This is a genomic window from Cupriavidus necator A5-1 (assembly GCF_000744095.1).
Lineage (GTDB): Bacteria > Pseudomonadota > Gammaproteobacteria > Burkholderiales > Burkholderiaceae > Cupriavidus > Cupriavidus necator_A.
In genome coordinates, this window is the sequence record NZ_JQLI01000001.1 from 2,800,232 (window position 1) to 2,855,139 (window position 54,908).

Sequence of the window (54,908 nt, forward strand, 5' to 3'; positions counted from 1 at the left end):
CGGTCGTGATGTGATCGTTGTCCATCCCTTCGATCGTATGGAGCTCGCAGCCGTCGGTCTGGGCGGCAAGCACGGTGCATGACTTCACCGTCGTTCCGTCGATGAGCACCGTGCAGGCACCGCACTGCGAGGTGTCGCAGCCGATGTGGACGCCGGTCAGGCGCTTCTGGTCCCGCAACAAATGCACCAGGAGCCGCCTCGGCTCGATCTCGGTTGTGCCGCTCACGCCATTGATAGTGTTCTCTATTTTCACTGTCGCCTCTGTGTCTCCGTTTGCCCCACCGGCATCAGCACCGGTCACGTTTATAGTATTACGATCATAATACTCAAGGGCAAAAAAAATATCAGCAGGTCCTCCCCTGGTCAGCCGAGGCTCAGTCAGGGGAAGGTGCCAGGGAACTGCCTCCATCTCCTTCAAGACTCACCAGCTTTTCGAAGCGGGAAAAGAACTCCGCCAGGAACTTGTTGGCCACGGCGCCGACCAGGCGGGATCCGATCTGCGCCAGCTTCCCTCCAATCTGCGCGGCGGCAACGTAATGCAGGGCAGTGCCGCCTTCGACGTCTTCCAGCCGGACATCGGCGCCCAGCTTGCCGAAGCCCGCGACGCCACCGCTGCCGCTGCCTTCGATGTGATAACCAATGCCATCCTGGTGGTCGGAGAAGCGGGCCGTGCCCTTGAAACGCGCCTTGATCGGCCCGACGGCCGCGATGATGACCGCGTCATAGCCGCCGTCATCGAGCTGCTGATATTGCTCGCATCCCGGCAAACATTGCTGGAACGTAGCCGGATCATTCAACCGCTTCCAGACCTCTTCCCTGGAAGCCTTGATGACCTGTGCACCAGTGAATTCCAATTTCCATCCCTCCGGTTTCTGCCATCCCTGATGGCCCAACGTCAATCTAGTCAGTGTCTATATGCTAGAGAGCGTGGTGCGCACCGTCAAGAAATGGAGAGCCAGGTAAACCCGAACATTGCCCACGAGTTCTTGACGTCGCCAAGATCGCCCGCCTAGCATGTAGACAGTGGATACACCGAATGTTCCCGAGGAGATCCGGGGCCAACGGCGCGGGCAATGCACCTGACACGTTCGTCGCTGCCGCCCGTTTGTTCATTTCCAATGAACGATGCGTCGCTAAATGTATCCGCTGTCTATATTGGCCTGGCAGACCAAGGACGTCTGCATCCATCAACAGCAAAGGAGAACCCATGTCTCGCGCAGTAATCGTTTCGTATGCCCGCACCCCGATCGGAAAAGCTAGCCGAGGCGCATTCAACATGACCCATGGGGCGACCATGGCGGGCCACGTCATCCAGCATGCCGTCCAGCGCGCGGGGATCGACGGCGCCGAGGTCGAAGACATCATCTTTGGCTGTGGCCAACCCATCGCCGCCACCGGTGGCAATGTTGCCCGCGCAGGCGGCATCCGCGCTGGCCTGCCCGTGTCAGTGAGCGGCACCACGCTGACTCGCTTCTGCGCGTCCGGGCTGCAGGCGGTCGCCTTTGCCGCGCAGCGCGTCCTGATCGACAAGGTGCCGGTGATGGTGGCGGGTGGCGTCGAATCCATCAGTCTGTCGCAGCCGGTCACGCTGAAGGTCGCCCAGCAAGAGGCCTGGCTGGCAAAGAATCGCCCCGATGTCTATCTGCACATGATCGATACCGCGGAGATCCTGGCCAAGCGCTATGACATGTCGCGGGAGCGCGCCGACGAGTTCTCGGTGCGTAGCCAGCAGCTCACCGTCGAAGCACAGAAGGCAGGCCGTTTCGCTGAAGAGATTGTTCCGCTCGCATCGATCAAGTCGGTGACGAACAAGGAGACTGGTGAGACTTCAATGGTGGAGTTCTTGCTCGAGGCCGACGAAGGTGTCCGCCCCGACACCACGCTGGAAAAGCTGCGCGTGCTGCCCGCCGTGAAGGGCGAGGGTTACCAGGTCACGGCCGGCAATTCCAGCCAGCTGTCGGACGGCGCCGCGGCGCTGGTCGTGATGTCTGAGCGCGAAGCCGAACGGCGTGGCCTCGAACCCCTGGGGTACTTCGTGAGCCTGGCGACCGCGGGGGTGGAACCGGACGAAATGGGTGTCGGCCCGGTCCGTGCGGTCCCGCGCCTGCTGGAGCGCAACGAGCTTTCCATCGACGACATCGACCTGTGGGAGCTCAACGAGGCGTTCGGTTGCCAGGCGCTGTATTGCATCGACCAGCTGCGCTTGCCGCTGGAGCGCGTCAATGTCAACGGCGGCGCCATCGCCATCGGCCATCCGTATGGCATGACGGGTGCGCGCCAGGTCGGCCACATCCTGCTCGAAGGGCGTCGCCGCAAGGCCAAGTATGGCGTCGTGACCATGTGCGCCGCCGGCGGCATGGGCGCAGCCGGGCTGTTCGAGTTCATTCACTAAAAGACCCCGAAGAATCAGGAGACACCAGATGAGCAATATCACCGAGTACGAAACCGTCTTTGTGGACCGGGATGGCCCCTGTGCCGTCGTCACCATGAACCGGCTGGAGAAGTACAACGCACTCAACACGACACTTCGCACCGACCTCTACGCGGCGCTGTCCTCGCTGATGGCCGACCGGACGGTGCGCGGCATCGTCCTCTGGGGCGGTACCAAGGCGTTCGTCGCCGGGGGCGACATTCCCGAGATGCTCGCACGCCGCCCGATCGAGGCCTTCGTCCCGACCAGTGGTGCGCCCGACCTGTGGGCGCTGATTCACCACAGCACCATCCCCGTGATCGCGGCCATTGCAGGCCCGTGCTTTGGCGGCGGCCTGGAGCTGGCCATGGCGTGCGACCTGCGCGTGGCCGCGGACAACGCACTGCTCGGACAGACCGAAACGAACGTAGGCCTGATTCCGGGGCGCGGCGGTACCCAGCGGCTGACCCGGCTGGTCGGGGCGACACGCGCCAAGGAAATGATCTTTACCGGCGAAATCATCAAGCCGGACGAGGCTTACCGCATCGGACTCGTCAACAAAGTGGCGCCCGCCAGCCAGGTGCTGGAGGAAGCGAAGGCCTATGTGCAACGCATTGCCGAGAAATCGCCGCACTCCATTGCCATGGCCAAGCTGATGATCAATAACGGCCAGGACGCGAATCTCGAAACGGCGCTGATGCTGGAACAGCTTGCCTTTGCCACGCTGTTCAGCACTGACGATATGCATGAAGGCGGTGAAGCGTTCCTGAACAAGCGCCGTCCGGTCTACCAGGGAACCTGACCATGAGCCAGTTCAACACACGAGTGCCGGCTAGCCCCGGTCGGGTCGATCCCTACCAGCCGCGTCTGCAAGTGACGTCGCTGGCCGATATCAGGCATTTCGAGCAGACGCCGCTTGCCGACCGTCAGCTGCCCGACAGCACCTACGAGTTGCTGCGCCTGGCGCGCGACCGTGCGCCGGAGGCGCCCGCCCTGCACTACTTCGCCTCCGGAGACGAGCTGGGCAAGGCGGTCACCATCACCCATGCGCAGCTGTTCGGGCGCATCACGCAGACCGCCAACCTGCTGCACTCGCTGGGCCTGGGCCCCGATGACGTCATCGGGGTCCTGATGCCCGTGACACCGGAATCGCAGTACGCGCTCTGGGGTAGCGAGGCGACGGGCATTGCCTGTCCGGTCAACTGGATGCTGGAGCCGGAGATTATCGCGGCACTGCTGCGCAACGCCGGCGCCAAGGCAGTGATCGCCTATGGCCCCGACGCGGATATCGAGGCCTGGAACAAGGCCATGCTGGTGCGGCGCGAGCTGCCGGACGTACGGCACTGGATCAAGGCCGGCGGCGGCACGGCGAGCGAAGCAGGGATTGTCGACCTCGACGCCGGGATCTCCCGCTTCCAGGGCGAGGCGCTTGACAGCAAGCGGGTCTTCTCGCCGCAGGATACCGCCTCGATGTTCCATACCGGCGGTACCACCGGCACGCCCAAGCTTGCGCTGCACACCCATGGCAACGAGGTGGCCATGGCCTGGGTGAGCGCGATGCAGATCGACGTCCAGCCAGGCGACGTGCGCGTCTGCGGGGTGCCGATGTTCCATGTCACGGGCGTGCTCACCAATTGCCTGATGCCGCTGGCCCGTGGCGCATCGGTCGTGCTGCTGACCTCCAGCGGCTGGCGCGATCCCTCCGTCATCCGCAATCTCTGGCAGATCGTCGACCACTTCGGGGTCACGGCGCTGGGCATGGTGCCGAGCGTGGTGAACATGGCCCTGAATATTCCGATCGGCGACGCTGACATCAGCTCCCTCAAGGCGGCGAGCTGCGGTACGGCGCCGCTGTCGGTGGCCGTCGCGGAGGCGTTCGAGCAGAAGACCGGGGCGATGATCTTCGAAGGCTACGGTCTGACCGAAGGTACAGCGCTGAGCGCAACCAACCCCCGCTATGGCGAGCGGCGCATCGGCTCCATCGGCCTGCCCATGGCCTACCAGGAGATGAAGGTCGTCAAGGCTGCCGGTGGACGCATCCAGCGCGAGTGTGAGCCGGGAGAGCCTGGCATCGTGGTGGTGCGCGGACCCAACATCTTCGCCGGCTACCTGAACCCGGAGCAGAACAAGAGCATCTGGTTCGAGGGCGGCTGGTTCAATACCGGCGACCTGGGCTATGTGGACGAGGATGGCTACTTCTGGCTGACCGGCCGGGCCAAGGACCTGATCATCCGCGGCGGCAACAATATCGATCCGCGCATGATCGAAGAGGCGCTGTATCGGCACCCCGAGGTATTCGATGCCGCCGCCGTCGGCCTGCCGGACGCACATGCCGGGGAATTGCCGGTCGCGTACATCGCGCTCAAGCCGGGTAGCACCTATCCGATCGGACGCATCAAGCACTACGCCTATGAGGTGATCCCGGAACGCGCCGCCGTGCCCAAGCAGTTCTACGTGGTCGATGCCATCCCGAAGACGGCCGTCGGCAAGATCCAGAAGAACACGCTGCGCAGTGACGCCGTACTGCGGGCGCAGCGGCAGATGCTTGCCGAGGTCAAGGCGGACGCACCGGTTCCGCTTGTCGATATCCGCATCGAAGATCGCGGGGACCAGGGCATCCTGTCCACGCTGGTGCTGCCCGCCACCCTGAGCCACGAGGAAAGGGAGGTCGCGGTAGCCACCATCAGCAAAGCGTTCACGACGCTGACGATCAAGTACGCGGTGGTCTACGAGTAGCCCATTCCCAAAAACAGAGCCTCGCCAGAGGCAGTGCGAGTGGCATGCCGGCAGCGCCTCACGCCCGGCATGCCGGCTCGTAGAATCCATCAAGGAGACAACCATGACCATCCAGCTTTCGCGCCGGCGCCTGCTGCAGGCTGCCTGCGGCGCCGCGCCGGCGCTGCTCGCCCCATCCTGGCTGCGGGCGCAAGCGCCCTATCCGAGCAAGCCGATTGTCGTCAAGGTCGCATTTCCCGCTGGCGGCCCGGCGGACGAATCGATCCGCGCGGCAGCCGTCGTGATGAAGCGGAGCCTGGGGCAGAACGTCATTGCCGACAACCTCCCCGGCGCAAGCGGCTCGATCTGCGCGATGAATGTGCTGCGCAGCGCCAGCGATGGCTACACCCTACTGGGCACGACCGGCATCGACTTCCTGGTCGCGCCACTCACCATCGCGTCGGCCAGGTACTCGCCGGAGAAGTTCAGGCTGGCGGGCTTCAGCGGGATTTCGGACTTCATCCTGGTCTCGAATCCCTCGTTGTCGTTCAGGAACGTCGACGAGGTCATTGCTTACGCGAAAGACCCGAAAAACCGTCCACTGTCGCTGGCACACTGGGGCCCCGGCTCGGCGCCCCACCTGGTCGGCGCCGACTTCCAGGCCCGCACCGGCGTGCGCTTCCTGGAAGTGCCATACAAAGGCGCGGCCCCGGTCAGCAGCGACATCGCCGGTGCACAGGTAGACCTGACCTTCATTCCCATGGGCGGCCCGACTTACGGGATGATCAAGGCCGGCCGCTTCAAGCCGATCGGGGTCGCCAGCAAGGCCCGGCATCCGTCCTTGCCCGATGTGCCGGCGCTGTCTGAAAACAAGGTCCTGGCCGATTTCGAATACAGCCAGTGGGCAGGCGTGCTGGCCCCGCCGGATACACCAGACGCCGTAACGGCACGCGTGGTGGAGGCCATGAACGCCTGGGTGGCCAGCCCCGAGAACCGCACCCGCCGCAGCGTTAACCTTCAGCGCGCGATTGAGCCAATGACCATGGCCCAGGCGCAAGCCTTCCTGAACAGCGAACACGCCAAGCTGACCCGCATTGCCAAGAACCTGAAGCTGGCCGGGCAATAAGGCCTGGTGGGGGCCTGGTGGAGGCCCCGTTGGCAATGCGTTCAGTCAGCCGCGCCGCGGCGCAGGCTGACAAAATCGGCGGGCCGTTTCCCCAGGAATGCAGCAATGCCTTCGGCGGCTTCGGCGCCGCCCTGGGCCACGGCCATCGCGATCCGTTCGGCTTCCAGCTGGTCGTCGAGCGTGCGCTCATGGGCATGCCGGCACAGCGCCTTGATCGACCCCATCGCCTGCCGGGGCCCTTGCGCAAGCCGCGCCGCCAGCGCGATCGCCACCGCGCCGGCCTGTCCTGCTTCGACCAGCTGGTTGACGACCCCGAAGTGCTGCAACTGCTCCGCCGTGATGCGATCGCCGGTCAAGGCCAGTTGCGTGAGCACCTGCCGCGACAGGCTCTGCGCCAGCAGGCCCGTAATGCCGCCATCCGGTGTCAGCCCCACCTTCACATAGGCGATCGAGAAGGCAGCACCGGCGGACGCCACGAGCAGGTCGCAAGCCAGTGCCAGCGAGAAGCCCGCGCCCGCCGCGCCGCCTTCGACCGCTGCCACGATCGGCTTGGGATAATCGCGCAGCTTGCACACCACGTCGTGCAGGTGCCCCAGGCGCTCGATGCGCTCCTCATAGGTCAGTTCCCGCCGCTTGCTGATCAGTTCCAGGTCGCCGCCCGCGCAGAAGTAGTTGTCAGCGCCGGTTAGCACGACCGCGCCAATCTCTGGATCGTCCGCGGCAGCGGCCAGCGCGGCGCGGATATTGTCATAGAGGTCGGCCGCGATGGCATTGCGCTTGCCGGGGTTGTTGATGGTGAGCACCAGCACGCGGCCTTCCGTGCGCTGCAGCAAAGAGGAAAAAGTGGTCATGTCGTGAAGTCTGTCAGTGGGGCGAGATCAGCCGGCAGTCTGTTGGGCAGCGCGCTGACGCTCATAGACCTGCAGGTGGCAGTAGGCCGTGCGGCTCAACGGGAGATCGCGCCCGCGTTCGGCAGCGCGTGCAATGAGATCGCCGACGATAGCGTCGGCTTCGATGAGTGGGGCGCCCTGGGCAATATCCCGCATCATCGAGGCCGCCCAGGTCGATGAACTGTCCAGCAGGCGGCCCTGCATGGCATCGGCAACGGGTTCCGGGATGGCGTGGCCACATAGTTGCGCCACCGTGCGGCACTCCGCCATCGCGTCAAGCATCAGGCGACGACCGTCCTGCGTCTTCATGATGTCCGCGACGGTCCCTCGCATCAGGCATGTCATGACCGCGCCTGCGGCGATCATGGCCCATTTGTTCCACAGTTCCTGCTCAATGGCGCCCGATATCTCACGCGTGCCCGCTGCCCTGGACACCAGCGCATGAAACTCCGTGGCCAGCGCCGAAGTCTGCGCGGCGCGCGGCCCAACTACCAGCCGGTCCATCCGGCCAGCGTGCAGGACGGTTCCGTCCGCGGCCAGCGTTGTCGCGATGTACGAGACCCCGCCCAGCACGCACTCCCTGCCAAAGCGGTGGTCGAGCCGATCATAGGCAGCCAGGCCATTGAGCAGGGGCAATACCGCGGTGCCGCGGCCGACGGCCGGGCTGATCGCTGCGATCGCATCGTCAAGGTCATAGGCCTTGCAGGCCAGCAGGACGAGGTCATACTGCGCATCGACCTCGCCCGCCAGGACCGTTCTTACCGGGCGATGGAAGTCGCCAAGCTCACTGCGCACCGCCAGCCCATGGCGTTCCAGCGCCTGCGCGCGTCCGGGCCGCACCAGGAAAGTCACGTCCGCGCCCGACTCGATCAGTCGCGCGCCGTAGTAGCCGCCCATCGCACCGGCACCGAGTACCAATATCTTCATGGCGCCTCCGTCTACGCGTTGCCAGCGGGACGGCGCTGCGCGACCAGATTGACGACGCCGGCCTGCACGGGTTCGTCATGCTGGTTGAAGGTTGTGATGCGCACCTTCACGATACCTTGATCAGGACGCGACTTGGACGTCCGCACCTCCAGGATCTCGCTCTCGACATGCAACTCATCGCCGGGCCGCACCGGCTTGGGCCAGCGCAACACCTCGAAGCCCGCACCGATGATGCCACCCGCGGGTTGAAGTTCGCCGTCGACCAGCAGGCGCATGGTCAGCGCTGCCGTGTGCCAGCCGCTCGCGGCCAGGCCGCGGAACAGTGTATCGCGGGCAGCGGCTTCATCGAGATGGAAAGGCTGCGGGTCGAACTCGGCAGCGAAGGATTTGACTCTGTCCTGCTCGACGGTCAGCCGCCCTGAACCATATTTCTGGCCCGGCGCCAGGTCCTCGATGTATTGGTTGTTCATGCTTGCTACTCCAGGTTTCTTCACGCTGTTTTCACGGACCAGCGCGCGCCCGTTGCGAAACGCCCGCAGACGAATCAGGCCAGCGCCTCGAGCGCCAGCGCAATCCCCTGCCCGCCGCCGATACACAGCGTGACGATGCCACGGCGGATGCCGTCCGCGCGCATGGCATGCAGCAGGCGCGTCGTCAGCACTGCGCCGGTCGCTCCGATCGGATGGCCGTGCGCAATGGCGCCACCGTCGACATTGATGATGTCGTGAGGCAAGCCAAGCTCCGCGGCCACTGCGAGGGGCACCGCGGCAAAGGCTTCATTGATCTCGATGCGTTCAATATCGCCCAGCTCCCAGCCGGCGCGTTGCAGTGCCTGCCGCACCGCCGGGACGGGCCCAAGGCCGAACAGGCCGGGCTCCACGGCCCCCACCCCATAGGCCACCAGCCGCGCCATCGGCGCCAGCCCCTTGCTTTCGGCCAGCGAACGTTCGGCAACGATCATGGCCGCCGCCCCGCTGTTAAGCCCCGGTGCATTGCCGGCCGTGATGGTGCCGTCCGGGCGGAAGGCCGGCTTGAGGCGGCTGAGCGCGTCGAGGCTGGTATCGGGCCGGTTGGCTTCGTCCACCTCGAACAGGGTCGTACCGCCCTTCCCTTTGACCGGCACGCCGGCGATCTGGCCGGCGAATCGCCCCTTGGCCTGTGCCAGCGCGAAGCTCCGCTGCGAACGTTCGGCCCAGCGATCCTGCGCCTCGCGGCTGAGCGCATAGCGCGCGGCAAGATCCTCGGTATGCCAGCCGGAGTGCTGGCCGGAGAAAGCGTCGTGCAGTCCGTCGTACAGCATGCTGTCATGCAGCACTGAATCGCCCATGCGTTGTCCCCAACGGCCGGAGGGCATCAGGTAGGGCGCACGGTCCATGTTCTCCATGCCGCCGGCAATGGCGATGTCGACATAGCCCAGCCGCACCTCGTCCGCGGCCGTTGCGATGGCCTGCGCGCCCGAACCGCATACGCGGTTGACGGTCATCGCGGGAACCGAAACGGGCAGCCCTGCACCAATGGCAGCCTGCCGGGCCGGGTTCATCCTGTTGCCTGCCTGGATCACATTGCCGAACACCACGCTGCCAACCTGGCCGGGATCGATTCCCGCGGCCTGGACCGATGCCCGGATCACCGCGGCACCGAGCTCGGTCGCCGGGATGGATTTCAATGAGCCGTTGTAGGCGCCGATGGCGGTCCGCAATGGCTGGCACAGCACGACATCTCTTGCATTCATCGCATACTCCCTGAAAAACGCAGCATCAATCAGTCGCACGCGCGTCAGGCGACGCGCCGTGCGGAATGGACCTCGTGGCCGGGTCCTGAACCTTGCAATAGGCATTGGCCGCGCGGGCGCAGGCAACACCGGTGTCGCGCGGACGCTCGTTGGCGGCATACACGATCGTGCCGCCGCCGGCGATCAGCACAGCACACAGGAATCGTTTGCTCAGACTGGCTTTCATGGTCTGCTCTCCATCTGGTCGGACCTCGGCGGGACAGCTGCGCGTGGCGTATCCCGTGTCCTGACGGCATTCAATGCGCATCTGCCGACGGTCCCTTCGGCGGCGCAACCTTGCGCATCAGCGGCACCATCGCGGTGGCAATCGCGAAGCAGACCAGGATCAGCAGGAAGATGTCGCCAAACGTCTGCGTCTGCGCCTCGCGCCAGGCCAGTCCCCACAATTGCCTGAGCGCCGCGGTCTGCGCATCGACGGCATCTAGCCCGGCCGCCACAAACTGGTTGCTGAGCCCCTGCAGCAGGTTGCCCATGGCTTCATTGCCGACATTCAGGTGCTCGGCCTCGCGCAGGAAGTGCAGGTTGCCGCGGTTGTTGAGCGCGGTCGCGCAAGCCGCGATGCCGATGGCGCCGCCCAGGTTGCGCATCAGGTTGAACAGCCCCGATGCAAGCTTGAGGCGCTCCGGCGGCAGGCTGCCCAGCGTCAGCGTCACCGTGGGCGCCACCGCGAACTGCTGCGCCATGCCGCGCAGCGCCTGCGGCAGCAGCAGCTGCGCCGCGCCCCAGTCGTGCGTGATGGGGGCGAAGTACCACATCGACACCGCAAACAGCGCCAGGCCGGCCATCATCAGCCAGCGCAGGTCGACCCGGTTCGCCAGGAAGGCATAGATCGGAATCGACGCCATCTGGAACACGCCGGTGGAAAACACCGCCAGCCCGATATCCAGCGCGCTGAAGCCGCGCACGCGCCCCAGGAACAGCGGGGTCAGGTAGATGGTGGCAAAGATGCCGATGCCGGTGACAAAGGAGAAGAAGCAGCCGAGCGCGAAGTTGCGGTCCTTGAGCGCGCGCAGGTCCACCAGCGGGTTGGCATAGGTCAGCGTGCGCCAGATGAAGGCCACGCCAGACAAGCCGGAGATCCAGGCGGTGGCCAGGATCACGTCGTCGCCGAACCAGTCCCAGCGCGGCCCTTCTTCCAGCGTGTATTCGAGACAACCCAGGAACAGCGCCATCAGGACCATGCCCAGGTAATCGGCACCGCGCACCAGCGACCAGTTGGGCCGGTCGACCTTGACCAGCAGCGGCACCGCGATGGTGACGAAGATGCCCGGCACGAGGTTGATAAAGAACAGCCAGTGCCAGGAATAGTGATCGGTGATCCAGCCGCCGATCGTGGGCCCCAGCGTTGGCGCCAGCGACGCCAGCCCGCCGACGGTGGCGGCGGCGATGACGCGCTTGGGGCCGCTGAAGAAGGCAAAGGCCGTGGTAAACACCATCGGGATCATCGAGCCGCCCAAAAAGCCTTGCAGGGCACGGAACACGATCATGCTGTCGATATCCCACGCTACTCCGCACAGCAGGCTGGTCACCGTGAAGCCGGCGGCCGACGCGGCGAACAGCCAGCGCGTCGACATCACGCGCGACAGCCAGCCGGAGAGTGGGATGACGATGATCTCGGCGATCAGGTAGCTGGTCTGCACCCAGACCGTTTCATCGGCGCCGGCCGAGAGCGCGCCGCCGATATCGCGCAACGACGCGGAAACGATCTGGATATCCAGCAACGCGATAAACATGCCCACGCACATCGTGCCGAAGGCGAACACCTTGGCGGCGGTGGACATCTCGTCCGGCGCCGTGGGCACCACGGCGGGCGCAGGGCTGGTCAGGCTGGCCGCGGTCATCACTGCACCTGCTTGCCGGGCTGCGTATTGACCTGGGCGATGACCGACAGGCCCGGACGCAGGACGCCAAGCCGGGCATCCTGCTCATCCAGGCGGATCCGCACCGGCACGCGCTGAACGATCTTGGTGAAGTTGCCGGTGGCATTCTCCGGCGGCAGCACGCTGAACTGCGCACCGGTGGCCGGCGCCAGGCTTGTCACATGGCCATGGAAGACCCGTCCGGGCAGGACATCCGCTTCAATTTCGACCGGCATGCCGGGGCGCATGTGCGCCAGCTGTCCTTCCTTGAAATTGGCGTCCACCCACAGCCCGCTGGCCGGCACGACGGACAGCAGCTGGCTGCCGGCAGCGGCAAAGGCGCCGACGCGGGCGCGCCGGTTGCCCACGGTGCCGTCCACGGGCGCGCGCAGTTCCGTATAGCCAAGGTTCAGCTTCGCGATGTCGCGCTCGGCAATCGCCTGCGCCAAAGACGCCTCGGCCTGCTGCTTCTGTGTGCCAATCACTTCCAGCTGGCGTTGCGCGGCCAGCAGCGAGGCACGCGCCTTCTCCCCATTGGCCTGCGCCTGCTTGTAGTCCGAGTCGGCCTTTTGCGAGCTCTGGATGGAAACCGCTGCCTTCGCCACCAGGCTGGCGTAACGCACCTGGTCGTCGCGCGCCCGCACGGTGTCTGCATTGGCCGCCGCGGTGCCGGCCTTGGCCTGGGCGATCACAGCCTCCTGCAGGCGCGCGGTGGCATCCAGGTTTGCCAGCAGGGCCTTCTGTGCGGCAACGGCGCCCTCGGCCTTGGCCAGCGCGGCGCGGTAGTCGCGGTCGTCGATGCGGACCAGCACATCGCCCGCGTGGACCGTCTGGTTGTCCGTCACCGCGACCTCCGCGATGTAGCCACCGACCTTGGCACCGATCACCGTGACATCGCCGCCGACATAGGCGTCGTCGGTACTCTGCAGGTAGCGGGCTGACGTCCACCAGTGGTAGCCGTAGCCGATCCCGGCCAGTCCGGCGATCACCAGTGCGCCGGTCGCCAGCAGCCGTTTGGGGCTGGCCTTGGATTTCGACGCGGGAACGGGTTCGCTACCCGTCCGTTCAGTCAGCGTGTTACTGCTCATGGCACTTCCTTTCTGCTTTCAGGACTTACCCGCCGCCTGCGCAGCGGTATGGACGGAGGATCCGGTTCAGGCCTCGGCCGAGCGGCCCAGCCGCCGGCGCAAACGCTCGCTGGCCGCCGGGCCAGGCGCGAGGTGGTGTTCGGCTTCGGTAATGCGGCGACCGCTGGTGGCATCGACCAGCACCGGCTCGACGCGCGCGCCGGTGCGCCGGTCCGCCAGCTGCACGCTTTCGCCCTCAGGCGCGAGATGCTTGTTGCCCCAGGCCAGCATGGCCAGCAGCACCGGGCGGAAATCGCGACCGCGCTCGGTCAGGATGTACTCCGAGCGCGGCGGCCGGTCGCAGTACTGGCGGCGCTGCAGCATGCCCTCCTCCACCAGCGAGTTCAGGCGGCGGGTCAGCATATTGGGGGCGATATCCAGGTTCTGCTGGAACTCGTCGAAGCGCGTCACGCCGTAGAACGCTTCGCGCAGGATCAACACGCTCCAGCTGTCGGCAACGCGGGCGGCCGTGCGTGCGATCGGGCACGGTGTTTCTCCAAGCGGCTTTCTCTGCATGATTGGCTTCCCAGGAAAATGTGGTTGCTATCAATTTGAAAGTTAGTCTAGAGTAGTCACTATCATCATGCAAGTTAGTTTTAATTTGTGTCGTATTCGTTGCTTGTTTGAAAGGTTTCCGCAATGCCGCAAAGTCGATCCCGCCCTCATGTCCGGCGCGCCAGCGCCGGTCTCGCCCGCTTCCTGCCCACCCTGCTTGCGGCCAGCCTGGCCGCCTGCGCGGCTGGCCCCGACTACCACACGCCAGCCTCGGACATGCCCGCTGCCTATCCGCATGCAGCGGCCCTGGACGCCCGCGAAGCCACCCAGCCGGCGCCGTCATTGGACAGCTGGTGGCTGGGCTTTGACGATCCCGCGCTGACACGGGTCATCCAGCGCGCGCTGGAGCAAAACCTCGACCTGGCGGCGGCCATCGCGCGGGTCGACCAGGCTCGCGCCGCTGCGAGCCACGCCGGCGCCGAACTGCTGCCGCAGGCGTCGTTGTCGGGCAGCGTGAGCAAGCAGCACCAGTCGCTGGAAGGACCTTTGGGCAGCCTCGGCAAGAACCTGCCGGGCTTTGACCGCAACAAGACGCTGTACAGCGTGGGCGTGGGGGCAAGCTGGGAGATCGACGTGGCCGGCGGCCTGCGACGCGGCGCGGAGGCTGCCAGCGCGGAAGCCCAGGCCGCCGAAGCCGAGCACATGGGCGTGCGCGTGCTGGTGGCTGCGGAAGCGGCCGATGCCTACTTCCGCGTGCGCGGCGCGCAGCAGCGCATCGCAATCGCGCAACAGCAGGTGCGGACCAATGCAAGGCTGCTCGAGCTGGTGCAGCTGCGGCTGGCCGATGGCATCGGCGCCGAGCGGGAACGGGCCCAGGCGGAAGCGCAGCTCGCGCAGACCCGCGTGACCATCCCGCCGCTGCAGATCGAACTGGAGACGCAGCTGAACCGCCTCGATGTGCTGATGGGCGCGCAGCCGGGCACCTATGCAGCCGAACTCCTGGCGCCCACTGAACGCATGGCCGTGCCGCAGATCTCCGTGGCACAAGGCCCGGCCAACCTGCTGCAACGCCGCCCGGACGTGATCGCCGCCGAGCGCAGGCTGGCGGCATCCAGTGCCCGCATCGGCGTGGCCACTGCCGAGTACTACCCGAAGCTGTCGTTGTCCGCGCTGCTCGGCTTCGAGAGCCTCTCCGCCGGCAAGCTGTTCACCGCGTCCGCCTTCCAGCCCGCCGCGATCGGGGGGCTGCGCTGGAGACTGTTCGACTTCGGCAGGGTAGACGCCGAAGTGGCGCAAGCCAAAGGCGCCAATGCGGAAGCCCTGGCCACCTACCGCAAGGCGATGCTGCGCGCCACCGAGGACGTGGAAAACGCGATCATTGCGCTGACCCAGCTGGAATTGCAGAGCAAGGACCTGGCCGTGGAAGTGGTTGCCCACGCCCGCGCGCGCCGCGCTGCCGAGGACGCCTACAAGGGCGGAGCGGTCAGCCTGTTCGAAGTGCTCGAGGAAGACCGCCTGCTGCTGGCTGCTCGCGACCAGCAGGCGAGTGTGCGCGCCGATAACGCCCGCGCGGCGGTGGCAACGTTCCGTGCGTTGGGAGGAGGCTGGTAAGCGGATGGCAATGACGCTATCGACCCCCGCGGGGCAGCCGTCAAGTCAGCCTTCCAGAGGCTAACATGTCCATCCCGCACGCACCTGGATTGGCGCTATCGAGCAGCCTCCGCAAGTCCTTTCAGCAATGCCTCGTGAAAGGCAACTGGGTCTTGCATCTGCGGCGCATGACCAAGCTCCGGGAACTCGACCAACGTTGCGTTCGGAATCGCCTTCGCGCCGAACTTCCCCAGTTCCGGATAAAGGCCAATTTTCGCCTTAACCTCGGCCGGGGCCACGTCCTTGGCGATGGCGGTCGTGTCCTTGTCGCCAATCAGCAGGAGCGTCGGCGCCTTGATGCGCCCCATCTCATAAACCACGGGTTGCGTAAAGATCATGTCGTAGATGAGCGCCGAGTTCCAAGCCACCTGCTGCTTTCCCGGGTCGCGGTTCATCCCCGCCAGCATCTGAACCCATGGCTCATACTCCGCGCGCCAGCGGCCCACGTAATAGGTCTCTTGCTCATAGCGGCGGATCCGGTCCGCGCTGGTCGCAAGTTCGCGCTCGTACCACTCGTCAACGGACAACGAAGGTACGCCCTTGGCCTTCCAGTCTTCGAGCCCGATCGGATTGACCAGCACCAACTGTTGCGTCTGGTCCGGATACATTAGTGCATAGCGCATCGCAAGCATGCCCCCGGTTGAATGCCCCATGACAATAACGCGCCCGATTCCCAGCGACGCCAGCAAGGCGTGCGTATTCCTGGCTAGTTGCTGGAAGCTGTACTGGTAGCGTGCCGGCTTGGTGGATTTGCAGAAGCCGATCTGGTCCGGCGCGATCACGCGATACCCGGCCTCACCCAGGACACGGATAGTTTCCTCCCATGTTGCCGCACAGAAGTTCTTGCCATGCAGCAGCACAACGGTGCTGCCATTGGCGCGCGGCGGCCTGACGTCCATGTAGGCCATATGCATGGCGTCTCCTTGAGAGGAGAATGCATAGCTCTGGACGGGATGCGGATAGTCGAAGCCCTGGAGCTCCGGCCCATACGCCGGGCCGTTGCTGTCGCCGACGGTGGGCGTGCCTGCAGGTGCTGCGATGGCTCTGGAGGCAAGAAGAACCGCGAATACCACGAGTGTGACAAGTTGTGTAAAACGCATGAGATTCATCGTAACTGGGGTGCCATTCTGGCAGGCACAACGCCAGACGCAGGCCGCGGGAGTGTCCTCAGGCGGATCCTGCCGAGTGTCTGTCGCGTCTGGCTGGATTCTAGTCCACTAGATCGCCACCACCCCAATCCGGCTACCGCAACTCGCACAATAAGCCTCCTTTGAATGCTGACCTGACACGCTCCGTGGTCAGTGATCCTGTCCGGCATGCGGTCCGGCGTCGTCGTAATCGACCTGGTAGCGGGCTATGCGCAGGTCACCGAGCTCGCGCTTGACGCGTTGGTGCTCGGGATGGCTGGCGTAGCCCTCGAGTGCGCTGCGCGACTCGAACTCCGAATACAGGACCACGTCGCAGGCGTAGTCGACGCGGCTCGAGTCGACGCCGATCTCGATATGCCGCAGGCCGGGAATCCTGCCGCGCAGGCCCTCGAAGGCATCCTTGAGCCGTGCGATGGCAGCGCGCTTCTCGCTTTCACTGTCCCCACGCAGGTTCCACATCACGATATGTTTTACGATGGGCAAAATATCCTCCGCTGGCTGACGCCTGGTTCCTCTTGGTTGCTGTGAATGACCGTCGGCTCACGCCGCCGGAAAACCCATCTTCTGCGGCCACATATTGTTGAAGGCGTGAATCGAGCTGGTGGCGTAGACCCCGGCGCGCGTGAACGGCTCTTCAGCGAGCCAGGCGCGCGCGGCGTCGATTGACGCAAAGTCGATCACCAGCAGGCTGCCGACCATGGTTTCGCCGTCCTCGGCCAGCAGCGGGCCGGCGAAGGCAATCCGGTTCTCCACGGCGCGCAGGTAGACCTTGTGTTCCGGGCGTACGCGCAGGCGCAGTTCGCCCACGCCGGGCTTGTCGATGAGATGAAATACGTAAAGCATGGGCTTGCCTCTTTATCGGTTTGCGTGCGTAAGCTGCGCGGGGTTGAGCACGAAGTCGTATTCAAGCGTGTAAAACGGTGTTTCCGACTCGCCACCATCGGGCGTCTTGCCTGCTTCGTGCCGGCCCCAGTTGGCCACCAGTGAGGAGCGCACACCGAACACGGCGTCGGAATCCAGGTAGGTGTCGCCGTCACGGAACACATGGGTGACAAGCGTCTCGTAACCGGGTGCCGAAATCATGAAGTGCAGGTGCGCCGGGCGCCACGGATGCCGTCCCATGGCATCGAGCATGCGCCCGACCGGGCCGTCGTGCGGGATCGGATAGCACTCCGCCACGATGGACTTGAAGTGGAAGCGCCCCGATGCGTCAGCGTGCAACGTGCCGCGTCCCTGCGCGCAGGTGCGCCCAGGGTCCTGCACATCGTAGAAGCCCTCGGCATCGGCCTGCCAGACTTCCAGCCTGGCGCCCGGCACGACCTCGCCCGTGATGCTCCTGACCTGGCCGCTGACGTAGCAGGGTTCGCCCGCCATGCCGTTGCCCACGTCGGCGCCGAGCTCGTACTCGGGCGCGTCGTCGACATAGAACGGGCCGAACACCGTGGCCTCGGTACAGCCTTGCGGCATGCGGTGGTTCTGCGCGGTCACCAGCGTGGACAAGCCCAGCGTGTCCGAGAGCAGAATGAACTCCTGGCGGCTGGGGTTGCAGGTATGGCCCACGTCGGTCAGGAACTGGATGCCCGCAGCCCACTCCTCCTCGGTCAGCCTGATCTCCCTGGCGAAGGCGTGCAGGTGCTGGATCAGGCTGGTCATGACCTCCTTGAGCCGGCGGTCCTTCATATCGGCATTGCGAGCCAGTACCGCCTGGGTAATGGTCTCTTCATCGAGATTGCGCATGGTGCGGATTCCTTGATTGCCTGCCAGCCGCTACGCCTTGGCGCCGTCTTCCCAGCGCGGGCAGGCGCGCTTTTCCACGGGGATGTCGAGCGGCTGGTAGTTGGTCTTGTCGATCACCGTGGCCGGCAGCACGATGTCCTGCTTCACCGGCTGCCCGCGCAGCTTGCGGATCGCCGCCATGGTGCCGAGGCAGCCCTGGGCGAAACCGTTGTAGTCGCCGGTGGCGAGCATGGTGCCGGCCTTGATCGCGTCGATCGCTTCCTTGGTGCCGTTGATGCCGGAGACGAGCGCCTTGCGGTTGGCCCCCTGCAGCGCCTCGATGGCACCGATCGCCATGGCGTCGTTGGCGGCGAACACCGCGTCGATCTGCGGATACGACTGCATCAGGTTCTCCATCACCTGCAAGGCCTGCAGACGCTGGTAGTTGGCCGGCTGCGAGGCCAGCAGCTTGACGCCGGGGAAGGCCTTGAGCGCATCCTGCACGCCGCGCACGCGATCGACATTGGTCAGCGAGCCCTTCACGCCCTCGAGCAGCACCACATTGCCCTTGCCGCCCATGGCCTTGAACAAGTGGCTGGCGGTCTTCAGGCCGAGTTCGTAGTCGCTGGCGCCGACGAAGGACACGAAGGTGCCGACATCGCTGCGGTCCGTGACGTTGACCACCGGGATATTGGCCGCATTGATCTTCTTCACGCCCGGGCCCATCGCCTTGTAGTCCACCGGCACGAACACCACGGCGTCGGCCTTCTTGACGATGACGTCCTCGATCTGGCTCATCTGCTCCGGAATGCTGTCCGGCTTGGTCGGGATATAGTGCGTGACCTTCGCATTCATGCTTTTGGCCGCCGCGTCAGCGCCCTGGCGCAGCACCTGGAAATAGGGGTTGGTCTGGTTCTTGGTAAAGACGGCGATCCGTTCGCCGTCGGCATGGGCGGCCGGCATGGCCAGCACGCCAAAGGCCAACATGGCGGCGATCTGCTTCAGGTTACGCGCTTGCATTGTCTGTCTCCTTGGTCTTGGAATGGCGCCTGCGCGGTCCGCGCCGGCATTGCTGCTGCCTCGCTTAGCGGGTGCCGAGCCGGCGGCGCGACAGGGTGTCGAGGAATACCGCAAGCACCACGATGATCCCGGTGACCAGCGGCTGCCAGTTGGCGCTGACCGTCAGCAGGTTCATGCCGTTGAGCACCAGCGTCAGGATGATGGCGCCCACCAGCGTGCCGGAAACCCGGCCCACGCCGCCGAACAGCGAGGTGCCGCCGATCAGTACCGCGGCGATAGCCGGCAATGTCAGCGTCTCGCCGATATCGCCCTCGGCAGAGTTCAGCCGCGCCAGGAACACAAGGCTGGCCAGCCCTGCCATCGCCCCGCTCACCGCATAGACCAGCACCAGCCGGCGCGTGACCGGCACGCCCGACAGCCTGGCGGCCACGGGGTTGGCGCCGATGGCGTAGATCTCCTGGCCGTAGGTGGTCTTCTGCGACATCGCGGTACCCGCCACCAGGAACGCCAGCATCAGGAACACCGGGATCGGTACGCCCCACAGGTAGCCGCTGCCGATGGCGCGGAACCCGGGCGCGAAGCCGTGGATGGTGTCGCCGGCCATGAACCAGTAGGTCAGGCCGTGCAGCACCCACAGCATCCCGTAGGTGGCGATAAAGGGCGGGATGCGCAGCACCGCCACCAGCAGGCCGTTGCCCAGCCCGATCAGCACGCCGCTGCCCAGGCCGACGCCCACGCCAAGCATGGTCGACCCGGTGGCCTTCATCACGCTCGCTGCCAGGCAGGCCGACATCGCTACATTGGCCCCAACCGAAAGATCGAGGCCGCCGGTCAGGATCACCAGCGTCAGGCCCGAGGCCAGCAGGAACAGCAGGCTGGCCTGGCGCAGCACATTGAGCAGATTGTTCAGCGTCAGGAAGGCATCCGACGCCACCGCCAGCGCCGCGCACAGCAGGCCGAGCGCAAACAGCCGGTAGGCAAAGGAGCGGGCGTCCGTCGACAACGGGGCCCATGCGGTTAAGGTGCTCATACTTTCCCCTTGATGGATTCGATCAGCAGCACCACCAGCACCAGCACGCCAATGGCCGCCACCTGCACCGAGGACTGCACACCGACCAGGTTCAGGCCGTTGCGCAGCACGCCGACGGCCAGCACGCCAAGCACCGTGCCCGGCAGCCAGCCATTGCCGCGATCGAAGGTGGTGCCGCCGACCGCCACCGCGGCGATGGCATCGAACTCCAGCCCCATCGCCGCGGTGGGATGGCCGGCGTTCATGCGGGCGGTCAGCAGCAGCGCGGCAATGCCCGCCATCACGCCGCCCAGCGCGTACACCGTGACCAGCCAGCGGTGGATGCGCACGCCGGCGAACTTGAGCGCCTCGCGGTTGCCGCCGAGGGCGAACACATAGGCGCCGAAGCGGGTGCGATAGAGCAACCAGTGGAACAGTCCGTAGCACCCCACGGCGATCCATAGCGGAACCGGGATGCCGAGCAGCTCGCCCGAGTAGAACAGCGGAATGGTGTCGCCGATGCCCACCACGCTCTGGCCATCGGTGACGACCAGCGACAGCCCCTGCGCCACGCCGAGCGTGCCGAGCGTGGCGACGAAGGGCGGAATCCCCAGGCCGGCCACCAGCGCGCCGTTGAGCACGCCGAACAGCAGCCCGACGCCAAGCGCCGCCCCCAGCGCGAGCAACAGCGAGCCGGTCGCCACCATGACCATGGCGAGCGCCACGCCGCACAGCGTGAGCACCGCGCCCATCGACAGGTCCAGCCCTTCCGTCATGATGATCAGCGTCATCGGCAAGGCGATCAGCAGCAGGATGGTGGACTGCGTGCCGACGTTGAGCAGGTTGGCCACGCTCAGGAAGCCCTGGCCGCTGGTGGCAAAGGCCAGCGTCAGCAACAGCAGGACCCAGACCGAGCCGGGCAGCTTGCCGAGCGCCGGCATGATTGCCGTCACAAGGGGCTGTGTCCCGACGCGCGGCAGGGCACGGGTATCAGGCATATCAGGCATCGTTCATCCCCAGTTGCAAAATGCTTTCCTCGGTCATTTCCGCATGCGAGAGCTGGCCGGCGATGCGGCCTTCACGCATGACATAGGTCCGGTCGCAAACGTTGATGATCTCCGGCAGCTCGGAACTGATCAGCAGCACCGCCGCGCCCGCCTTCACCAGGCCATCGATCAGCGCAAAGATCTCGGCCTTGGCACCCACGTCGATGCCGCGGGTCGGCTCGTCGAAGATAAACAGCCTGGATTCGGCCACCAGCCATTTGCCGATCACGATCTTCTGCTGGTTGCCGCCCGACAGGAACTGCGCAAGCTGGTCGCCGCCGGGCGTGGCGATGCGCAGGCGGCCGATCTCGCGCGTGGCCAGCATGTCGGCCTTGCCGCTGCGGTACCAGTGCGCGGGGAAGGCGCGGCGCAGCCCGGCCAGCAGCAGGTTGTCGCGCACGGTGCGGATCAGCGCCAGGCCCTCGGTCTTGCGGCTTTCCGGAATCAGGGCCGCGCCAAGCGCGCGCGCCTTGTCGGGGCCGCCTTTCATCGGCTTGCCGAAGATGCGGATCTCGCCCTGGCGGATCGGGGCGGCGCCGAATACGGCCCGGGCCACCTCGCTGCGGCCCGAGCCCACCAGCCCGGCCAGGCCGACGATCTCGCCGGCGTGCACCTGCAGGTCGATGTCGTCGATACCGTTGTCGGCGCTGACGCCGCTCACCTCCAGCGCCATTTCCCCGACGGGGCCGCCGCGCACACGGGTGTAGCTCATATCGACCTTGCGGCCCACCATGCGTGCCACCAGTTCGTCGGGCGTGGCTTCGCCCGGCAGGTAGCTGCCGACCTTGCGGCCGTCGCGCATCACGGTGATGCGGTCGCCCAACGCGAACACCTCGGCCATGCGGTGGGAGATATAGATCATCGACACCCCCTCGGACTTGAGCTTGCCGATCACCGCGAACAGCTTCTCGGTCTCGCGGTCTGACAGCGCCGCGGTGGGCTCGTCGAGCACCAGCATGCGGGCGTCCTGCGACAGCGCCTTGGCGATCTCGACCATCTGCTGCTGCGCCACCCCGAGGCGGTGCACGGGCGTATGCGTGCTCAGGTCCATGCCCAGGATATCGAGCAGGCGGCGCGCCTCGGCATGCATCCGGTCGTGGGCGACCGAGCCTGGCACGCGCCCGCGCGGCTCGCGCCCGAGGAAGATGTTCTGTGCGATATCCAGGTAAGGCACCAGCGAGAATTCCTGGAAGATCACGGCGATGCCGAGCCGCATCGTATCGGCGGGACTGGCCACGCTGACGCGCTGGCCCTGGTGGTAGAACTCGCCGGCGTCGGCCACATACACCCCGCACAGCACCTTCATCAGCGATGACTTGCCCGCGCCGTTCTCGCCCAGCAGCATGTGTACCTCGCCGGGGTAGATCGCGAACGACACATCGTCGAGCGCCTTGACGCCCGGAAAGCCCTTGCAGATGCCGCGCATCTCGAACAGGGGCGTCACTTCGGTGATCGCGTTCATCAGGGTCTCCTCTTATGCGTGGACAGGCGCGCTGAGCAGGCGCTCGCCGGACGCGCGCAGCGCCTCCAGCTTCGCCGGTAGCCCGTCGACCAGCAGGTGGCCATGGCGCTTGCGAGCCACGCCGCCGACAAACACGCTGTCGATATTGGCCACGCTGGCCTGCATCACCACCGCGCCGACCGGGTCGTGCAGCGGCATCATGTTGAGCCGGCGCGCGTCGATCAGCACTAGGTCGGCCTGCTTGCCCACGGCAAGCGAGCCGATGCGATCTGCCATGCCGAGCATGCGCGCGCCGGCCACGGTGATCCACTCCAGCGCCTCGCGGCAGCTCACTTCGTGGCTCGCGGCAATCTCGCCGTGCTGCGCGCGGAAGACAGCATGGTCCAGCGCGCGCTGCACGCCGAGCGCAACCCGCGCGGCAATGAACATCTCGCCGGACAGGACCGATTCGAGATCCACACCCAGCGAAGGCGCCGCACCCAGTTTGCGCAGCCGGCCCGTGATGGGAAAGCCGTGGCCCTGCGTCAGCTCGTTCTCCGGCGTCAGCGAGAAGCTCATGCCCGCGTCGACAAAGCGCGCAAGTCGCGCGTCGCTCAGGTTGTTGCCGTGCACGATATTGATGTGCGGCCCGAGCAGGCCGGCGGCCTCAAGCCGCTCCCACCCGTCGGGCGTGCGCGCGGCGCCGCCACCCTGGTGCATGCTGGCCAGCAGGCCGAACTCGCGCGCCAGGGCAAAGTCGTGCAGCGCCACCTCCATGGTGGAATAGTGCGGGCCGAGTATGGCCAGGCCCAGGCTTACCAGGCTGGAGCCCTGCAGCCGCCGCGCAAGGCGCCCGACCTCGCTGCGCGGATGCGGGGTTTCCCAGAACGGCGCAACGCCGGGCCTGGGGTCCGGCTTGGGCGAGCCGTGCAGGAAGGCCGCGCGGATGCCCGACTGCTCCAGCGCGTCGAGCGCGGCATCGCTATGGGAGGGGGTGGGATTGTTGTGGCACCAGTCGACCAGGGTGGTCGTACCGCAGTCGAGCTGGTTCCACGCGCCGACCAGCGTGGCGATATGGATATCTTCCGGAGTAAAGCGCGTCGCCAGGCCGGCATGCATCCGGCGGAAGTATTCGGTCAGCGTCCAGCCGGCGGCCACGCCGCGCAGCGCGGTCTGCCAGGTGTGCATGTGGGCGTTGATGAAGCCGGGCGCCACGATAAAGCCGCGCGCATCGATCTGCGCGGCAGCGGGTGCGTCGATATGCGGCGCGATGGCGGCGATGCGCTCGCCTTCGATCAGCAGGTCACCAATGAACTCGCCATGGGCGGCCTCCATCGTGACGAGCGTCGCCCCGCGAATGAGGGTACGCGTCATGCCCTTTGTCTCCTTGGCCTGGCGGCTGGCCGGGGTGCCGCCGCCTCCGCTTTTTCAGCGTTGTGTACTTGTGCCAGCCGTCACCAGATGCAAACGTTTGCGGACAGCATGGGAGCCAGTCTATACTGGCCAAAAATGGAAAAAAACGACGTATCAGGAAATCTTTCTTCCACTTGCCGGGAGAATCTGGCGAGCGGAGAAGGCGCGGAGACAAGGCATGGACCGCTGGACCGAAATTGAGCTGTTTGTACAAACCGCCGAACTCGGCAGCATTACCAAGGCTGCCGAAAGCCTGGAGATCTCGAACGCCGCGGCAAGCCGGTACCTGAGTTCGCTGGAGCAAAGGCTGTCCGCGCGGCTGGTCGAGCGCAATACGCGCCGGCTCTTCCTAACCCAGGTGGGCGAGGAGTTCTTCAAGCGCTGCAAGGGGGTGCTGGCGGAGATGAAAGAGGCCGAGGCCGACGTCAGCGCCACGGTGCTGGAGCCCAGCGGCACGCTCACCATCACGGCCTCGGTGTCCTTCGCGATGAAGCACCTGGCGCCGCTGATGCCGGAGTTCACCGCGCTATACCCGAAGCTGAACGTCAATATCCTGACCGCCAACCGCTACTACGACATCATGGACAGCGGCATCGACCTGGCCATCCGCACGCGCGAGTTCGAACCCGACTCCAACCTGACCGTGCGCCGCCTGGCGGAAACCCGGCGGATCCTGGCGGCCTCGCCGCGCTATCTGGACCGCAAGGGGACGCCGCGCAGCGTGGAAGACCTGGTCAACCATGAGATGATGATCTACGCCTACGCCAACCGCCCCAACGAACTGGCGTTCACCCGGGGCGACGAACAACGCGTGGTGACCGTGCCGAGCAAGATGGAGTCCAACGAGGGCCAAGTGCTGCGTGCGGCCGCGCTGGAAGGCATGGGCATCCTGGTGCAGCCGAAGTACATTATCTACGACGACATCGTGGCGGGGCGGCTGATCCCGGTGCTCGACGACTGGGACCTGCCCAGGCTGACCGTCAATATCGCCTTCCAGACCAGGAACCACCTGCCGGCACGGGTGCGGCTGTTTATCGAGTTCCTGGTCAGCCATTTCCAGCGCATGGACTACGAGCGCAAGTGGACCTCGTAGGCCAGCGCTGGCACGGGGCATGCCTAGCCCGGCTGCAGTCCGGCGGCCAGTCCTGCCGACTTGATCACGGCGGCATAGTCGTCGCCCGCCATGCCCTGTGCGGCAGCGCCCTGCAGCATCTGGCCCAGCAACGCGGTCAGTCCCATCGGCACGCGTAGTTGCGCGCCGGCGTCCAGGATCAGGCCGACATCCTTGAGCATCTGGTCCACCGTGAAGGTAGGCGTGTAGTCATGCACGGCCAGTTGCGCGGACTTTGCCTTGACGATCGGCGAGGCCACCGCGCTGGCGGTGATCACCTCCCACATCGCCGCCCAGTCCAGGCCGCCCTTCTTGCCCAGCGTCAGCGCTTCGGCCAGCATGCCGCTGGTCAGGCCGATCAGGAGGTTGACGACCAGCTTCATCAGGCGCGCCTCCTCGGCCTCGCCGAGATAGAACTGCGCCGGGCCCAGCGCGGCCAGCAGCGGCGTGACGCGCTCGTAGGCGGCAGCCGGCCCCGACACCAGGGCGGTCAGTCTGGCCGCCTCGGCCATGTGGTTGTTGCCCGATACGGTGACGCGCAGGTAGCCGATATCGCGCGCAGCCAGCAGCGGGGCTGCGGCGGCCGATGTTTGCGGAGAGATCGTGCTGGTGTCGATGTAGAGCGCACCCGCCCTGGCGGCGGCAGCGACCTGGGCGGAAACGGCCGTGAACGCGGCATCGTTTGGCATGGAACTGAACACCACCTCTGCCTCGGCCACCGCTTCAGCAAGCGACGGCGCGGCGGACAGGCCGGCTTGCCGCGCTGCCGCCACCCGGTCTGGCGCTACGTCGAATACCAGGACCTCATGGCCAGCCGCGGCAAGATGCCGTGCCATCGGCAAGCCAATCTTGCCGGTTCCGATAAAGCCAATCTTCATGCTCTTGCTCCTGTTTCGCGTTTTTCACCGTGGATTCCGCGTGGAAGGCCTCATGCCGGTCGCGTGCCTTCGTAGGCAGCCTGCAGCAGGGCCCTGATTGCTTCGCGCTCGATCGGCCGGGGGCATGCTCTCCTTCGCGTCGCGGGATACGGGTGTGCGAAAGCGTAGTGATCCGCGCGCCGGAAGGAAATAGCGCGTCCGGAAAACACTCTTCATCCGTACGGAAGAATCGCGGTAGTGTGAAGGAGTGCGCGCATGCCCCAGGTTCAGGCAGCAACGTCGATCGCGCTCATCGGGCAGTGTGAGCGAGCCGGCGTGGCAGGCGGCTGGCCTGGCGCATCGCGCCCGGCCGCGTCAGGTCGCTACGGTAACAGCATCCATACCAGCACCAGCACCGCGCAGGTCATTGTCACGAGAGAGCCCATGCGCAGCCCGGCATGGTAGTGCGGCTGCTGGCTTCTCTCGATCCACACCACGCTGTGGTCCGGCCAGGGCACCGGCACTAAGTCGTGATCCGGGCATGCGCCATCGCCGAGGTACGTCATGACTGCGCCCCTTATTGCGGCTTCAGCTTGATCGACGCAACGACGCGCGCATTGCGTTGCCGTTCGGCCTGGTAGAAGGCTTCCGCCGCGGTGAGCGTCATCGGCACCATGGGCTGGTTGCCCGTGTCCCGCGACCACTGCTGATATGCGGCGCTGTTAACGATGGCGGAAATCTGCTGATGCAGCATCGCCACGATCGGCTCAGGCGTTTCCTTGCGCACGAAGATCCCGGGCCAGACCTTGTAGTCGAAGTTCTTAAGCAGCTTGCTTTCGCCGGCCGCCGGCACATCCGGCAGGCTTGCATTGCGCTGGCGCGTGGCCATCGCCACCGCCTTGAGCTTGCCGCTGCGGATCATCTCGAGCGTGCTGCCAGCCAGCGGCAGGAAGGCGAAATCCAGCTGGTGGGCCAGCAGGTCCTGGATGATGGGCGCGCCGCCCTTATAGGGAACATCAAGCGAGGCAATACCCGTCTGGACGCGTAGGTCGGCCGCCGCCAGGTGCGGGGTGGTGCCCATCCCCCAGTTCCCGAAGGAGAATTCCTTCGCACCGGGGCGCTTTGCCATGGCGACCAGTTCGTCGATCCCCTTGGGCGCACGGTCCATCGCGGTGACGAGGACAAAGTCCGAGAAGATCAGCGGATGCACCAGCCGGAGGTCCTCCGGACGATACTTGGCGGACGACAGCGCAAGCGGATTGAGGATGGCGTCGTTGCCGGTAAGCGCCAGCAGCGTGTAGCCATCCGCCGGGCCCTTGAAGTAGGCCATCGTCGCGACCGAGCCGCCCGCGCCGGGCAGGTTCTCTACCACGACCGCCTGGCCGATGGCGCGCTGCAGCGGCGCCGCCAGCTGTCGCGTGGCGACATCCGCCCCGCCGCCGGCGGAGTAAGCCACCTTGATCGAGATCGGACGCGAAGGAAAATTCTCGGCGCTGGCGGGGCCCGCCACCGTGCCCAGCACGGCAGCGGCCTGCACAGCGCACAGGCAGGCGAGCGCCCGCGGGAATCGTGCATGCATGGTTGTCTCCTGTTTATATGGGCTTCTGTGGTTGTCGCCGGCCTTCACCACTGCGGCGGTTTGTCCGCCAGCTGGGCGATGCCGCGGCCGAAGGAGAAGTTCTCGTTCGGGACCGGGACCAATGCGATAAAGATGTCGTCCGGCGAGATGCCGGCGGCGTCCTTGAGCTGCCGGCAGATTTCCGCCATCAGCGCCTGCTTGTCACTGGCCGGGCGGTGCGCGCCGACAAGGACCGTGATGATCATCGCGCCGGCTGACCGCTCCATGCCCATGAAGGTGGGATCGATAAACAATTCGTCGTCGCCGTGCTCGCTGAGCACGATGAAGCGATCGCCGTGCGGGATGTCCAGTGCGACCACCAGCGAGCGGTTCAGTGCGTTGCCGATCGCGATCTTCTGCTCGCGCGAGTAGCGGCCTTTGGGGATATGTGCGTGGAATACAGGCATTGGATCTCTCCGGTTGGTGAAGCTTTGGGGTCAGCCCTGCGGGCTCGGTACGCCGCTGAGGTGCTGCTGGAACCAGTTGACAGCGGCAACGCTGGCTACCGCGAATTGCTCGCTGTATGCAGCGAAGTGGCCGCCCGGGATCATCACGAGCCGCTTCGGCTTGGCAGCGCGCGCAAAGGCATCGACTTCCAGGTCAGTCATCGTGATGTCGTCGTCGCTGGCAACGATCATCAGCAACGGCGTCGGGGCGATCTTGCTGATCCATTCGCCTGGCTCGTAGGTGCGCGCGGCGCGGGTCGAGCAAAGCGTGACAGCGTTGATCCAGGCGGCGCCGCCGAGGTCCTGGGTATAGAAGGCGATGGAGTCGGCGGAGCGATAAGCCGCCGGTGTAGTGGCATCCGCGCTGGCTACGGCCTGCATCCGGGGCGGTGCGCCACCCTCCTGTGCGCGCTGGTCGGCAGCGAACATCTCTAACAACGCGGGCAAGGCCTCGGGACGCACCCGGCGCCGGCCTTGTTCGGAGCCGCTGATGGTTGGCACCTGCGAGACCACGCATTTCACCCGCCGGTCGGTCGCGGCCAGGATCAGGGCATGGCCACCGCTGTAGCTGCTGCCCCAGATGCCAAGCAGATCGGGATCCACCTCCGGACGCGCGGCAAGGTAGCTCAGCGCAACGCGCCAGTCGGCAACCTGCACCATCGGGTCGATGTCGTGCCTGGGCGCTCCATCACTCGCGCCGAAGTTGCGGTGGTCATGCACGAGCACAACGAAGCCGGCCTGCGCAAAGGCTCGCGCAAATGGCTCCAGTCCGTGCTCCTTGACCGCGGCAAAGCCATGACACATCGAGATCGCGGGGCGCTTCCCCGGCGCGGCAGGCGTGAACAGCCAGCCGCGCAACGTAATCCCATCCCCGGCCTGGAACTCGACATCGCTCCTGGTCACCATCGGAACCTCCTTTACATTACGAGCATATACTCATAATATGGCAGCACGATACTTCGTACAAGTAATTCTTTCAGGAGGCGAATCATGTCCGTGTCGCAGGCCACAGCACTCCCCCAACGCGTGCCGGATTCCCTGGTGCTGATTCACGGATTCCTCGACAGCCACGTGGGCTGGGAACCGCTGATCGGGCAATGGCAACCGAAAGTGGCGGCCATCGTCGCGCCGAACCTGCGTGGTGCGGGCGCACTACGCGATGCAAAAGGCCCCTACTCCCTTGAGCAAGCGGTCGCAGATGTGGTCCAGCTGATTCGTGAGCACGATCTCAAGGCCGTGGCGTTGGTTGGCCACAGCATGGGCGCGCAGATCGCCGAACTCGTGGCAGCGCGCCTGCCTGAGCGCACCGCAGCCCTGGTGCTCGTCACCCCGACACCGCTGGCTGGCAATACGTTGCCGGACGAAGTCCGCGCGTTGTTGCGGGACTGCGGAGGCGATGCGCAGGCCCAGCGTGCGATCCGGAACATGTTCTCGCGCCGGCTACCGCAGCATCAGCTCGAGCGGTTGGTGGATCCCGCGACCATCATGGGAAAAGCCGCCGTACAGGGCTACTACGACGCCTTCACAGGCGGCCACCCAAGCGGCAATGCGCCCTGCACCTTCAGCGGTCCAATGCTCGTGATCGCCGCGAAGGAAGATCCCGTCATTCCGGTCGAGATGGTGGCGCAGGCGCACGAAGCGCGCTTTCCCGGCGCCAGGTTCGCGCTGATCGAAGACTCCGGTCACTGGCCGCAGATGGAGCAGCCCGGGCAAACCGCAGGCGTCATGGCTTCGTTCCTTGGCCTGCCAGCCCGCGCTTGACCCCTAGCACGCGCGCAGGCTGCGTCGCCTTGCATATACGCGCATATTCTCGTATGATAAAAAATTGACAGATTCAATATGCGATTCACTACGCGATACGCCCATGACAGTCTCCAGCAAGGCAATGGACGAGTTTGATGGCCGGTGCAATTGCCTGGCAGCGCGTCAGGCGGCCCGCTACCTCACCGCGGTGTATGACAAGGCACTACAGCCGGTGAACCTGCGCGCGACGCAGTTTTCCATTCTTCACAAGCTCGCGAATCACGGTCCGCTCACCATCGGCGAGCTGGCTGCCGAGATGGCAATGGATCGCACCACCCTCGCCACGAACCTGAAGCCACTCGAACGCGACGGCCTGGTCAGCATGGCGCCCGGTGTCGACCGGCGCGCCAAGAATACCTCGGTCACCAGGGCGGGCATGGCGCGCTATCGCCAGGCATTCCCCCTGTGGTCGGCGGTCCAGAGCGAATTCGAAACTGCCTATGGGGAACGCAAGGCCGCCAATTTGCGCGAGGCCATGCGTGCGGTCCTCACGACGGGGTTCGAGCCCTGGGCGGAGGCCGGCGTGGCCTGATGACTGCGTAATCCAGGCGTGCCCGTGACGCGGTCCCCGCGTGACGAGACCGCCCTTTTTTTAACCGTTATACGAGCATATGCTCTTATAGTACTTCACCACGCAATGTCGAAACAGGAGACAGACATGACGAACCCCCAGATCATCGAGGCCTGCAGGAAAGCGCTGACCGGCTTTGAGAAGAACGACAAGACCGACCTGCTCAATGTACTCGCCGACGATGTCGTGTTCGAGTTCTCGGACTCGCTGCCATACGGCGGCACCTACAACGGCAAGGCTGAGTTCCAGGCCTTCTGGAAGCACGTGTACCAGGAGTACGAGTACTTCAACTACGATGCACGGGCCATTCTCGAGGCCGAAGACTATGTCATCGTTCCCGTGATCGCGCGGGCGAAGACCAAGCGTGGTTTTTCGATGGAGAACGAGCACCTGTTCCTGTTTCGGGTCAGGGACGGAAAGATCGTCTACGGACGCATCTATGCCGATACCGCGCGCGGACGCGATGTGCTCGAAGGGCGCGAACCGAGGCGCTTTCCCAAGCTCCAGCTTTCCTGATCCGCGCCGTACCGACGGCATGCTTCCGACACCGCGGGCGCCGGCGCACGCAGCCTGGCGCCGCCTGGAGACACTTAATGGAAATCGATCCGACCACGCTAGATACCGACGCCTTGTACAAGATTCTGATCGGCAGCGTGGTACCGCGCCCGATCGGCTGGGCCTCGACCGTCTCAACCACTGGCGTGGCCAACCTTGCCCCGTTCTCATTCTTCACGGTCGTATCCCGCAATCCGCCCATGGTCAGCCTGACCATCCAGCCTCGCTCGGACCGCGTGCGACTGAAGGACACGTTGATCAACGCACGCGAAACCGGCGAGTTCGTCATCAATATCGTCTCGCTGCCTCAGGTGAACCAGATGCACCTGTCATCGGTCGAGCATGATCCGGAGACAGATGAATTCGACGTCGCCGGCCTGGCCAAGGCACCGTGCATTACCGTGCGCCCGCCACGCGTTGCCGAGGCACCGGTGTCGATGGAGTGCAAGGTCGACCGGATCCTGCCAATGGGCGAGGCAGGCGATCATCTCGTCATCGGCCGCGTTACCCGGTTCCATATCCGAGATGCGCTCTGGCTGGAACGTGGGCGCGTGGATACGGCCGGATTGCAGCCCATCGGCCGCCTGGCCGCCGAGTACACGCTGAGCAACAGTGTCTTCAGCTGCCCCGTCCCGGAGGACTTCCTCACGGCCCGGTCGGACCAGCGGATGCACCGCCTGGATGGCAAGGCGGCAAGCTGGTCGCCGCTGGACGAGAAAAGCTGGTCGGCAGCGGGTAACGCCACCGTCGGGATGCCTGCGCGGCCGACGTGAAGACGGATGCCGTCGCGCCGGCATGCCCGGCTGCGCGACGACTTTTCCGACCCGGCGATTCGGAGGGATCGAAACGGGCGCCACGGCCCCAACTGCTTTAGGCGCGCTTGGGCGCGACAGCATTGTCGCGCGCGGCCCACGGCCAGTTGCTTCATCAGCGCAGCCTACCGCACTGACCATTTACCAAAAGTACTGTTTACGTCTCTTTTAGCTGCAGCGCTACGGATCTCGCCAGAACAAACACGCGCGCCAATTCCTCCTACCTTGGTTCATGCGGTTGCACCCCATAAAATGAAGTTGCGCCTTGGAAAGCGGCTTTGGTTTCTGCCGCATCAAAGGAGGATGTCATGGAACTTCATATGCAATCGCATCGCTACGCGCACCGGTGGCCCGACTGGCGCGCGGCGGCGCTGGCTGGCATCGTCGCCGGGGTGGTATTCCTCGTTCTTGATCTGCTCGCGGCCATGTTGATGGGGGTCAGTGTCTGGAAACCGCTGACCATGATCGCCGCCATCATGCTGGGGCCTGACGTGCTGGCGCAAGCCGCCACCTTCCAGATGAGCGTGCTGGTCGCAGCCGTGGTGGTCCACTTCGTTCTCTCCGTCGTGTTCGCGCTGATCCTGGCAACGATCATGGCGCCGTTCCGTTTCGATTCGAGCGTCGGGATGGCGTCGCTGGTGGGAGCGGTTTTCGGCCTCGTCTTGTACCTGGTCAATTTCCACGGAATGACCGCGGCCTTCCCTTGGTTTGCTGAAGCGCGAGGCTGGGTGACCGCCATTGCCCACATCGTGTTCGGCCTGGTCGCGGCCGACTCGTACCTGAAACTGGAGCGGCACGTAGACGAGCCGGCCGGCGGCGCTGGCGTCTCGACCGGTGCATAGGCAAAAGAAGCCCGGAAACGAGCAGCGACAAGACGCGCGATCCATGCAGAACGTCGCCTATCCCTATCAGCCCGTGCGTGAACGGGGCACCTTGACGTGCTTCCTGCTCGCCCTGCTCATGCACCTGCTGCTGGGTGTCCTGCTCTATTACGGCGTGCGTTGGCGCAGCGCAGCGCCGGAGGGTGTCACGGCCGAACTGTGGGACGCCATCCCGGAAACGGCAATGACAGAGCCGCCAACCACGCCGGTGCCGAGCGTGAAGCCGGTCGAAGAGGAAGAGGCCGACATCTCGCTGCAGGAGAAACAGCGCAAGGCCGAGCGTGCCGCGCGCGAGGAAGCCCAAGCGCAGCGCGAGAGCCGGGCCCGCGCAGAGGCTGACCGTAAGGAGGCACAACGCAAGGCGGCGGAAGCGCAGCGCCAGGCCAGCACTGCCCAGCGCCATAGCGAACTGGCACGGCTGCAGGCGCAGGCGCAGGCAGGCAGTGCCGGCTCCGGGGCCGGCACCGGCTCCGCCGCGAAGGCTTCGTCCGGGTATGCCGAGCGGGTGCGACAGCGGGTCAAGCCCAACATCATCTTCAACGAAGAAGTCAGCGGCAATCCTGCTGCGGTAGTCGCCGTGCATATGGCGCCGGACGGCTCGGTGCTGTCGACCAGGCTCGCCAAGTCAAGCGGCAATGCGGCCTGGGATAGCGCTGTCCTGCGCGCGGTGTCGCGATCCGACCCGCTGCCGCGCGACGAGAACGGCGTCGCGCCCGCCAACATCCTGATTACCTTCTGGCCTAAGGACCTGGGCGGCTCGTAGTGCTGCCTCCTGTGCCGGGGCCGTCCGTGCTACCGGCCGCGCGCTCAATGACGAAGGCGTTGCCGTACGCTCAGGCTATTACCGCGCCCAGCCCATCCTGCGCCGCTTCGGCGTCGACGCACGGCGCGTCCCTCGCAGGCGTTCTACAATACGGCCGAGGAAGTGGATCATTCTCATCTCGGTGATCCGCCGTCTTGCGGACCGGCGCTGACTGGCGCGGCCTTGTTTTCTGGTTACCACTCTTGCCTACCGGCCTTGCGGCGGGGCGTTTTTCTCCATGAGCAATCTCTACCAACAATCCGTACTCACCGTTCACCACTGGACCGACACGCTGTTCAGCTTCACCTGCACGCGCGACCCGGGCTTTCGCTTCGAGAATGGCCAGTTCGCCATGCTCGGCCTGGAAGTCAATGGCCGCCCGCTGCTCAGGGCCTACAGCATCGCCAGCCCCAACTACGAAGACACCCTGGAATTCTTCAGCATCAAGGTGCCGGGCGGCCCGCTGACCTCGCGCCTGCAGCACCTGCGCGAGGGCGACCAGATCTTCGTGGGCAAGAAGCCGACCGGCACGCTGCTGGTCGACAACCTGCTGCCCGGCAAGACCCTCTGGCTGCTCGCCACCGGCACCGGCCTGGCGCCGTTCCTGTCGATCATCCGCGATCCTGACGTGTATGAGCGCTACGACAAGATCGTGCTCACCCACACCTGCCGTTATGTCGAAGAACTGGCCTATCGCGAACTGCTTTCCCAACATCTGCCGCAGCATGAATACCTGGGCGACCTGGTCCGCGAAAAGCTGGTCTATTTCCCCACCGTCACGCGCGAGGACTTCCACAATCGCGGCCGCATCACCGAACTGATCGAATCGGGCGAACTGTTCGCGCGGATCGATGTGCCCTCGTTCTCCACCGAAAACGACCGCGTCATGCTGTGCGGCAGCCCCGATATGCTCAAGGAAGTCCGGGGCCTGCTGGAGGCGCGCGGCTTCCTCGAAGGCAATATGAGCGAGCCGGGCCACTTCGTACTGGAAAAGGCTTTTGTCGGCTGAGCGGTGCGCGGGCTAGCAGGACTGCGGCTGGGAAGCTGTCGGTCTTGCTACCCGCCCAGCGCTGCCAGGTTCAACGGATGGGAGTGGCCGATCCAGTTGGCGGCATCGCGATGATCGCGCAAGGCGTCACCCGTGTTCGGATGGAGAAATACATCCAGCATGCCGTGGTTCAGCGTCAGCCATTCGACAATGCTGCTGAAGTGTTCGCGGTCGAACGCGAGCTGATACGACCACAGCGGATGGGGACCTACGGGGCGTTCATGGAAACGGCCTATCTGCGCGACGGCACCGAAGCGTACCGCGATGACTTCCCTGAGCGCCCACGCCGCATCGCGGCTTGACGCATCGAAATACACATGCGCGTGCCAGTTTTTGATTGCCGTTGGGTCGAGGCTGGTCATGGTGAGTTTGAGTGTGTGAATGCTGCAATTCTGCCTGCATTCACCCCGGTTGACGGCGGCAAAGTGGAAATCGCCCCGGCGAATTGGGCCGGGGCGGTCAGTCAGGTCAGTGCAGCTGGTGCTTCAGGTCAGAGAGTTCCGAATGCATCGAGGTGATTGCATCCTTCACCTTTGCATCGAGGCCGCCGGCCTGCAGACAAGCGCGCTCTGCGCGATCGCCGATCCGTTCGAGATCATCGACCCACTGGCGGATCCGATCGTCATCCTTGGACGACATGACCCTCGTTGCCGATTTGCATTCCTTATCGAGCTCATCCATCCAGGTCATCAAGTCTGTAGGAATGGTCGCGTCGGCGTGGCAGGTTTTTGAGGCCTCGCTGATGGTTTGCTGCAGATGGGTAAACCGCTTTTGGATTTCACTGGCTTGCAACATGATGCCCCCTTCTTGAACATCAGTTCCAGATGAATTCAGGCAGCAAGTGACAGTGTGTTGCCCGAGCCATCGTCATTCGCCCGCTTCAATCGGTTGCCAGCCACGTTGCTTGCGTCAGAGCGGCACCCGAGCACGCGAAAGACGCTTTTTTAGTGTAGGTCATGATCGCACGCCTGCGCCGATGTGTCCCCCAGGACCCGGGCGGGCCTCGTCTGCCCGCACTAGCCGGCCGCGCCGGGGCATTTCGGAATCGAGCACGAGGCGGCCATGGATGCGGCCATTCATACGTGTCACGTAATGCGTGCACTCGTCCATATGGGCCGACATCAGGGACCGTACCGTCTCCGCATCGCGGTCGCGAGCGGCTGCGACGATGCGTTTGTGGAACACCACGTTGGCCGCGCCAAAGCGCTCGTGCTCGCAGGCAGGCGTGTCGTTGCCGAACACCACCAGCTGGCGGATCATTTCATTGATCAGTTCGCAGCAGAAGCGCAGCATCGGATTGGGATTGGCGGCGGCAAGAATGTCGTGGAAGGTCAGGTCTTCCTGCCGCTGGTCGAGCAGCGGGGTTGCGGCCGCGGCGGATGCCGGGTCGCAGAGATCGATCGTACGCTCCAGTGCCCGGAAGTCATCCTCCGTCAGGTGGAGCACCGCTCCCGCCGCGAGTTCGGGTTCTAGCAGGCGCCGCACGGTGTAGATATCCGCGATCCCTACGTCCTTGAAAAACAGGTAGTTCTGCATCAGCTGGAAGGTGCGGTCCAGCGGCACTTCCACGATGGTGCCGCCGCCGGCCGGTCCGGTGGTGACGCTGATCAGCCCCTGCACCTCGAGTGATTTCAAGGCCTCGCGGATGGTGCTCTTGCTGACTGAGAACATCGCTTGCAGCTTGCCTTCGTGCGGCAGCTTGTCCCCGGGGCGCAGGTTGCGCTGCGTGATCAGTCGCTTGAGTTCCTCCGCCACCAGGTCCGCGCGCTTCTGCTTGCGGATTTCGATGGCGCCACTCGTGCCCTCGCGAAACATCGCCATTGCCTCTTTCCTTGAAATAACTTGCGCACCACATGCATCCCCACCAGGTTGCGGCGTTCTCATTCTAGTGCTCCTGCGTGCTCCGTTTTGACGCGCAACCAACGGGTTCTCCAGCTGAACGCCGTCCACCGAACACCGCCAACACGGGTGCGTAAACCCTGAGATCCCTTTTGTTGACAACGACTTTGGCCCACTCCTAATATGATTCTATTCTATTTATCATGATAAATAGAATAAACAGGTTCGATTCTTGCTCGGGCAAGTCGGCGCCCGGGCGGAAATCACCGAATGCATGTCGGGGAGACGGTGGAGCGCCGGTGACACGGCGGGACCAGGCTTTCGCCCCGCGCAGCCCGATCCCCCCACATACCGAGGAGTGAGCCTTGAATCGTCGTGACCTGTTGAAACTGGCGGCGCTGTCTGCCGTTCCTGCCTCCCTCATCCATGGCCGTAACGTGTTTGCCGCGGGCGAAGCGCTGGAATTCGGCTGCCCGGTGCCGATGTCCGGTGCCTTCGCGGCCAACGGCAAGTTCGCGGACCTGGGCATGAAGCTCGCCATCGAGCAGTACGGCCAGGTGCTGGGCCGGCCGCTGCGGTACAGCGTGCTCGACACCGAGGGCAAGCCCGCCACTGCCGTGCGCAAGGTGCAGGAACTGGCACAGCAGAAGACCGCGCGCTATTTCGCCGGCGGCATCCTGTCGTCCGAGTCGCTTGCCATGGGCAAGGAGGCCGAGAAGTTCGGCGGTGTGTTCGTGACCACCGCCGGCGCCGACGAGATCACCGGCAAGGACTGCAACCGCGCGACGTTCCGCTGGTCGGTGCCGACCTATGGCGCGATCGAGCGGACCGTGCGGCCGCTGATCGAATCGATGCCGAAGGCCAGGCGCTGGTACACCATCACGCCGCAATATGTGTTCGGCGACGGTCTGCTGTCCGCAGCCAAGGCGATCTTCAAGGAAAAGGGCATCGAGCATGTCGGCAACAGCTACCACGCCCTCACCGAAAAAGAGTTCAGCGGCTACCTGACCAACGCGCTGGCGGCCAAACCGGACGTGCTGCTGATCCTGAACTTCGGCTCGCAGTCGTCCGACACGCTGCGCCAGGCCATCAGCTTCGGCATGAAGAAGAACACCACCATCCTGGTGGCGTGGGCTTCGGGGCTGGAGCAGTTTGAATCGCTTGGTGCTGACCTGTGCGAGGGCGTCTATTTCGGGGCGCAGTACTGGCACGGCGTCGATACCCCGCTGAACCGCGAGCTGGTCAAGCGCGCCAACGATAAGTTCAAGGCCAATCCCAACTACAGCCTGGCCGGCTCGTACATCTGCACCAAGATCATGGTCGACGGCATGATCAAGGCCGGCAGCGCCGATCCCAAGGCGGTGGTCGCCGCGCTGGAGGGCATGAAATATGAAGGCCTGACCGGGCCGGAAGAAATCCGCGCCGCCGACCACCAGGTGCTGAAGAACTACTACCTGCTCAAGGGCAAGGCCAAATCGCGCATGAAGGACAAGGACGACTACGCCGAGGTGGTGAGCGTGGGCAAGGCGTTCCTGCCGGTCGACCAGACCCAATGCAAGATGGCCTGACGCTTGCGGGGCGCCTGCCCCGCTGACCGGGCATACCGAAGCACTAGAAGCACCGCGCCGCGCTGCCACGCACGGCACGGCGGCTTCCTTCATTCGCACGACCTCATGAACGTCTATCTGTTGCAGGTGATCAACGGCGTCGGGATCGGCATGCTCTACTTCCTGCTGGCGGTAGGGCTGTCGATCGTGTTCGGCCTCTTGCGCTTCGTCAACTTCGCGCACGGCGCGTTCTATGCGCTGGGCGCTTACCTCTGCTTCCAGGCGCTGCAGTTCGGGCTGAACTTCTGGGTGGCACTGGTCGTCGCGCCGCTCGTGATCGGCGCGCTGGCATGGCTGACCGAGAAGGTCATGCTGCGTTACGTCTACGCGCAGCCGCATGAATTCCACATCCTGGTCACGGTTGGCCTGGCCCTGGCTATCCAGGAACTGATCATCGTCGGCTGGGGACCACTGGGCGTCGACGTGCCGCCGCCGGATGCGTTGCAGGGCGTGGTGATGTGGGGCGACTTCGTCTATCCGAAGTACCGCCTGTTCGTCATCGGCTTCACCGGCCTGCTCGCGCTGGGCCTGTGGTGGCTGCTGGAAGGCACGCGCCTTGGCAGCGCCGTGCGCGCCGGCAGTGAATCCGCCGAGATGGTGTCGCTGCTCGGCATCAATGTGTTCCGCCTGTTCAGCCTGATGTTCGCGCTGGGCGCGGCCACCGCTGCGATCGCCGGCGTGCTGGCGGCACCGATCCGCGGCGCGGAGCCCTTCATGGGCGTGGAGGCGCTGGGCGTGGCGTTCATCGTGGTCGTGGTGGGCGGCATGGGCAGCTTTACCGGCGCGCTGGTGGGCGGCTTGCTCGTCGGTATCGTGCAGAGCCTGATGAGTACGCTGTGGCCGGAAGGCGCGCGGCTGATGATCTATGTCGCCATGGCCGCGGTCCTGCTGCTGCGTCCGCATGGCCTGCTTGGGAGGGGATGATGGCATCGGGCAAACAATGGTTGGTGCGCTACCGCTTCTGGTGGCTCGCGCTGGGCGTCGCGCTGCTTTTGCCGCTGACGATGCGGTCCGGCACGCTCGCGACCGAGGTGCTGATCTATGCGATGGCGGCGATGGCCTGCAACCTGCTGCTGGGGTACACCGGGCTGCTGTCGTTCGGCCAGGGGATCTTCTTCGGGTTGGGCAGCTACGCGGTCGGGCTGGCGCTGACGCGTGCCGACTTGCCGATGCCGGTTGCCCTGCTGCTGGCGATCGTGGTCGGTGCGGCGGCCGCCGCCCTGGTCGGCTGGTTCTCGATACGGCAGCGGGGCACGTACTTCGTGATGCTGACGCTCGCGTTCGCCCAGATGTTCTACTTCCTGGCCTACACCGCGCCGGGGATCACCGGCGGCGACAACGGCCTGCTCGACATCCCGCGTCCGCCGCTGTCGGTTGCCGGCAACGCCCTCCTCTCGCTGGCGTCGCCCTGGCAGTTCTATGGCTTCGTCGCCGTGTTGTTCCTGCTGGTGTTCTTCCTCGTGCTGCGCGTCACGGAATCGGTGCTCGGCCGGACCCTGCTTGCGATCCGCGACAACGAGGAACGCGCGCTTGCGGTGGGCTACAACATCCGGCTGTTCAAGCTGCAGGCCTTCATGATCTCCGGCGCGGTAACCGGCCTGGCCGGCGCGCTGCATGCCATGCTGACCGGCATCGCGCCGCTGACCAATATCGACTACCACGCCAGCGAGATGATCCTGGTCATGACCGTGATCGGCGGCACCAGCAATATCTTCGCCTCGGTGCTCGGTGCGGCCTTCTACGTGCTGCTGGCGGACTGGCTGTCCACGCTCTGGCCGCGCTGGCTGATGCTGCTCGGCTTCCTGCTGATCGCGGTCAGCCTGTTCATGCAGCGCGGGCTGTGGGGGCTGGGTGCCTCGATCTCGGATCGCCTGCACGGCGTGCGCCGCGCCCCCGTGACGCAGGAGGAAAGTGCATGAGCACCCCGATTCTCGAAGCCACCGGCATCGTCAAGCAGTATGGCAAGTTCATGGCGCTGAGCGGGGTCGACCTGCGCGTGATGCCCGGCACGATCCACTCGGTGATCGGCCCGAACGGCGCCGGCAAGACCACGCTGTTCCACATGCTGACCGGCACACGCGCGGTCAGCGCGGGCCGCATCGTGTTCGACGGCAAGGACATCACGAGCGAGACCGACTACCAGCGGGTGCAGCGCGGCATTGCCCGCTCCTTCCAGGTCACCAGCCTCTTCCCCAGCCTTCCCGTGCGGGAAAACCTGCGGCTGGCCGCACTGGGCACGTCGCCGCGCAAGGCGATGAACGGGTGGCGGCTGGCTGCTGGCGACCTGGCTTGCGCCCAGGTCGTCGACCAGGTGCTCGAACGCCTGGAGCTGACCCGCGTCGCCGGCAGTGCGGCGGGCGTGCTCTCGCACGGCCAGCAGCGGCGGCTCGAAGTCGGCATGGCGCTGGCCGCGCGGCCCCGGGCGATCTTTCTGGATGAGCCTACCTCGGGCATGGGCGTCGATGATCTCGGCGCGATGAAGCGGCTGATCCGCGGCCTCGCGCAGGACCACACGGTCGTGCTGATCGAACACAACATGGATATCGTCATGGACATCTCCGACACCATCACTGTGATGCAGCAGGGCAAGGTACTGATGGAAGGCGCGCCCGCCGTCGTGCGCGGCGACCCGCGGGTGCGGGCCGCCTACCTCGGCAACATGATCACCGGGGGCCAGGGATGATGCTCGACGTACAGGAGATCCATGGCTACTACGGCAAGAGCCATGTGCTGCAGGGCGTATCGCTGGCCGTTGGCGAGGGCGAACTGGTGACGCTGCTCGGGCGCAACGGCGCCGGCAAGTCGACCACGCTCAAGGCGATTGCGGGCATCGTCCAGCCGAAGGGACCAAAGGGCGGCGGCCGGGTCGTCTTTCGCGGCAAGCATGTCGCCGGCATGCCGCCGCACCGGATCGCCGCCGAAGGCTTGTGCTTCGTTCCCGAGCACCGCGGCATCTTCAAGCTGCTGACCGTCGAGGAGAACCTCAAGCTGGCCGCGCGCCGCGATTCGCCGTGGCAGCTCGATGATGTGTACCGCATTTTCCCGCGGCTGCGCGAGCGGCGCAGCAATGGCGGCGCGCAGCTTTCCGGCGGCGAACAGCAGATGCTCGCCATCGGGCGCGCCCTGATGAACCACCCTCGCCTGCTGATGCTCGACGAGCCGGTGGAAGGACTGGCCCCGGTGATCGTGGAAGAGATCGTGGCCCAGCTCAAGGTGATCAAGGCGGCGGGCGTGCCGATCCTGCTGGTCGAGCAGAACCTGCAGGTCTGCACGCAACTGGCCGACCGGCACGTGATCATCGAGCAAGGCCGGGTCGTCTACACCGGCAGCAATGACGCATTCCGCGCCGATGAGGCGGTCAAGGACCGATATCTCGGCGTGGGCCTGGCGGCCTGAACCCGATCAAGCTGGCCGGCGCGCCGGCCGACCGACAAGAGAGATGCCATGACTACCATGCCAGCCACCCGCACGCCCCCGGCTTCCGCAGGGACACGGAATGACCTGCGTATCGACGGCGCACGCCTGTGGCACACACTGATGCGCCTGGCCGGGATCGGCGCCACGCCCAGGGGCGGCGTATGCCGACTGGCGCTGACCGACCTCGACCGCCAGGGCCGCGATTTCTTTGTCGCCGAGGCCAGGGCCGCGGGATGCACGATCCGCGTCGATGCGATCGGCAATATCTTTGCGCGCCGTGCGGGGCGTGACCACACGCTGCCGCCGGTCATGACCGGCAGCCATATCGACACCCAGCCCACGGGCGGCAAGTTTGACGGCAACTACGGGGTGCTCGCCGGCATCGAAGTGGTGCGCACGCTGAACGATGCCGGCATCATGACCGACGCGCCGATCGAGGTGGCGGTCTGGACCAACGAAGAAGGCTCACGCTTTGTCCCGGTCATGATGGGCTCCGGCGCCTTCATCGGCGAGTTCGCGCTCGCGGATCTGCTGGCGCAGCGCGACCGCGATGGCGTCTGCGTTGGCGACGCACTGCAGGCCATTGGCTATGCCGGTCCGGAACCGATCGGCGGGCGGCCCCTGGGCGCCTACTTCGAAGCGCATATCGAGCAAGGTCCGGTGCTTGAGGCGAATGACACCACCATCGGCGTGGTGACCGGCGCCCTTGGCCAGCGCTGGTACGACGTGGTGCTGACCGGGATGGAAGCCCATGCCGGGCCGACGCCGATGAGCCTGCGCAAGGATGCGCTGCTCGCCGCAGCGGAGCTGGTCGGTATCGTGAACCGCATCGCGCTGGACCATCCGCCGCACGGCCGCAGCACGGTTGGCTGCCTGAACGTACATCCCGACTCGCGCAACGTCATCCCCGGCAAGGTTTCGATGACGGTCGACCTGCGCGCAGCCGAGAACACCGTGCTGTCCGCCATGGACGCGGCCTTGCATGCCGCGACCGGGGCGCTGGCCGCGCGCAGCGGCATCGCCATCGACGTGCGGCAAGTGGTGTACTTCCCGCCGCAGCACTTTGACGACCGGCTGGTCGCGGCGGTGCGTGGCGGAGCAAGGCGGCTCGGGCTCTCCGAAATGGACGTGATCAGCGGCGCCGGCCATGATGCGGTCTACCTGGCGCGCGTGGCGCCGGCCGCGATGATCTTCGTGCCCTGCAAGGACGGCATCAGCCACAACGAGATCGAGGACGCCAGGCCGGAGCACCTCGAAGCCGGCTGCAATGTGCTGCTGCATGCCATGCTCGATGCGGCGACGCGGCGTTGAGCCGGTAGCAAGCGGACTCCCGCGCATCCCTCACCTGAACGGACCCTGCAATGAAGATCCTGATTGCCCGCCTCAATCACGAAACCAACACCTTCTCCCCGGTGCCGACGCCGCTGGCGTCGTTCGATCTGCACTATGGCCAGGACGCCTATCGCGCCGCCAAGGGCACCCGCACCGCCGCGGCTGCGTTCATCGACCTGGCCAAGGCGGCCGGCGCGGAGATCGTGGTGCCGGTGATTGCGGGCGCCAACCCGAGTGGCCGCGTGGCAGCCGACGCCTACACGCACCTGAGCGACACCATCGTCTCCGCCGCCGCCGGCTGCGACGCCGTGATGCTCGACTTGCATGGCGCGATGGTGGCGGAGAACAGCGATGACGGCGAAGGCGACTTGCTCAGGCGACTGCGGCAGGTGCTGCCGGATGCCCCGGTCGCGGTGGCCTTGGACCTGCACGGAAACATCACCCAGGCGCTGATCGACCATGCCGACATTGCGGTCAGCTTCAAGACCTACCCCCACGTGGACATGTACGAAACCGGGGAGCATGCCGGCAGGCTGCTGCTGGACATGATCGCGGGCCGCACCCGGCCGGTGATGGCGTGGCGGCGTCCGCCGCTGGTCACCCACACCTTGCGCAGCCGTACCGACGAAGGCGCGATGCAGCGCGCCGTAGCTCTGGCGCGCGAGGCGGAGCAGGAAGGGATGCTTGCCGTCTCGGTCCTGGCTGGCTTCGGCCTGGCCGACATTGCGGCGCCCTGCCTGAGCGTGATCGTAGTGGGCGACGGTGACCGGGCCAGGGCCGACGCCGTTGCCGCGCGGATTGCAGCGCTGGCCTGGGCCGAGCGCGATGGCTTCGGCTACCACGCCGAGCCGCTCGACGATTCGATCGCGCGTGCGGCATGGCTTGCCGACGGTCCCGGCGAGGGGCCGGTCCTGCTGCTCGACCATGGCGACAACTGCATGTCCGGCGGCACCTGCGACAACATGGCGGTGCTCCACGAGGCCCTGGCACAGGGGCTGACCGGCATCGCGGTGGGGCCGGTCTGCGATCCGCAGGCGGTTGCGGCGCTGGTGGAAGCCGGCGTGGGCGCCAGCGTCACACTGCCCGTCGGCGACAAGGTACCGCTGCCCCAACTGGATGTGTTCCCGCAGTCCAGGCCGATGACTGGCAAGGTTGCCGCCATCAGCGACGGCGAGTATGTCATCAGCGGCCCGACCTACACGGGGCAGCGCATCCGCATGGGACGCACCGCCTTGCTAGATATCGGGGCGGCGCAGGTCATCGTGACGGAGACACCGCAGGAGCACTGGGACCTTGGCATCTTCACCCATATCGGCATCGATCCGCGCAAGGCGCGCTTCCTGCTGCTGAAATCCCGCATGTACTGCCGCCCGGTTTTCGTTCCGATCGCGAAAGCCGTGGTCGAATGCGATGGCGAAGGGGTCACCAGTTCCCGTTACGAGCGCTTCCCGTTCCGTCACGTCACGCGCCCGGTCTATCCGCTGGATGCCGGCACGGCTTGGGGCAGCTGATCACGGGTATGGGTGCGCATGCCTGAGCAGGCTTGCCGCGGGCAATGACCGGTCAGCCGGCCTGCCCGCGGTCGGCGCGCCAGTCAACGGTAGCGCTCTGCCAGCTTCTCCAGCGCCACCGGCTTGATCCGCGAGGCCTGCCCGGCGCAGCCGAAGGCCTCGAAGCGCAGCTTCACCACGCCCTTCGCGCCCTTCTTGGCCGCCAGCAGTGCCTTGCGCGGATCGAACTCGCTGCGGTCCTCGGACAGCGCCTTGCGGATGGCCCCGGTCATGGCGAGGCGGATATCGGTGTCGATATTCACCTTGCGCACCCCGGTCCTGATGCCGCGCAGGATCTCCTCGACCGGCACGCCGTAGGTCTCCTTGATGTCGCCGCCGTACTGGCGCATGATCTCCAGCCATTCCTGCGGCACCGAGCTGGAGCCGTGCATCACCAGGTGCGTGTCGGGGATCTGCTCGTGGATCTCGCGGATGCGGTCCATCGCCAGGATGTCGCCGGTGGGCTTGCGCGAGAACTTGTAGGCGCCGTGGCTGGTTCCGATGGCAATGGCCAGCGCGTCGACGCCGGTGCGGGCGACGAAGTCGCGCGCCTGTGCCGGGTCGGTCAGCATCATGTCGTGCGACAGCGTGCCCGCCGCACCCACGCCGTCCTCTTCGCCGGCCTGGCCGGTTTCGAGCGAGCCCAGGCAGCCCAGTTCGCCCTCCACCGACACGCCGACCGCATGGGCCATCTCGCACACGCGCCAGGTGACGTCAACGTTGTAGTCGTAGTCGGATGGCGTTTTCATGTCTTCGCGCAGCGAGCCATCCATCATCACGCTGGTGAAGCCGGAGCGGATCGAGGCCTGGCAGACCGCCGGGCTGGAGCCGTGGTCCTGGTGCAGCACGATGGGAAGGTCCGGATGGGTCTCGGCCGCGGCCAGCACCATGTGCCGCAGGTAGGCCTCGCCGGCATACTTGCGGGCCCCGGCCGAGGCCTGCAGGATGACCGGGCTGTCGGTTTCCTCGGCGGCTTCCATGATGGCGTGGATCTGCTCCAGGTTGTTGACGTTGAAAGCCGGCACGCCGTAGCCGAACTCTCCCGCGTGGTCCAGCAGCTGGCGCAATGATATGAGTGCCATGATGAAGCTCCTTTAGTCGATACGGATTCGGTGAGGCAGGTTCAGGTGACGGCTCGTTGCTGTAGCACCGCCAATGCGGGCAGCGTCTTGCCTTCAAGGAACTCCAGGAAAGCGCCGCCGCCGGTCGAGATATAGCCAACGCGGTCCGCAATGCCGTACTTGGAGATGGCAGCCAGCGTGTCGCCGCCACCGGCGATCGAGAATGCCTTCGACTCGGCGATGGCCTCGGCCAGCACCCTGGTGCCGTTGCCGAAGGGGTCGAACTCGAACACGCCCACCGGGCCGTTCCAGACGATGGTGCCGGCGGCCTTGAGCTGCCCGGCCAGTTGCGCGGCGGTCTTGGGGCCGATGTCCAGGATCATGTCGTCGTCGGCCACGTCCTTGACGTCCTTGACGGTGGCCGCGGCGGTGGCGCTGAATTCCTTGGCGCACACCACGTCTACCGGGATCGGCACCGAGGCGCCGCGCTTGGCCATGATGTCGATGATGGCCTTGGCGTCAGCCAACAGATCGGCTTCAGCCAGCGACTTGCCGATCTTCAGGCCGGCAGCCAGCATGAAAGTATTGGCGATGCCGCCGCCGACGATCAGGTGGTCGACCTTGTCGGCCAGCGACTTCAGGATGGTCAGCTTGGTCGAGACCTTGGAGCCGGCCACGATCGCCACCAGCGGACGGGCCGGCTGGCCTAGCGCCTTGCCCAGCGCGTCGATCTCGGCGGCCAGCAGCGGGCCGGCGCAGGCGATCGGGGCGTACCTGGCGATGCCGTGGGTGGTGGCTTCGGCGCGGTGGGCGGTGCCAAAGGCGTCGTTGACGTAGACGTCGCACAGCCTGGCCATCTTCTGCGCCAGCTCGCCGCTGTTGGTCTTCTCGCCCCGGTTCATGCGGCAGTTTTCCAGCAGCACCACCTGCCCGGGCGGGACCTGGAAGCCGCCCTCGGTCCAGCCGGACAGCAGCGGCACCTGGCGGCCGAGCAGCTCGGACAGGCGGCGGCCCACCGGCGCGAGGCTGTGGCGCGGGTCCGGCTCCCCTTCCTGCGGCCGGCCCAGGTGCGAGGTGACCATCACCGCAGCCCCCGCCTGCAGGCAGGCCGCGATGGCGGGCACGGAGGCACGGATGCGGGTATCGTCGGTGATCTGGCCCGCGGCATCCTGCGGGACGTTGAGGTCGGCGCGGATAAAGACCCGCTTGCCGGCCAGCCCGCCTGCGGCGAGCAGCGCTGACAGCGTGTGCGGCGCCGTGGGTTTCGGTGCCGGGACCGGGGCGTGGGATAGGCTCATCATGGCCACCTGCTAGCGGGCATGGGCCAGCGCCACCGCGGTATCCAGCATGCGGTTGGAGAAGCCCCATTCGTTGTCATACCAGGCCGACACCTTGACCAGCGTGCCGCTGACCTTGGTCAGGGTGGCGTCGAAGGTGGACGAGGCCGGGCTGTGGTTGAAGTCCACCGAGACCAGCGGCGCGGTGTTGTAGTCCAGGATGCCATTGAGCTCGCTTTCTGCAGCGCTCTTCAGGATGCCGTTCACTTCCTCCACGGTGGTCGGCCGCGCCGCCACGAAGGACAGGTCCACCAGCGACACATTGATGGTCGGCACGCGCACCGCAAAGCCGTCCAGCCGGCCGTCCAGCTCGGGCAGCACCAGCCCCACCGCGGCCGCGGCGCCGGTCTTGGTGGGGATCATCGACATGGTGGCCGACCGCGCCCGGCGCAGGTCTTCGTGGAAGACGTCGGTCAGCACCTGGTCGTTGGTATAGGCGTGCACCGTGGTCATCAGGCCGTTCACCACGCCCAGCTGTTCATGCAGCGGCTTGACCAGCGGCGCCAGGCAGTTGGTGGTGCACGAGGCGTTGGAGATCACCGTGTCGCTCGCCTTCAGCACGCCGTGGTTCACGCCGTAGACGATAGTCGCGTCCACGTCCTTGCCGCCGGGCGCGGAGATGATCACCTTCTTCGCCCCGGCCTTCAGGTGGGCCGATGCCTTGTCCTTGCTGGTGAAGAGCCCGGTGCACTCCATCACCACATCCACGCCCAGCTCGCCCCACGGCATCTCGGCCGGGTTGCGCTGGGCCAGCACGCGGATCCGGTCGCCGTTGACGCGGAAGGCATCGCCGTCGACCGAGACCTCGCCCGGGAAGCGGCCGTGGACGGTGTCGTACCGGGTCAGGTGGGCATTGGTGCCGGCGTTGCCGAGGTCGTTGATGGCGACGATCTCCAGATCGTGCCGCTTGCCGCCTTCATAGTGGGCGCGCAGCACATTGCGGCCGATGCGCCCGTAGCCGTTGATGGCAACCTTGATGGTCATGATGTCTCCTTGTGCTTGTCTTGGTATCTTTGCCGGCGTTGGCCAAACATCAGGCGGCCAGCCGCGCCGGCGTGAGCAGCGCCGGCAATGCCTCCATCGAATCGACCAGCGCGTCTGCACCCAGCGCCACGGGCCCGTCGGGGCCGGCGTAGCCGTAACGCACCAGGCAGACCGGCATGCCGGCCGCGCGTGCTGCTGCCACATCCACCGGCGAATCCCCCACCAGCACCCCCTGCGCGGGGTCGACGTCGAGCAGCTGGCAGGCATGGCGCAGCGGTTCGGGGTGCGGTTTCATCTGCGCGATCGAATCGCCCGCCACCAGGACTTCCAGGTACGCCGCCAGCCCGGTCAGCGCCAGCAGCGGTACCGCCAGTGCGCGCGGCTTGTTGGTGACGCAGGCAAGCCGGTAGCCCTCGCGCCTGAGCGCGGCCAGGCCCGCCTCCACGCCCGGGAACACCGCCCCAAGGCGGCCATTGGTCTCGGCATAGTGGCGATGGAACAGCGTCTCGGCAGCGGCGGCATCCACCCGTGGCGCGAGCTGCGCGGTCTCCAGCACACGCCGCACCAGATTGGGCACGCCACGCCCGATGAAGCCGGCCACGGTATCGAACGGCAGCGGCGGGCTGCCCAGCTCGGCCAGCATGCGGTTGGCGGCTTCGACGATGTCAGGCGCGCTGTCGACCAGTGTGCCGTCGAGGTCGATCAGCACTGCGGCGCAAGGCAGGGATACGGTCGGCATCACTTGTCCTCCAGCAGGGAACGCGCGGCAGCTGCGACATGCGCCGGGGTCAGGCCGAAGTGCTGATACAGCGCCTCGGCCGGCGCGGATTCGCCGAAGCTGTCGATGCCCAGCGCCACGCCACCCTCGCCCACCACGCCGCGCCAGAACCAGGTGGCGCCCGCTTCCACGCTGACGCGCGGCAAGCCCGGCGGCAGCACCGTGTCCCGGTAGCTCGCTTCCTGCGCGTAGAAAAGCTCGACGCAGGGCATGGACACCACGCGCGCGGCGATGCCTGCCTCGGCAAGGTCAAGCGCAGCGCGCTGCGCGATCTCCACCTCGGAGCCAGTCGCCACCAGCACCACGCGCGGCGCCACAGTATCGCGCAGCACATAGCCGCCGCGCGCGATGGCTGCGCGCTGGCCCGCATCGCGTTCGAACGGCATCAGCGCCTGCCGCGACAGCACCAGGCAGGTAGGACCCTGCTCGCGCCGCAGCGCGGCCAGCCACGCATACGCGGTCTCGGCCCCATCGCACGGGCGCCAGACCTGGTTGTTGGGGATCAGCCGCAGGCTGGCGGCGTGCTCCACCGGCTGGTGCGTGGGACCGTCTTCGCCGAGCCCGATGGAATCGTGGGTCAGCACGTGCACCACGCGCAGGCGCATCAGCGCAGCCATGCGGATGGCATTGCGCGAGTAGTCCGAGAAAGTCATGAAGGTGCCGCCGTAGGGGATCAGCCCCCCGTGCAGCGCAATGCCGTTCATGACGGCGGCCATGCCGAACTCGCGCACGCCGTAGCTCACGTAGTTGCCGTGCCCGGCATGGTTGACCCAGACCGAAGCCTTGACATTGGTCAGGTTGGACCCGGTGAGGTCCGCCGAGCCGCCGAGCAGTTCCGGCAAGGCTGGCGTCAGCGCCTCCAGGCAGAGCTGCGATGCCTTGCGCGTGGCGATCTTGCCTTGCAGTGCGGAGGGCGCGTCCAGCAACGCCATCAGTTCCGCATCGAAGCCTTCCGCCAGGCGGCCGTTAATACGGCGCAGGAATTCCCCGGCCAGTTCCGGATGCGCTGCACGATAGCCCGCGAAACGCGCCTCCCATTCGGCCTCGCGCGCGGCGCCCTGGGCGCGCGCGTCCCAGACGTCGGCCACATCCGGCGGCACGGTGAAAGGCTCGGCCTCCCAGCCCAGCGCCTCGCGCATGGCGGCGACCTCCGACGCGCCCAGCGGCGCGCCATGCACATCATGCCCGCCGGCCCTGAAGGGCGCGCCCTTGCCGATCACGGTGCGGCAGCAGATCAGCGTGGGCCGCTCGCGCTCGGCCCTGGCCGCGAGCAGCGCCGCGTCGACGGCCTTTGCATCGTGCCCGTCGACGCCGGCGATCACATGCCAGCCGTAGGCGGCAAAGCGCTTCGGAGTGTCGTCAGCAAACCAGCCGGCGACGTCGCCGTCGATGGAGATGCCGTTGTCGTCGTACAGGCAGATCAGCTTGCCAAGCCGGAGCGTGCCCGCCAGCGAGCAGGCTTCGTGGCTGAGTCCTTCCATCAGGCAGCCGTCGCCCAGGAAGACATAGGTGTGGTGGTCAACGATGTTGAAGCCGGGCCGGTTGAAAGTGGCGGCCAGCAGATTCTCCGACAGCGCCATGCCGACGGCATTGGCCAGGCCCTGCCCCAGCGGCCCGGTGGTGGTTTCCACGCCCGGCGTCACGCCGCGCTCCGGATGGCCCGGCGTGGCCGCGTGCAGTTGGCGGAACTGGCGCAGCTGCGACATCGGCAAGTCGTAGCCGGTGAGATGCAGCAGCGCATACAGCAGCATGGAAGCATGGCCGTTGGACAGCACGAAGCGGTCACGGTCGGGCCAGGCCGGGTTGGCCGGGTTGTGGCGCAGGTGGTGCCGCCACAGGACCTCGGCCATCTCGGCCATGCCCATGGGGGCGCCGGGGTGGCCGGACCTGGCCTGCTCCACCGCGTCGGCGGCCAGGAAGCGCAGCGCGTTGGCGCAGCGCGCTGCGGAATCGATGCGTTCGGGGGCGTTCATCTAGGGTGTCCTTGCAACACGGCGGTTCACAGGGCTGCGCGCTTGCGGCGCTCCATCATGCGCAGCACGAACGGCGTGAAGATGAGCTGCATGGCCAGTTCCATCTTGCCGCCCGGCACCACGATGGTGTTGGCGCGCGACATGAAGGAGTCATGGATCATGCTGAGCAGGTACTGGAAGTCGATCCCCTTCGGGTTGGCAAAACGGATCACCACCATGCTTTCATCCGGCGCGGGGATCTCGCGCGAGATGAAGGGGTTGGAGGTGTCCACGCACGGCACCCGCTGGAAATTCACATGCGTGCGCGAGAACTGCGGGCAGATGTAGTTCACGTAGTCCGGCATGCGGCGCAGGATGGTGTCGGTCACGGCCTCCGTCGAATAGCCGCGCTGCTTCTTGTCGCGCCACAGTTTCTGGATCCACTCCAGGTTGATGACGGGCACCACCCCGATCAGCAGGTTGGGGTACCGGGCGACATCGACTTCGTCGGTCACCACGCCGCCATGCAGACCCTCATAGAACAGCAGGTCGGTGTCGGCCGGCAACGGCTCCCACTCGGTGAAGGTGCCGGGCTCCTGCCCAAAGGGGGCCGCCTCCTCCGTGCTGTGCAGGTAGCGACGGCGCACGCCCGTGCCGGATTCCGCATAGGAGCGGAACAGGTTCTCCAGGTCGCCGAACAGGTTGTTCTCCGGACCGAAGTGGCTGAAGTTCATATTGCCGGTGCGCTCGGCCTCGGCCATCTTGACCTTCATCTCGGCGCGGTCGTAGCGGTGGAAGCTGTCGCCTTCGATCACCACCGACTTCACGCCCTCGCGGCGAAAGATGTTCTCGAAGGTACGGGTCACCGACGTGGTACCGGCCCCGGAGGAGCCGGTGATGGCGATGATGGGATAACGTTCTGACATGGCCGTGCACCTCATGCAGACGCGCGGAAAAGGCTGCGCTCGTTGAACAGGGGATTGGGAAGGTCGGGATCGGACTGGTGTGTGTGGTAGCGCTCGATCCGTTCCACTTCATTGCGCGAGCCGAAGATCACGCCGATGCGCTGGTGCAGCGCGCCCGGCGCCACCGACATCAGCGGCTGCCGGCCGGTGCTGGCACGCCCGCCAGCCTGCTCCATCAGGAAGGCGACCGGGTTGGCCTCATACAGCAGCCGCAGGCGGCCGGGTTTGGCCGGGTCCTTGCTGTCGCGCGGGTACATGAAGACGCCGCCCCGCATCAGGATGCGGTGCGCCTCGGCCACCATCGACGCAATCCAGCGCATGTTGAAGTCCTTGCCACGCGGCCCGCTCTGCCCGGCCAGGCATTCGGAGATGTATTGCCTGACCGGCGCTTCCCAGAAACGGCTGTTCGAGGCGTTGATGGCAAATTCGTGGGTATCGGCTGGCACCCGCAGGTTGGGATGGGTGAGAAAGAATTCCCCAAGGTTGGGATCGAGGGTGAAACCGTTGACACCGTTGCCGACGGTCAGCACCAGCATGGTGGTAGGCCCGTAGAGCGCGTAGCCGGCCGCCACCTGGGCCGTGCCAGGTTGCAGGAAGTCCTGCTCGGTGACAGCGGCGGCGCCTTCGGGCGCGCGCAGCACCGAGAAGATGCTGCCCACCGAGACATTGACGTCGATGTTCGATGAGCCGTCGAGCGGGTCGAACACCAGCAGGTACTTGCCGCGCGGGTAGCACTCGGGAATCTGGTACGGCTCGGCCATTTCCTCCGAGGCCATGCCGGCCAGGTGGCCGCCCCACTCGTTGACGCGCAGAAAAGCCTCGTTGCTCAGTACGTCGAGCTTCTGCTGGATCTCGCCCTGCACGTTGACGGCGGTGCCATCCTCGCTACCGGCTCGGCCGTGCAGGCCGCCCAGCGCACCGAAGGCAACGGCGCGCGCAATCTCCTTGCAGGCCATGGCAACGTTGAGGATCAGGCCGTTGAAGCCGCCGCTGGCGTCCGGATAGCGGCGGCGCTCCTCGATCAGGAACTGCGTCAGGGTCATCCTCTGGACTTCTGGCATGACAGGTCTCCTCTTGATTTGCTGTGTGTTCTTGTGTGGCGCTGGTGCGGGCTAGGTGTACGTGGCGGCCCCGCGCAGGCGGCGCAGGATGCCCCGGTAGCCGCCGTCGGCATCCGGCGCGCCAAACACGCCGCTGCCGGCGACGAAGGTGTCGGCGCCCGCGCGGGCGATCGCGGCAATGTTGTCGGCCTTGACGCCGCCGTCGATCTCCAGCCAGACAGGCCAGCCGCCGGCCTCCTGCTGCCGGTCGATGCGCGCGCGTACCTGGCGCAGCTTGTCCAGCACGCCGGGGATGAACGCCTGGCCGCCGAAGCCAGGGTTGACGCTCATCAGCAGCACCAGGTCGAGCTGGCCCAGCGTATGGTCCAGCCAGCCCAGCGGCGTGGCCGGGTTCAGCACCAGGCCGGCCTTGCAGCCGTGGTCACGGATCAGGCCGATGGTGCGGTCCACATGCCGGCTCGCCTCCGGATGGAAGCTGATGATCCCTGCACCCGCCTTGGCGAACAGCGGGATCAGCGCATCGACCGGCTCCACCATCAGGTGAACGTCGATGGGGATCGAAACGTGCGGCCGGATCGCCTCGCACACCAGCGGGCCGATGGTCAGGTTGGGCACGTAGTGGTTGTCCATCACGTCGAAGTGCACGAGGTCGGCGCCGGCTGCCTCGATCGCGCGCACCTCCTCGCCCAGCCTCGCGAAGTCGGCGGACAGGATGGAGGGCGCCAGGCGGATGGCGCGCTGGCGGCCGTGGCCGGTGTCATGGTCGGTGGCGTGCATATCAGGCTGCCTCGAACAGGGTGCCGCGATGCCAGCGGCGCAGTGCGGCCAGGTCGGCCCAGCGGTGGTCCGCGCCGGGCAGGTGCTGCGGAATCGGCTGCTCCGGGTCGCCCAGGTGCGGCAGCACCAGCAGCGCGCCGTCAAAACGGTCCTGCGCGGTGTAGGCGGTGGGCGTGACCACGGTGGGGATGCCGGCCGCCTGCGCGGCGCGCAGTCCGTTCTCCGAATCCTCGATAGCCAGGCAGTCGCCGGCCGCCAGGCCGAGCCGGTCCAGCACGGCCAGGTAGACATCCGGGGCCGGCTTCTTGACCGCGGTGGTGCCGGCGTCGCAGATGGCGGCAAAGCGCTCGCGCCAGCCGGCACCCAACGGCGCCTGCAACAGCGCATCGAGATTGACCGGCGTGGTGGTGGTGGCGATGGCAATGGGCATGCCGGCGCGGCCGGCCTCCTCGATCAGGCGGGCAATGCCCGGCCGCAGCGGCAGCCGGCCGCTGCTGACGCGTTCGGCATAGTGGCGGGTCTTGATGGCATGCACGGCGTCGATCGTTTCCTTGACCTTGCAGCCGCGGGCTTCTTCCGGGTCGACCATGCGCCAGTAGTGCGTCAAACGCTCCTTGCCGCCGGCCACCCTGAGCAGGCGCGTGTAGAGCGCCTCATCCCAGCACCAGTCGAGGCCGACTTCGCCAAAGGCGGCATTGAAGGCCTGGAGGTGGGCGGTCTCGGTATCGGCAAGCGTGCCGTCGACATCGAAGATCAGGGCTTGCATGGCTTACTCCCTCGCCGAGGCCTGCGTAGCCGGTGCGGCCGGTGCAAACACGCGACTGGCAAGCAGATCGGCGGCGGTAATGGTGGTCAGAGTCTGGTCGTCGACGACCGTGCCGGCATCGTCCAGCAGGCGCGAGGCATGGCGCAGCCGCGCGCGGTCCAGCGCATTGCGCACGCTGCGGGCATTGGCGAAATGCGGTTGCGCCATGCGCCGGGCCAGGTAGTCGGCAAAGACGGCCCGGCTTTCATCGTCGAAGCGGTACTGCATCTCGCCCAGCATCAGTTCGGCGATCTGGCGCAGCTCGTCCAGCTGGTAGTCGGGGAAGTCGATATGGTGGGCAACGCGCGACGACATGCCAGGATTCGATTCGAAGAAGCGGTCCATGCGGTCCTTGTAGCCGGCCAGGATCACCACCAGGTCTTCGCGGTTGTTCTCCATTACCTGCAGCAGGATCTCGATGGCCTCCTGGCCATAGTCGCGTTCGTTCTCCGGGCGGTAGAGGTAGTAGGCCTCGTCGATGAAGAGCACCCCGCCCATGGCCTTCTTCAGGATCTCCTTGGTCTTGGGCGCGGTATGGCCGATGTACTGGCCGACCAGGTCGTCGCGCGTCACGGCCACCAGGTGGCCGCGCCGCACGTAGCCGAGCTGGTGCAGGATCTGCGCCATGCGCATGGCGACGGTGGTCTTGCCGGTGCCTGGATTGCCGGTGAAGCACATATGCAGGCTGGGTGCCCCCGCGCTGAAGCCGCGCGCGGCGCGCAGCTTGTCCACCAGCAGCAATGCGGCGATATCGCGGATGCGCGCTTTCACCGGCGCCAGCCCGATCAGCTCGCGGTCGAGCTGGGCCAGCAGCTCGGTGATGCCCGAGCTGACCAGCGATTCGGTCAGCGATCCGGCCAAAGCAGCGGGCGGCTGCAGCAGTGCGCTCGTTTCGGGTGCGGACATGGCAAGCTCCGTGAAGATCGATCGATTCGATGAATTCGGGGCGCAGCTTCCCCGCGGTGCGCGGCCGTCAGGCGGCGCAGCCGTGGGATGGCACACCAACGAAATTGCCGGCAGCAGCGCTGCGCAGCGGCTCAGTCGATGCCGCGGTAGCGACTACCTTCCGGCCTCGCCTGCACGGCGTAGCTCTCGATCGAGTAGCGCATCGTGCGGCCGGGTTCCTCCTGCCGCACCAGGCGGAAGCCGGGTTCG

General features: G+C 66.0%; 58 protein-coding genes and 1 pseudogene (2 of these 59 running past the window's edge). 21 read left to right on the forward strand and 38 right to left on the reverse strand.

Features of this window, described 5'->3' with window-relative positions; all coding sequences use genetic code 11:
• Together K307_RS12415 and K307_RS12420 are read right to left on the reverse strand one after the other, a co-directional pair.
• On the reverse strand, positions 1–253 hold the 5' portion of the coding sequence (locus K307_RS12415) for a (2Fe-2S)-binding protein (protein ID WP_042878559.1). The gene continues 239 nt to the left of window position 1, outside the view; the window shows 253 of its 492 coding nt (coding positions 1–253); it begins with the start codon at positions 251–253; its stop codon lies off the left edge, out of view.
• A gap of 121 nt (positions 254–374) precedes the next feature.
• On the reverse strand, positions 375–854 hold the full coding sequence (locus K307_RS12420) for an SRPBCC family protein (RefSeq protein WP_042878562.1): 480 nt from the start codon (positions 852–854) through the stop codon (positions 375–377).
• Between the two features lie 353 nt (positions 855–1,207).
• Here K307_RS12420 and K307_RS12425 point away from each other — a divergent pair, with 353 nt between their 5' ends.
• From K307_RS12425 to K307_RS12440, 4 genes are all read left to right on the forward strand, one after another.
• Positions 1,208–2,392 carry an acetyl-CoA C-acyltransferase gene (locus K307_RS12425; protein WP_042878564.1) on the forward strand — a complete coding sequence of 395 codons (1,185 nt, stop codon included), beginning with the start codon at positions 1,208–1,210 and terminating at the stop codon, positions 2,390–2,392.
• 28 nt (positions 2,393–2,420) lie between these two features.
• On the forward strand, positions 2,421–3,212 hold the full coding sequence (locus K307_RS12430; RefSeq protein WP_042878566.1) for an enoyl-CoA hydratase/isomerase family protein: 792 nt from the start codon (positions 2,421–2,423) through the stop codon (positions 3,210–3,212).
• Between the two features lie 2 nt (positions 3,213–3,214).
• Positions 3,215–5,146 (forward strand): acyl-CoA synthetase, encoded by a 1,932-nt coding sequence (locus K307_RS12435; RefSeq protein ID WP_051974837.1) that lies wholly within the window; start codon positions 3,215–3,217, stop codon positions 5,144–5,146.
• 103 nt (positions 5,147–5,249) lie between these two features.
• Positions 5,250–6,251, forward strand: coding sequence for a Bug family tripartite tricarboxylate transporter substrate binding protein (locus K307_RS12440; RefSeq protein WP_042878567.1), 1,002 nt, complete (start codon positions 5,250–5,252; stop codon positions 6,249–6,251).
• A gap of 41 nt (positions 6,252–6,292) precedes the next feature.
• Here K307_RS12440 and K307_RS12445 read toward each other — a convergent pair whose 3' ends face one another.
• The 8 genes from K307_RS12445 to K307_RS12480 form a co-directional block, all read right to left on the reverse strand.
• On the reverse strand, positions 6,293–7,102 hold the full coding sequence (locus tag K307_RS12445) for an oxepin-CoA hydrolase, alternative type (protein WP_042878569.1): 810 nt from the start codon (positions 7,100–7,102) through the stop codon (positions 6,293–6,295).
• Positions 7,103–7,129: 27 nt separating this feature from the next.
• Positions 7,130–8,068 carry a ketopantoate reductase family protein gene (locus K307_RS12450; RefSeq protein ID WP_042878570.1) on the reverse strand — a complete coding sequence of 313 codons (939 nt, stop codon included), beginning with the start codon at positions 8,066–8,068 and terminating at the stop codon, positions 7,130–7,132.
• Positions 8,069–8,079: 11 nt separating this feature from the next.
• A complete protein-coding gene (locus tag K307_RS12455) occupies positions 8,080–8,538 on the reverse strand; it encodes a MaoC family dehydratase (protein WP_042878572.1) in 459 nt (152 codons plus the stop codon).
• A gap of 74 nt (positions 8,539–8,612) precedes the next feature.
• Positions 8,613–9,800, reverse strand: a complete 1,188-nt coding sequence (locus K307_RS12460) for a thiolase family protein (RefSeq protein ID WP_042878574.1) — start codon at positions 9,798–9,800, stop codon at positions 8,613–8,615.
• Between the two features lie 25 nt (positions 9,801–9,825).
• Positions 9,826–10,026 carry a hypothetical protein gene (locus tag K307_RS12465; protein WP_042878576.1) on the reverse strand — a complete coding sequence of 67 codons (201 nt, stop codon included), beginning with the start codon at positions 10,024–10,026 and terminating at the stop codon, positions 9,826–9,828.
• Between the two features lie 70 nt (positions 10,027–10,096).
• Positions 10,097–11,701: a DHA2 family efflux MFS transporter permease subunit gene (locus K307_RS12470; protein ID WP_051974838.1), complete on the reverse strand. Its 1,605-nt coding sequence runs from the start codon at positions 11,699–11,701 to the stop codon at positions 10,097–10,099.
• A complete protein-coding gene (locus tag K307_RS12475; RefSeq protein ID WP_042878577.1) occupies positions 11,701–12,807 on the reverse strand; it encodes an HlyD family secretion protein in 1,107 nt (368 codons plus the stop codon). Before K307_RS12475 ends, K307_RS12470 begins: the two co-directional genes overlap by 1 nt.
• A gap of 66 nt (positions 12,808–12,873) precedes the next feature.
• On the reverse strand, positions 12,874–13,362 hold the full coding sequence (locus K307_RS12480; protein ID WP_042878578.1) for a winged helix-turn-helix transcriptional regulator: 489 nt from the start codon (positions 13,360–13,362) through the stop codon (positions 12,874–12,876).
• 123 nt (positions 13,363–13,485) lie between these two features.
• Between K307_RS12480 and K307_RS12485 the strand changes: the two genes are divergently transcribed.
• A complete protein-coding gene (locus tag K307_RS12485) occupies positions 13,486–14,952 on the forward strand; it encodes an efflux transporter outer membrane subunit (protein WP_042878580.1) in 1,467 nt (488 codons plus the stop codon).
• A 95-nt stretch (positions 14,953–15,047) separates the two neighbouring features.
• On the opposite strand, the gene K307_RS12490 is transcribed toward K307_RS12485, so the two are convergent.
• The 9 genes from K307_RS12490 to K307_RS12530 form a co-directional block, all read right to left on the reverse strand.
• On the reverse strand, positions 15,048–16,091 hold the full coding sequence (locus K307_RS12490; RefSeq protein WP_042881918.1) for an alpha/beta fold hydrolase: 1,044 nt from the start codon (positions 16,089–16,091) through the stop codon (positions 15,048–15,050).
• Positions 16,092–16,289: 198 nt separating this feature from the next.
• The gene (locus K307_RS12495; RefSeq protein WP_080745006.1) at positions 16,290–16,622 is read right to left on the reverse strand and encodes a Dabb family protein; all 333 of its coding nucleotides are present in this window, start codon (positions 16,620–16,622) and stop codon (positions 16,290–16,292) included.
• 57 nt (positions 16,623–16,679) lie between these two features.
• Positions 16,680–16,982 (reverse strand): YciI family protein, encoded by a 303-nt coding sequence (locus K307_RS12500; RefSeq protein ID WP_042878581.1) that lies wholly within the window; start codon positions 16,980–16,982, stop codon positions 16,680–16,682.
• Between the two features lie 12 nt (positions 16,983–16,994).
• Entirely contained in the window at positions 16,995–17,876 is an 882-nt protein-coding gene (locus tag K307_RS12505; RefSeq protein WP_042878582.1) for an intradiol ring-cleavage dioxygenase, read from the reverse strand.
• Between the two features lie 30 nt (positions 17,877–17,906).
• Positions 17,907–18,875: a sugar ABC transporter substrate-binding protein gene (locus K307_RS12510; protein WP_155301134.1), complete on the reverse strand. Its 969-nt coding sequence runs from the start codon at positions 18,873–18,875 to the stop codon at positions 17,907–17,909.
• Positions 18,876–18,939: 64 nt separating this feature from the next.
• Complete coding sequence (locus K307_RS12515; protein ID WP_042878583.1) at positions 18,940–19,905, reverse strand: ABC transporter permease; 966 nt, start codon at positions 19,903–19,905, stop codon at positions 18,940–18,942.
• A complete protein-coding gene (locus K307_RS12520) occupies positions 19,902–20,882 on the reverse strand; it encodes an ABC transporter permease (RefSeq protein WP_080745007.1) in 981 nt (326 codons plus the stop codon). Before K307_RS12520 ends, K307_RS12515 begins: the two co-directional genes overlap by 4 nt.
• Before the next feature lies 1 nt (position 20,883).
• Positions 20,884–22,392, reverse strand: a complete 1,509-nt coding sequence (locus tag K307_RS12525; RefSeq protein WP_042878585.1) for a sugar ABC transporter ATP-binding protein — start codon at positions 22,390–22,392, stop codon at positions 20,884–20,886.
• A gap of 12 nt (positions 22,393–22,404) precedes the next feature.
• Positions 22,405–23,745, reverse strand: a complete 1,341-nt coding sequence (locus K307_RS12530) for an amidohydrolase family protein (protein ID WP_042878587.1) — start codon at positions 23,743–23,745, stop codon at positions 22,405–22,407.
• 217 nt (positions 23,746–23,962) lie between these two features.
• On the opposite strand from K307_RS12530, the gene K307_RS12535 reads away from it, so the two are divergent.
• Positions 23,963–24,877: a LysR family transcriptional regulator gene (locus tag K307_RS12535; RefSeq protein WP_042878589.1), complete on the forward strand. Its 915-nt coding sequence runs from the start codon at positions 23,963–23,965 to the stop codon at positions 24,875–24,877.
• A gap of 23 nt (positions 24,878–24,900) precedes the next feature.
• Here the strand turns inward: K307_RS12535 and K307_RS50610 are convergent, their stop codons facing one another.
• From K307_RS50610 to K307_RS12560, 5 genes are all read right to left on the reverse strand, one after another.
• Positions 24,901–25,773 carry an NAD(P)-dependent oxidoreductase gene (locus tag K307_RS50610; RefSeq protein WP_042878590.1) on the reverse strand — a complete coding sequence of 291 codons (873 nt, stop codon included), beginning with the start codon at positions 25,771–25,773 and terminating at the stop codon, positions 24,901–24,903.
• A 362-nt stretch (positions 25,774–26,135) separates the two neighbouring features.
• On the reverse strand, positions 26,136–26,318 hold the full coding sequence (locus K307_RS12545; protein ID WP_042878592.1) for a hypothetical protein: 183 nt from the start codon (positions 26,316–26,318) through the stop codon (positions 26,136–26,138).
• Positions 26,319–26,329: 11 nt separating this feature from the next.
• Positions 26,330–27,331: a Bug family tripartite tricarboxylate transporter substrate binding protein gene (locus tag K307_RS12550; protein WP_051974839.1), complete on the reverse strand. Its 1,002-nt coding sequence runs from the start codon at positions 27,329–27,331 to the stop codon at positions 26,330–26,332.
• Positions 27,332–27,375: 44 nt separating this feature from the next.
• Positions 27,376–27,777, reverse strand: a complete 402-nt coding sequence (locus K307_RS12555) for a tautomerase family protein (RefSeq protein WP_042878594.1) — start codon at positions 27,775–27,777, stop codon at positions 27,376–27,378.
• A gap of 30 nt (positions 27,778–27,807) precedes the next feature.
• Entirely contained in the window at positions 27,808–28,722 is a 915-nt protein-coding gene (locus K307_RS12560; RefSeq protein WP_042878599.1) for an alpha/beta hydrolase, read from the reverse strand.
• Between the two features lie 84 nt (positions 28,723–28,806).
• Between K307_RS12560 and K307_RS12565 the strand changes: the two genes are divergently transcribed.
• From K307_RS12565 to K307_RS12595, 8 genes and pseudogenes are all read left to right on the forward strand, one after another.
• Positions 28,807–29,577 carry an alpha/beta fold hydrolase gene (locus K307_RS12565; protein WP_051974840.1) on the forward strand — a complete coding sequence of 257 codons (771 nt, stop codon included), beginning with the start codon at positions 28,807–28,809 and terminating at the stop codon, positions 29,575–29,577.
• Positions 29,578–29,680: 103 nt separating this feature from the next.
• A complete protein-coding gene (locus K307_RS12570; RefSeq protein WP_042878601.1) occupies positions 29,681–30,151 on the forward strand; it encodes a MarR family winged helix-turn-helix transcriptional regulator in 471 nt (156 codons plus the stop codon).
• Between the two features lie 126 nt (positions 30,152–30,277).
• Positions 30,278–30,706, forward strand: a complete 429-nt coding sequence (locus tag K307_RS12575) for a nuclear transport factor 2 family protein (protein ID WP_042878603.1) — start codon at positions 30,278–30,280, stop codon at positions 30,704–30,706.
• A 77-nt stretch (positions 30,707–30,783) separates the two neighbouring features.
• A complete protein-coding gene (locus tag K307_RS12580) occupies positions 30,784–31,518 on the forward strand; it encodes a flavin reductase family protein (protein ID WP_042878604.1) in 735 nt (244 codons plus the stop codon).
• A 347-nt stretch (positions 31,519–31,865) separates the two neighbouring features.
• Entirely contained in the window at positions 31,866–32,399 is a 534-nt protein-coding gene (locus K307_RS12585) for a hypothetical protein (protein ID WP_042878607.1), read from the forward strand.
• 43 nt (positions 32,400–32,442) lie between these two features.
• Positions 32,443–33,201 (forward strand): cell envelope integrity protein TolA, encoded by a 759-nt coding sequence (tolA, locus tag K307_RS12590; RefSeq protein WP_042878609.1) that lies wholly within the window; start codon positions 32,443–32,445, stop codon positions 33,199–33,201.
• Between the two features lie 34 nt (positions 33,202–33,235).
• Positions 33,236–33,412 (forward strand): annotated as a pseudogene (locus K307_RS49405) (aminotransferase class V-fold PLP-dependent enzyme); the annotation flags it as partial.
• Positions 33,413–33,478: 66 nt separating this feature from the next.
• Entirely contained in the window at positions 33,479–34,249 is a 771-nt protein-coding gene (locus K307_RS12595; RefSeq protein WP_042878611.1) for a ferredoxin--NADP reductase, read from the forward strand.
• A 47-nt stretch (positions 34,250–34,296) separates the two neighbouring features.
• Here K307_RS12595 and K307_RS12600 read toward each other — a convergent pair whose 3' ends face one another.
• The 3 genes from K307_RS12600 to K307_RS12610 all read right to left on the reverse strand — a co-directional run bounded on the left by K307_RS12600 (position 34,297) and on the right by K307_RS12610 (position 36,109).
• Entirely contained in the window at positions 34,297–34,650 is a 354-nt protein-coding gene (locus K307_RS12600; RefSeq protein WP_042878612.1) for a DOPA 4,5-dioxygenase family protein, read from the reverse strand.
• A 106-nt stretch (positions 34,651–34,756) separates the two neighbouring features.
• Positions 34,757–35,083 (reverse strand): hypothetical protein, encoded by a 327-nt coding sequence (locus tag K307_RS12605; protein WP_042878613.1) that lies wholly within the window; start codon positions 35,081–35,083, stop codon positions 34,757–34,759.
• Between the two features lie 159 nt (positions 35,084–35,242).
• Entirely contained in the window at positions 35,243–36,109 is an 867-nt protein-coding gene (locus K307_RS12610) for a FadR/GntR family transcriptional regulator (protein ID WP_051974841.1), read from the reverse strand.
• Positions 36,110–36,492: 383 nt separating this feature from the next.
• Between K307_RS12610 and K307_RS12615 the strand changes: the two genes are divergently transcribed.
• The 7 genes from K307_RS12615 (at position 36,493) to K307_RS12645 (ending at position 43,994) form a co-directional block, all read left to right on the forward strand.
• Positions 36,493–37,695, forward strand: a complete 1,203-nt coding sequence (locus K307_RS12615) for an ABC transporter substrate-binding protein (protein WP_042878614.1) — start codon at positions 36,493–36,495, stop codon at positions 37,693–37,695.
• Positions 37,696–37,800: 105 nt separating this feature from the next.
• Positions 37,801–38,658 (forward strand): branched-chain amino acid ABC transporter permease, encoded by an 858-nt coding sequence (locus K307_RS12620; RefSeq protein WP_042878616.1) that lies wholly within the window; start codon positions 37,801–37,803, stop codon positions 38,656–38,658.
• Positions 38,658–39,653, forward strand: coding sequence for a branched-chain amino acid ABC transporter permease (locus K307_RS12625; protein WP_042878617.1), 996 nt, complete (start codon positions 38,658–38,660; stop codon positions 39,651–39,653). Before K307_RS12620 ends, K307_RS12625 begins: the two co-directional genes overlap by 1 nt.
• Positions 39,650–40,417: an ABC transporter ATP-binding protein gene (locus K307_RS12630; protein WP_042878619.1), complete on the forward strand. Its 768-nt coding sequence runs from the start codon at positions 39,650–39,652 to the stop codon at positions 40,415–40,417. Before K307_RS12625 ends, K307_RS12630 begins: the two co-directional genes overlap by 4 nt.
• Positions 40,414–41,130, forward strand: a complete 717-nt coding sequence (locus tag K307_RS12635; protein ID WP_042878621.1) for an ABC transporter ATP-binding protein — start codon at positions 40,414–40,416, stop codon at positions 41,128–41,130. Before K307_RS12630 ends, K307_RS12635 begins: the two co-directional genes overlap by 4 nt.
• Positions 41,131–41,178: 48 nt before the next feature.
• Positions 41,179–42,462, forward strand: coding sequence for a Zn-dependent hydrolase (locus K307_RS12640; RefSeq protein ID WP_155301135.1), 1,284 nt, complete (start codon positions 41,179–41,181; stop codon positions 42,460–42,462).
• Between the two features lie 50 nt (positions 42,463–42,512).
• Positions 42,513–43,994: a M81 family metallopeptidase gene (locus K307_RS12645; RefSeq protein WP_042878623.1), complete on the forward strand. Its 1,482-nt coding sequence runs from the start codon at positions 42,513–42,515 to the stop codon at positions 43,992–43,994.
• An 83-nt stretch (positions 43,995–44,077) separates the two neighbouring features.
• Here K307_RS12645 and fba read toward each other — a convergent pair whose 3' ends face one another.
• From fba to K307_RS12700, 11 genes are all read right to left on the reverse strand, one after another.
• Entirely contained in the window at positions 44,078–45,115 is a 1,038-nt protein-coding gene (gene fba / locus K307_RS12650; protein ID WP_042878624.1) for a class II fructose-bisphosphate aldolase, read from the reverse strand.
• Positions 45,116–45,156: 41 nt separating this feature from the next.
• On the reverse strand, positions 45,157–46,395 hold the full coding sequence (locus K307_RS12655) for a phosphoglycerate kinase (protein ID WP_051974842.1): 1,239 nt from the start codon (positions 46,393–46,395) through the stop codon (positions 45,157–45,159).
• Positions 46,396–46,404: 9 nt separating this feature from the next.
• The gene (gap, locus tag K307_RS12660; protein WP_042878625.1) at positions 46,405–47,415 is read right to left on the reverse strand and encodes a type I glyceraldehyde-3-phosphate dehydrogenase; all 1,011 of its coding nucleotides are present in this window, start codon (positions 47,413–47,415) and stop codon (positions 46,405–46,407) included.
• Between the two features lie 49 nt (positions 47,416–47,464).
• A complete protein-coding gene (gene gph / locus K307_RS12665) occupies positions 47,465–48,154 on the reverse strand; it encodes a phosphoglycolate phosphatase (RefSeq protein WP_042878628.1) in 690 nt (229 codons plus the stop codon).
• Entirely contained in the window at positions 48,154–50,166 is a 2,013-nt protein-coding gene (gene tkt, locus K307_RS12670) for a transketolase (RefSeq protein WP_042878630.1), read from the reverse strand. Before tkt ends, gph begins: the two co-directional genes overlap by 1 nt.
• 26 nt (positions 50,167–50,192) lie before the next feature.
• Entirely contained in the window at positions 50,193–51,071 is an 879-nt protein-coding gene (locus tag K307_RS12675; protein WP_042878632.1) for a phosphoribulokinase, read from the reverse strand.
• An 11-nt stretch (positions 51,072–51,082) separates the two neighbouring features.
• The gene (locus tag K307_RS12680) at positions 51,083–52,171 is read right to left on the reverse strand and encodes a class 1 fructose-bisphosphatase (RefSeq protein ID WP_042878633.1); all 1,089 of its coding nucleotides are present in this window, start codon (positions 52,169–52,171) and stop codon (positions 51,083–51,085) included.
• A gap of 51 nt (positions 52,172–52,222) precedes the next feature.
• The gene (rpe, locus tag K307_RS12685) at positions 52,223–52,948 is read right to left on the reverse strand and encodes a ribulose-phosphate 3-epimerase (protein ID WP_042878634.1); all 726 of its coding nucleotides are present in this window, start codon (positions 52,946–52,948) and stop codon (positions 52,223–52,225) included.
• Position 52,949: 1 nt separating this feature from the next.
• A complete protein-coding gene (locus tag K307_RS12690) occupies positions 52,950–53,714 on the reverse strand; it encodes an HAD family hydrolase (RefSeq protein ID WP_042878636.1) in 765 nt (254 codons plus the stop codon).
• A 3-nt stretch (positions 53,715–53,717) separates the two neighbouring features.
• Positions 53,718–54,659 (reverse strand): CbbX protein, encoded by a 942-nt coding sequence (gene cbbX / locus K307_RS12695; protein ID WP_042878637.1) that lies wholly within the window; start codon positions 54,657–54,659, stop codon positions 53,718–53,720.
• 131 nt (positions 54,660–54,790) lie between these two features.
• On the reverse strand, positions 54,791–54,908 hold the 3' portion of the coding sequence (locus K307_RS12700; protein ID WP_042878639.1) for a ribulose bisphosphate carboxylase small subunit. The gene runs 314 nt beyond the window's last position; 118 of the gene's 432 nt are visible here — the last part of the coding sequence; the start codon falls outside the window, past its right edge; its stop codon occupies positions 54,791–54,793.

What these genes read in the sequence shown, in the direction of transcription:
- K307_RS12475 (WP_042878577.1), bottom strand. Translation starts at nt 12,807, where the DNA reads ATGAGCAGTAACACGCTGACTGAACGGACGGGTAGCGAACCCGTTCCC.
- K307_RS12605 (WP_042878613.1), bottom strand. Translation starts at nt 35,083, where the DNA reads ATGTTGCAAGCCAGTGAAATCCAAAAGCGGTTTACCCATCTGCAGCAA.
- K307_RS12525 (WP_042878585.1), bottom strand. Translation starts at nt 22,392, where the DNA reads ATGAACGCGATCACCGAAGTGACGCCCCTGTTCGAGATGCGCGGCATC.
- K307_RS12510 (WP_155301134.1), bottom strand. Translation starts at nt 18,875, where the DNA reads ATGCAAGCGCGTAACCTGAAGCAGATCGCCGCCATGTTGGCCTTTGGC.
- gap (WP_042878625.1), bottom strand. Translation starts at nt 47,415, where the DNA reads ATGACCATCAAGGTTGCCATCAACGGCTACGGGCGCATCGGCCGCAAT.
- K307_RS12505 (WP_042878582.1), bottom strand. Translation starts at nt 17,876, where the DNA reads ATGCGCAATCTCGATGAAGAGACCATTACCCAGGCGGTACTGGCTCGC.
- K307_RS12550 (WP_051974839.1), bottom strand. Translation starts at nt 27,331, where the DNA reads ATGCATGCACGATTCCCGCGGGCGCTCGCCTGCCTGTGCGCTGTGCAG.
- K307_RS12450 (WP_042878570.1), bottom strand. Translation starts at nt 8,068, where the DNA reads ATGAAGATATTGGTACTCGGTGCCGGTGCGATGGGCGGCTACTACGGC.
- K307_RS12520 (WP_080745007.1), bottom strand. Translation starts at nt 20,882, where the DNA reads ATGCCTGATACCCGTGCCCTGCCGCGCGTCGGGACACAGCCCCTTGTG.
- K307_RS12610 (WP_051974841.1), bottom strand. Translation starts at nt 36,109, where the DNA reads ATGGCGATGTTTCGCGAGGGCACGAGTGGCGCCATCGAAATCCGCAAG.
- K307_RS12680 (WP_042878633.1), bottom strand. Translation starts at nt 52,171, where the DNA reads ATGCCAGAAGTCCAGAGGATGACCCTGACGCAGTTCCTGATCGAGGAG.
- K307_RS12555 (WP_042878594.1), bottom strand. Translation starts at nt 27,777, where the DNA reads ATGCCTGTATTCCACGCACATATCCCCAAAGGCCGCTACTCGCGCGAG.
- rpe (WP_042878634.1), bottom strand. Translation starts at nt 52,948, where the DNA reads ATGCACGCCACCGACCATGACACCGGCCACGGCCGCCAGCGCGCCATC.
- K307_RS12635 (WP_042878621.1), top strand. Translation starts at nt 40,414, where the DNA reads ATGATGCTCGACGTACAGGAGATCCATGGCTACTACGGCAAGAGCCAT.
- K307_RS12690 (WP_042878636.1), bottom strand. Translation starts at nt 53,714, where the DNA reads ATGCAAGCCCTGATCTTCGATGTCGACGGCACGCTTGCCGATACCGAG.
- K307_RS12675 (WP_042878632.1), bottom strand. Translation starts at nt 51,071, where the DNA reads ATGTCAGAACGTTATCCCATCATCGCCATCACCGGCTCCTCCGGGGCC.
- K307_RS12640 (WP_155301135.1), top strand. Translation starts at nt 41,179, where the DNA reads ATGACTACCATGCCAGCCACCCGCACGCCCCCGGCTTCCGCAGGGACA.
- K307_RS12560 (WP_042878599.1), bottom strand. Translation starts at nt 28,722, where the DNA reads ATGGTGACCAGGAGCGATGTCGAGTTCCAGGCCGGGGATGGGATTACG.
- K307_RS12630 (WP_042878619.1), top strand. Translation starts at nt 39,650, where the DNA reads ATGAGCACCCCGATTCTCGAAGCCACCGGCATCGTCAAGCAGTATGGC.
- K307_RS12500 (WP_042878581.1), bottom strand. Translation starts at nt 16,982, where the DNA reads ATGCTTTACGTATTTCATCTCATCGACAAGCCCGGCGTGGGCGAACTG.
- K307_RS12600 (WP_042878612.1), bottom strand. Translation starts at nt 34,650, where the DNA reads ATGACCAGCCTCGACCCAACGGCAATCAAAAACTGGCACGCGCATGTG.
- cbbX (WP_042878637.1), bottom strand. Translation starts at nt 54,659, where the DNA reads ATGTCCGCACCCGAAACGAGCGCACTGCTGCAGCCGCCCGCTGCTTTG.
- K307_RS12460 (WP_042878574.1), bottom strand. Translation starts at nt 9,800, where the DNA reads ATGAATGCAAGAGATGTCGTGCTGTGCCAGCCATTGCGGACCGCCATC.
- K307_RS12530 (WP_042878587.1), bottom strand. Translation starts at nt 23,745, where the DNA reads ATGACGCGTACCCTCATTCGCGGGGCGACGCTCGTCACGATGGAGGCC.
- tkt (WP_042878630.1), bottom strand. Translation starts at nt 50,166, where the DNA reads ATGAACGCCCCCGAACGCATCGATTCCGCAGCGCGCTGCGCCAACGCG.
- K307_RS12575 (WP_042878603.1), top strand. Translation starts at nt 30,278, where the DNA reads ATGACGAACCCCCAGATCATCGAGGCCTGCAGGAAAGCGCTGACCGGC.
- K307_RS12465 (WP_042878576.1), bottom strand. Translation starts at nt 10,026, where the DNA reads ATGAAAGCCAGTCTGAGCAAACGATTCCTGTGTGCTGTGCTGATCGCC.
- K307_RS12535 (WP_042878589.1), top strand. Translation starts at nt 23,963, where the DNA reads ATGGACCGCTGGACCGAAATTGAGCTGTTTGTACAAACCGCCGAACTC.
- K307_RS12480 (WP_042878578.1), bottom strand. Translation starts at nt 13,362, where the DNA reads ATGCAGAGAAAGCCGCTTGGAGAAACACCGTGCCCGATCGCACGCACG.
- K307_RS12430 (WP_042878566.1), top strand. Translation starts at nt 2,421, where the DNA reads ATGAGCAATATCACCGAGTACGAAACCGTCTTTGTGGACCGGGATGGC.
- K307_RS12545 (WP_042878592.1), bottom strand. Translation starts at nt 26,318, where the DNA reads ATGACGTACCTCGGCGATGGCGCATGCCCGGATCACGACTTAGTGCCG.
- K307_RS12595 (WP_042878611.1), top strand. Translation starts at nt 33,479, where the DNA reads ATGAGCAATCTCTACCAACAATCCGTACTCACCGTTCACCACTGGACC.
- K307_RS12425 (WP_042878564.1), top strand. Translation starts at nt 1,208, where the DNA reads ATGTCTCGCGCAGTAATCGTTTCGTATGCCCGCACCCCGATCGGAAAA.
- K307_RS12580 (WP_042878604.1), top strand. Translation starts at nt 30,784, where the DNA reads ATGGAAATCGATCCGACCACGCTAGATACCGACGCCTTGTACAAGATT.
- tolA (WP_042878609.1), top strand. Translation starts at nt 32,443, where the DNA reads ATGCAGAACGTCGCCTATCCCTATCAGCCCGTGCGTGAACGGGGCACC.
- K307_RS12490 (WP_042881918.1), bottom strand. Translation starts at nt 16,091, where the DNA reads ATGCGTTTTACACAACTTGTCACACTCGTGGTATTCGCGGTTCTTCTT.
- K307_RS12570 (WP_042878601.1), top strand. Translation starts at nt 29,681, where the DNA reads ATGACAGTCTCCAGCAAGGCAATGGACGAGTTTGATGGCCGGTGCAAT.
- K307_RS12445 (WP_042878569.1), bottom strand. Translation starts at nt 7,102, where the DNA reads ATGACCACTTTTTCCTCTTTGCTGCAGCGCACGGAAGGCCGCGTGCTG.
- fba (WP_042878624.1), bottom strand. Translation starts at nt 45,115, where the DNA reads ATGGCACTCATATCATTGCGCCAGCTGCTGGACCACGCGGGAGAGTTC.
- K307_RS12565 (WP_051974840.1), top strand. Translation starts at nt 28,807, where the DNA reads ATGTCCGTGTCGCAGGCCACAGCACTCCCCCAACGCGTGCCGGATTCC.
- K307_RS12515 (WP_042878583.1), bottom strand. Translation starts at nt 19,905, where the DNA reads ATGAGCACCTTAACCGCATGGGCCCCGTTGTCGACGGACGCCCGCTCC.
- K307_RS12485 (WP_042878580.1), top strand. Translation starts at nt 13,486, where the DNA reads ATGCCGCAAAGTCGATCCCGCCCTCATGTCCGGCGCGCCAGCGCCGGT.
- K307_RS12585 (WP_042878607.1), top strand. Translation starts at nt 31,866, where the DNA reads ATGGAACTTCATATGCAATCGCATCGCTACGCGCACCGGTGGCCCGAC.
- K307_RS12470 (WP_051974838.1), bottom strand. Translation starts at nt 11,701, where the DNA reads ATGACCGCGGCCAGCCTGACCAGCCCTGCGCCCGCCGTGGTGCCCACG.
- K307_RS12625 (WP_042878617.1), top strand. Translation starts at nt 38,658, where the DNA reads ATGGCATCGGGCAAACAATGGTTGGTGCGCTACCGCTTCTGGTGGCTC.
- K307_RS12455 (WP_042878572.1), bottom strand. Translation starts at nt 8,538, where the DNA reads ATGAACAACCAATACATCGAGGACCTGGCGCCGGGCCAGAAATATGGT.
- K307_RS50610 (WP_042878590.1), bottom strand. Translation starts at nt 25,773, where the DNA reads ATGAAGATTGGCTTTATCGGAACCGGCAAGATTGGCTTGCCGATGGCA.
- K307_RS12655 (WP_051974842.1), bottom strand. Translation starts at nt 46,395, where the DNA reads ATGATGAGCCTATCCCACGCCCCGGTCCCGGCACCGAAACCCACGGCG.
- K307_RS12645 (WP_042878623.1), top strand. Translation starts at nt 42,513, where the DNA reads ATGAAGATCCTGATTGCCCGCCTCAATCACGAAACCAACACCTTCTCC.
- K307_RS12620 (WP_042878616.1), top strand. Translation starts at nt 37,801, where the DNA reads ATGAACGTCTATCTGTTGCAGGTGATCAACGGCGTCGGGATCGGCATG.
- K307_RS12440 (WP_042878567.1), top strand. Translation starts at nt 5,250, where the DNA reads ATGACCATCCAGCTTTCGCGCCGGCGCCTGCTGCAGGCTGCCTGCGGC.
- K307_RS12435 (WP_051974837.1), top strand. Translation starts at nt 3,215, where the DNA reads ATGAGCCAGTTCAACACACGAGTGCCGGCTAGCCCCGGTCGGGTCGAT.
- gph (WP_042878628.1), bottom strand. Translation starts at nt 48,154, where the DNA reads ATGCCGACCGTATCCCTGCCTTGCGCCGCAGTGCTGATCGACCTCGAC.